49 protein-coding genes (2 of these 49 running past the window's edge) are annotated in these 57671 nt (G+C 62.1%); 28 read left to right on the top strand and 21 right to left on the bottom strand.

Annotation, left to right across the window (positions count from 1 at the left end; translation table 11 throughout):
- Nucleotides 1-275 carry the 5' portion of a type II secretion system major pseudopilin GspG gene (gene gspG / locus HKK53_RS08635; protein ID WP_169370470.1) on the bottom strand. The gene continues 160 nt to the left of window position 1, outside the view, so the window shows 275 of its 435 coding nt (coding positions 1-275); the start codon lies at nt 273-275; its stop codon lies beyond the left edge, outside the window.
- Between the two features lie 197 nt (nt 276-472).
- Between gspG and HKK53_RS08630 the strand changes: the two genes are divergently transcribed.
- The 20 genes from HKK53_RS08630 to HKK53_RS08535 all read left to right on the top strand — a co-directional run bounded on the left by HKK53_RS08630 (nt 473) and on the right by HKK53_RS08535 (nt 22691).
- Complete coding sequence (locus HKK53_RS08630) at nt 473-1081, top strand: lytic transglycosylase domain-containing protein (RefSeq protein WP_169370469.1); 609 nt, start codon at nt 473-475, stop codon at nt 1079-1081.
- A gap of 202 nt (nt 1082-1283) precedes the next feature.
- The gene (gene mnxG / locus HKK53_RS08625; protein ID WP_169370468.1) at nt 1284-7079 is read left to right on the top strand and encodes a manganese-oxidizing multicopper oxidase MnxG; all 5796 of its coding nucleotides are present in this window, start codon (nt 1284-1286) and stop codon (nt 7077-7079) included.
- A 58-nt stretch (nt 7080-7137) separates the two neighbouring features.
- Complete coding sequence (locus tag HKK53_RS08620; protein WP_169370467.1) at nt 7138-9090, top strand: YncE family protein; 1953 nt, start codon at nt 7138-7140, stop codon at nt 9088-9090.
- A 13-nt stretch (nt 9091-9103) separates the two neighbouring features.
- Nucleotides 9104-9757, top strand: coding sequence for an SCO family protein (locus HKK53_RS08615; protein WP_169370466.1), 654 nt, complete (start codon nt 9104-9106; stop codon nt 9755-9757).
- On the top strand, nt 9754-10374 hold the full coding sequence (locus HKK53_RS08610; RefSeq protein WP_169370465.1) for an SCO family protein: 621 nt from the start codon (nt 9754-9756) through the stop codon (nt 10372-10374). The genes HKK53_RS08615 and HKK53_RS08610 overlap by 4 nt, the downstream gene beginning before the upstream one ends.
- A 9-nt stretch (nt 10375-10383) precedes the next feature.
- Nucleotides 10384-11925 carry a cytochrome c/ABC transporter substrate-binding protein gene (locus HKK53_RS08605; RefSeq protein WP_169370464.1) on the top strand — a complete coding sequence of 514 codons (1542 nt, stop codon included), beginning with the start codon at nt 10384-10386 and terminating at the stop codon, nt 11923-11925.
- A gap of 15 nt (nt 11926-11940) precedes the next feature.
- Nucleotides 11941-12888, top strand: a complete 948-nt coding sequence (locus HKK53_RS08600) for a peptidylprolyl isomerase (protein WP_169370463.1) — start codon at nt 11941-11943, stop codon at nt 12886-12888.
- A gap of 221 nt (nt 12889-13109) precedes the next feature.
- Nucleotides 13110-13640, top strand: a complete 531-nt coding sequence (locus tag HKK53_RS08595; protein WP_169370462.1) for a response regulator — start codon at nt 13110-13112, stop codon at nt 13638-13640.
- A gap of 84 nt (nt 13641-13724) precedes the next feature.
- The gene (locus HKK53_RS08590) at nt 13725-15431 is read left to right on the top strand and encodes a GspE/PulE family protein (protein ID WP_169370461.1); all 1707 of its coding nucleotides are present in this window, start codon (nt 13725-13727) and stop codon (nt 15429-15431) included.
- The gene (locus HKK53_RS08585; RefSeq protein WP_169370460.1) at nt 15412-16215 is read left to right on the top strand and encodes a hypothetical protein; all 804 of its coding nucleotides are present in this window, start codon (nt 15412-15414) and stop codon (nt 16213-16215) included. The genes HKK53_RS08590 and HKK53_RS08585 overlap by 20 nt, the downstream gene beginning before the upstream one ends.
- Nucleotide 16216: 1 nt before the next feature.
- Nucleotides 16217-16762: a PilN domain-containing protein gene (locus HKK53_RS08580; protein ID WP_169370459.1), complete on the top strand. Its 546-nt coding sequence runs from the start codon at nt 16217-16219 to the stop codon at nt 16760-16762.
- The gene (locus HKK53_RS08575) at nt 16749-17297 is read left to right on the top strand and encodes a GspMb/PilO family protein (protein WP_169370458.1); all 549 of its coding nucleotides are present in this window, start codon (nt 16749-16751) and stop codon (nt 17295-17297) included. The genes HKK53_RS08580 and HKK53_RS08575 overlap by 14 nt, the downstream gene beginning before the upstream one ends.
- Nucleotides 17297-17803 carry a hypothetical protein gene (locus HKK53_RS08570; RefSeq protein WP_169370457.1) on the top strand — a complete coding sequence of 169 codons (507 nt, stop codon included), beginning with the start codon at nt 17297-17299 and terminating at the stop codon, nt 17801-17803. The genes HKK53_RS08575 and HKK53_RS08570 overlap by 1 nt, the downstream gene beginning before the upstream one ends.
- Nucleotides 17800-19632, top strand: a complete 1833-nt coding sequence (locus HKK53_RS08565) for a secretin N-terminal domain-containing protein (RefSeq protein ID WP_169370456.1) — start codon at nt 17800-17802, stop codon at nt 19630-19632. The genes HKK53_RS08570 and HKK53_RS08565 overlap by 4 nt, the downstream gene beginning before the upstream one ends.
- A gap of 2 nt (nt 19633-19634) precedes the next feature.
- Nucleotides 19635-20108 (top strand): type II secretion system protein, encoded by a 474-nt coding sequence (locus tag HKK53_RS08560; RefSeq protein WP_169370455.1) that lies wholly within the window; start codon nt 19635-19637, stop codon nt 20106-20108.
- Nucleotides 20109-20112: 4 nt separating this feature from the next.
- Nucleotides 20113-20487: a type II secretion system protein gene (locus HKK53_RS08555; RefSeq protein ID WP_169370454.1), complete on the top strand. Its 375-nt coding sequence runs from the start codon at nt 20113-20115 to the stop codon at nt 20485-20487.
- Nucleotides 20462-20998 carry a type II secretion system protein gene (locus HKK53_RS08550; RefSeq protein ID WP_169370453.1) on the top strand — a complete coding sequence of 179 codons (537 nt, stop codon included), beginning with the start codon at nt 20462-20464 and terminating at the stop codon, nt 20996-20998. The genes HKK53_RS08555 and HKK53_RS08550 overlap by 26 nt, the downstream gene beginning before the upstream one ends.
- Nucleotides 20995-21384 carry a curli production assembly/transport protein CsgE gene (gene csgE / locus HKK53_RS08545; protein ID WP_169370452.1) on the top strand — a complete coding sequence of 130 codons (390 nt, stop codon included), beginning with the start codon at nt 20995-20997 and terminating at the stop codon, nt 21382-21384. Before HKK53_RS08550 ends, csgE begins: the two co-directional genes overlap by 4 nt.
- Complete coding sequence (locus HKK53_RS08540) at nt 21381-21800, top strand: curli assembly protein CsgF (RefSeq protein ID WP_169370451.1); 420 nt, start codon at nt 21381-21383, stop codon at nt 21798-21800. Before csgE ends, HKK53_RS08540 begins: the two co-directional genes overlap by 4 nt.
- Nucleotides 21801-21830: 30 nt before the next feature.
- Nucleotides 21831-22691 carry a CsgG/HfaB family protein gene (locus HKK53_RS08535; RefSeq protein WP_169370450.1) on the top strand — a complete coding sequence of 287 codons (861 nt, stop codon included), beginning with the start codon at nt 21831-21833 and terminating at the stop codon, nt 22689-22691.
- Nucleotides 22692-24033: 1342 nt separating this feature from the next.
- Here HKK53_RS08535 and HKK53_RS08530 read toward each other — a convergent pair.
- The 4 genes from HKK53_RS08530 to HKK53_RS08515 are packed head-to-tail and all read right to left on the bottom strand — an operon-like array spanning nt 24034 to nt 29661.
- On the bottom strand, nt 24034-25482 hold the full coding sequence (locus tag HKK53_RS08530) for a curlin (protein ID WP_169370449.1): 1449 nt from the start codon (nt 25480-25482) through the stop codon (nt 24034-24036).
- Nucleotides 25483-25510: 28 nt separating this feature from the next.
- Entirely contained in the window at nt 25511-25972 is a 462-nt protein-coding gene (locus tag HKK53_RS08525; RefSeq protein WP_169370448.1) for a curlin, read from the bottom strand.
- A 60-nt stretch (nt 25973-26032) separates the two neighbouring features.
- The gene (locus tag HKK53_RS08520) at nt 26033-28279 is read right to left on the bottom strand and encodes an Ig-like domain-containing protein (RefSeq protein ID WP_169370447.1); all 2247 of its coding nucleotides are present in this window, start codon (nt 28277-28279) and stop codon (nt 26033-26035) included.
- 35 nt (nt 28280-28314) lie between these two features.
- Nucleotides 28315-29661: a hypothetical protein gene (locus HKK53_RS08515; protein WP_169370446.1), complete on the bottom strand. Its 1347-nt coding sequence runs from the start codon at nt 29659-29661 to the stop codon at nt 28315-28317.
- A 611-nt stretch (nt 29662-30272) separates the two neighbouring features.
- Between HKK53_RS08515 and HKK53_RS08510 the strand changes: the two genes are divergently transcribed.
- From HKK53_RS08510 to HKK53_RS08480, 7 genes are all read left to right on the top strand, one after another.
- On the top strand, nt 30273-30467 hold the full coding sequence (locus tag HKK53_RS08510; RefSeq protein WP_429515873.1) for a DUF6124 family protein: 195 nt from the start codon (nt 30273-30275) through the stop codon (nt 30465-30467).
- Nucleotides 30468-30744: 277 nt separating this feature from the next.
- Nucleotides 30745-32193, top strand: coding sequence for a sensor histidine kinase (locus tag HKK53_RS08505; RefSeq protein ID WP_169370445.1), 1449 nt, complete (start codon nt 30745-30747; stop codon nt 32191-32193).
- 183 nt (nt 32194-32376) lie between these two features.
- On the top strand, nt 32377-35184 hold the full coding sequence (locus tag HKK53_RS08500; protein ID WP_169370444.1) for a multicopper oxidase domain-containing protein: 2808 nt from the start codon (nt 32377-32379) through the stop codon (nt 35182-35184).
- Complete coding sequence (locus HKK53_RS08495; RefSeq protein WP_169370443.1) at nt 35181-36221, top strand: SCO family protein; 1041 nt, start codon at nt 35181-35183, stop codon at nt 36219-36221. Before HKK53_RS08500 ends, HKK53_RS08495 begins: the two co-directional genes overlap by 4 nt.
- Before the next feature lie 103 nt (nt 36222-36324).
- Nucleotides 36325-37818 carry a sensor histidine kinase gene (locus HKK53_RS08490; RefSeq protein ID WP_169370442.1) on the top strand — a complete coding sequence of 498 codons (1494 nt, stop codon included), beginning with the start codon at nt 36325-36327 and terminating at the stop codon, nt 37816-37818.
- On the top strand, nt 37787-39211 hold the full coding sequence (locus tag HKK53_RS08485) for a sigma-54-dependent transcriptional regulator (protein ID WP_169370441.1): 1425 nt from the start codon (nt 37787-37789) through the stop codon (nt 39209-39211). Before HKK53_RS08490 ends, HKK53_RS08485 begins: the two co-directional genes overlap by 32 nt.
- A 121-nt stretch (nt 39212-39332) precedes the next feature.
- Nucleotides 39333-39875, top strand: a complete 543-nt coding sequence (locus HKK53_RS08480) for a hypothetical protein (protein WP_169370440.1) — start codon at nt 39333-39335, stop codon at nt 39873-39875.
- A 3-nt stretch (nt 39876-39878) separates the two neighbouring features.
- On the opposite strand, the gene HKK53_RS08475 is transcribed toward HKK53_RS08480, so the two are convergent.
- A complete protein-coding gene (locus tag HKK53_RS08475) occupies nt 39879-40256 on the bottom strand; it encodes a hypothetical protein (protein ID WP_169370439.1) in 378 nt (125 codons plus the stop codon).
- A gap of 177 nt (nt 40257-40433) precedes the next feature.
- On the opposite strand from HKK53_RS08475, the gene HKK53_RS08470 reads away from it, so the two are divergent.
- Entirely contained in the window at nt 40434-41240 is an 807-nt protein-coding gene (locus tag HKK53_RS08470; protein WP_169370438.1) for a class I SAM-dependent methyltransferase, read from the top strand.
- Between the two features lie 86 nt (nt 41241-41326).
- On the opposite strand, the gene HKK53_RS08465 is transcribed toward HKK53_RS08470, so the two are convergent.
- From HKK53_RS08465 to HKK53_RS08395, 15 genes are all read right to left on the bottom strand, one after another.
- Nucleotides 41327-42025, bottom strand: coding sequence for an N-acetyltransferase (locus HKK53_RS08465; protein ID WP_169370437.1), 699 nt, complete (start codon nt 42023-42025; stop codon nt 41327-41329).
- Nucleotides 42026-42140: 115 nt separating this feature from the next.
- Nucleotides 42141-42932 (bottom strand): ChbG/HpnK family deacetylase, encoded by a 792-nt coding sequence (locus tag HKK53_RS08460; RefSeq protein WP_169370436.1) that lies wholly within the window; start codon nt 42930-42932, stop codon nt 42141-42143.
- Nucleotides 42904-44109, bottom strand: coding sequence for a GNAT family N-acetyltransferase (locus HKK53_RS08455; protein ID WP_169370435.1), 1206 nt, complete (start codon nt 44107-44109; stop codon nt 42904-42906). Before HKK53_RS08455 ends, HKK53_RS08460 begins: the two co-directional genes overlap by 29 nt.
- Nucleotides 44110-44113: 4 nt before the next feature.
- The gene (locus tag HKK53_RS08450) at nt 44114-44803 is read right to left on the bottom strand and encodes an N-acetyltransferase (protein WP_169370434.1); all 690 of its coding nucleotides are present in this window, start codon (nt 44801-44803) and stop codon (nt 44114-44116) included.
- Nucleotides 44804-44889: 86 nt separating this feature from the next.
- Nucleotides 44890-46809, bottom strand: a complete 1920-nt coding sequence (locus tag HKK53_RS08445) for a hypothetical protein (RefSeq protein WP_169370433.1) — start codon at nt 46807-46809, stop codon at nt 44890-44892.
- Complete coding sequence (locus HKK53_RS08440; RefSeq protein WP_169370432.1) at nt 46806-48110, bottom strand: lipopolysaccharide biosynthesis protein; 1305 nt, start codon at nt 48108-48110, stop codon at nt 46806-46808. Before HKK53_RS08440 ends, HKK53_RS08445 begins: the two co-directional genes overlap by 4 nt.
- A complete protein-coding gene (locus HKK53_RS08435) occupies nt 48107-49108 on the bottom strand; it encodes a polysaccharide deacetylase family protein (protein ID WP_169370431.1) in 1002 nt (333 codons plus the stop codon). The genes HKK53_RS08440 and HKK53_RS08435 overlap by 4 nt, the downstream gene beginning before the upstream one ends.
- Before the next feature lie 12 nt (nt 49109-49120).
- Nucleotides 49121-50257 carry a glycosyltransferase gene (locus HKK53_RS08430; RefSeq protein WP_169370430.1) on the bottom strand — a complete coding sequence of 379 codons (1137 nt, stop codon included), beginning with the start codon at nt 50255-50257 and terminating at the stop codon, nt 49121-49123.
- Entirely contained in the window at nt 50250-51215 is a 966-nt protein-coding gene (locus HKK53_RS08425; RefSeq protein WP_169370429.1) for a glycosyltransferase, read from the bottom strand. The genes HKK53_RS08430 and HKK53_RS08425 overlap by 8 nt, the downstream gene beginning before the upstream one ends.
- Nucleotides 51212-52579, bottom strand: a complete 1368-nt coding sequence (locus HKK53_RS08420) for an O-antigen ligase family protein (protein WP_169370428.1) — start codon at nt 52577-52579, stop codon at nt 51212-51214. The genes HKK53_RS08425 and HKK53_RS08420 overlap by 4 nt, the downstream gene beginning before the upstream one ends.
- Nucleotides 52576-53670 carry a glycosyltransferase family 4 protein gene (locus HKK53_RS08415; protein WP_169370427.1) on the bottom strand — a complete coding sequence of 365 codons (1095 nt, stop codon included), beginning with the start codon at nt 53668-53670 and terminating at the stop codon, nt 52576-52578. Before HKK53_RS08415 ends, HKK53_RS08420 begins: the two co-directional genes overlap by 4 nt.
- Nucleotides 53667-55259: a GumC family protein gene (locus HKK53_RS08410; RefSeq protein ID WP_169370426.1), complete on the bottom strand. Its 1593-nt coding sequence runs from the start codon at nt 55257-55259 to the stop codon at nt 53667-53669. The genes HKK53_RS08415 and HKK53_RS08410 overlap by 4 nt, the downstream gene beginning before the upstream one ends.
- Nucleotides 55260-55276: 17 nt before the next feature.
- A complete protein-coding gene (locus tag HKK53_RS08405) occupies nt 55277-56302 on the bottom strand; it encodes a polysaccharide biosynthesis/export family protein (RefSeq protein ID WP_169370425.1) in 1026 nt (341 codons plus the stop codon).
- Nucleotides 56303-56324: 22 nt separating this feature from the next.
- Nucleotides 56325-56972, bottom strand: coding sequence for a CpsD/CapB family tyrosine-protein kinase (locus HKK53_RS08400; protein WP_169370424.1), 648 nt, complete (start codon nt 56970-56972; stop codon nt 56325-56327).
- Nucleotides 56973-57671, bottom strand: partial view of a sugar transferase gene (locus tag HKK53_RS08395; protein ID WP_169370423.1) — the 3' portion only. It continues 48 nt past the right edge of the window; the window shows 699 of its 747 coding nt (coding positions 49-747); its start codon lies beyond the right edge, outside the window; it ends in the stop codon at nt 56973-56975.

Here is a 57671-nt window from a genome sequence, read left to right as displayed (position 1 = left end):
GTCCAGCGGGTTTCATCGCTGGGCGCGATGACCAGCGCCTGCAAACCCTGTTCGGTGGACGGGTAGTGACCGACCTCCAATCGATACAGGTCCAGGGCCTTGCTCAAGCCTTCGATCTGCGCCTTGGCGACCTTCACTTCCGAGCGCCCCAACTGGGCGAAATACTTCGGCGCAACGATGCCGGCCAACAACCCCAGCACCACCAACACCACCAACAATTCGAGCAAGGTGAACCCGCGTTGAGGGCGCGGGGCGGAACACGGACGCTGATTCATGATGACCTCTATCCAGTGGGCAGCAGGGTCGCTGAAGGGCCTTATGCAATTGCCATGCTCACGCTTGGAGATACCGCTGAACCCCTTGTGATTCGGGCCCTGGCGCCGACGGCACAGTGCTTGCGTATGGCTGGTTGACTACCGGCCATTGGGGCATAAGCCCCGTTTTTCGGGGCCGGCCAGGGGAGGTATGAAACATGAAAACTCTCACCGCAGGACTGCTCGGCGCGCTGCTGCTGAGCGGCGTCGCCCAGGCCGATGTCTTCGTTTCCATGGACACCAAGGGCAGCTACGTTCTGTCCAATGTTCACCGTCCCGGACGGCACTATGAACGGGTGATTCACGAGCCCGAATCTGCCCAACTGAGCATGGATCAGCAACCGCAGATGATCGCCCGCCAGCCCTATGCCGAACTGGTCTCGGCGGCGGCCACGGCCAATCAGTTGCCGGCGGCGCTGCTGCACGCGGTGATCCAGGCCGAGTCCAGCTACAACGCCGACGCGACGTCGGCCAAAGGTGCCGGCGGGCTGATGCAATTGATGCCCGGCACTGCTCGCGAACTGGGGGTGACCGACGTCTACGACCCCAAGGCCAACATCCAGGGCGGCGCTCGTTATCTCAAGCGTTTGATGACCCTGTTTGACAACGACATCAGCCTCGCCGTCGCGGCCTACAACGCCGGGCCGCAAGCGGTGCTCAGCCGTGGCGGGGTGATCCCGCCGTTCGCCGAAACCCAGCGTTATGTGCCCAGCGTGTTGCGCCAGTACCGACGTTTGCAGGGCCTTGCCGTGGATGCGCCGTTGTGAGCGGACGCCGTGGGGCAGTTACCCCAAATGTGGGGCAAACCGGGGGCGCCCGGAATGTGGGGAATGGGTGGGGAATATCCCCCGGCGTATTAACTCGTTTCTATAACTGACTGATAAATAAACAAATAATTTATGGCATGCAGATTGCTCAACCGTACTTGTCGAGAGTTATTCCTGTGAGCACCCAGCGAGGCCTGTGATCATGACTGGCGTATTCCACGTTCCATCTATGTTTCAGTTGCTGCTGTTGGTGGCGTCGATGCTGGGCATCGAGCTGGCCGACGCGGCAGTGCGCTGCGAGCGTAATCTGGTGGCCAACGTCGTGGCGTTGGATCAGCCGCTGATGTTCAACCGCCTCGGCGCGCAGAACGCCAACGGCATGATGTTCGCCCTGCGCCGCGATGTAGTGGATGACCATGACCGCTCCCTGGCCCAGGGTGGCTCGGCGGTGCCGGGCAAAGTCTCGCTGCGCCCCGACAAGCGTCCGCGGCCGCTGGTGTTGCGGGTTGCTGCCGGTGACTGCCTGACCGTCAACCTGCAAAACCTGCTGGCTTACCAGGCCAATCCTGGCAGCCACGAAAGCGGGGAAGAGGAAGAGGGCGAAGTCGGTAACGACGAAAACTTCAAAGTCGACGAACAAGTCACTGACCGTCACGTCGGCTTCCAGGTCAACGGCCTGCAAGCGGTCAACAGCATCGACGACATCGCGTCCTATACCGGGCGCAACGCCAACTCCTTGATCGCCCCCGGCGCCAGCCGTTCCTACACCTTGTACGCCGAGCGCGAAGGTGCGTTTGCCGCCAGCAGTCGTGGCGCGACCTTCGGCGGTGAAGGCGATGCCGGCAACGTCGCCAACGGTCTGTTCGGCGAAGTGGTGGTGGTGCCCAAGGGCGGCCGGGCCTATCGCAACACCGTCACCGAAGAAGAAATGCGCCTGGCCAGCAGCGGCCGCACCCCCGCCGGCCAGCCGATTGTCGACTACCAGGCACGCTATCCGCAGCGCGAACCGTGGCTGCGTGAAGGCAAGGCCGGCATACCAATCATCAGCATGGTCGATGGCAATGAAATCATTTCCAGCGAGAGCGATGCGATCGTGATGGGCAGCAACGCCGACGGCAGCTTCCCGCCCTCGACCTATCCGCTGGAAGCCGTCGGCAAACGCAACCCGGCCATCCCCAATCGGCTGGAACCGTTCCGCGATTTCGCCTCGCAGTTCCAGGATGAAACCGCCGCCACCCAAGCCTTCCCGGCGTATTGGGCGGACCCGGTGATGGCCCACGTGCTGGAGCCGACCCGCGACTCGTTCATGATCAACTACGGCTCTGGTGGCATGGGCGCCGAAGTGGTGGCCAACCGTTTAGGTGTCGGGCCGATGCACGATTGCCTGTCCTGCGCCTATGAAGAATTCTTCCTCAGCTCCCACACCGTGGGCGATGTGGCGATGCTGGTGGACGTACCGGCCAACGTCGGCCTGGAAAACATTCGTCCCGGTGAAACACCGCGCGCCGATCAGGTCGGGGTCAAGGCGACCATGGCGCTGTACCCGTCGGAGCCGGCCAACGTCAACCACAGCTACATCGGCGACTTCGTCAAATTCCGCAACACCCACAACGGCCACGAGCAACACATCTTCCACCTGCACGGGCATCAGTGGCTGTTCAATCCCAACGATGACAACTCCGATTATGTCGACGCCCAGGGCATCGGTCCGGGCGCCGGCTACACCTATGAAATCGCCAACGGTGGTTCGGGCAACCGCAACCGCGTGGCCGGCGACGCTATTTATCATTGCCACTTCTATCCACACTTTGCCCAAGGCATGTGGAGCATGTGGCGGGTTCATGATGTGTTTGAAGAAGGCACCAAACTCGAAGTGTCGCAACAAGGTGCCGACGGTTATCACAGCGAACCCTATGCCTTGCGCAGCGGGAAACCGGCGGCGGGCGCGCGGGCCTTGCCCGATGGCGAAATTGTCGCCGGGACGCCGATTCCCGCAGTGGTGCCGCTGCCCGGCAAAGCCATGCCACCGATGCCAGGCAAGGTCGCGGTGGTGCCGAAAATCGGCGAAACCCTGGTGGCGGATGATGACGACAATGACGACGGCGAACATCATAGCGGCGGCCCTCAAGCCATCGGCTCCCTGGCCTTGGTGGATCGCAGCGAAGCCAACCGCAATGCCGACGGCAGCCTGAAAAACCCTGGGTATCCGTTCTGGATCGGCGGCATGGAAAGTTCGGTCGGCCAACGCCCACCAACGCCGCCGCTGGACATGCTCGACGCCGCCAAGGCGCAGACCTTGAAAACCAGCGGCAATGCCCTGTGGGCCAACCTAGACCCGGCGCAGTCCGGTGGTTGGGACGGCGGTTTGGGGCGGCATTCCCTGGACGGTTTCTCTGCCGGTGGCCTGGCGCACACCATCACCACGTCCCTGGATTTCTCCAAGGAAGTGACCCGGGCCAAACCGATCTACATGCCGGAAGAAGGCACCGAAGTCGAACAGGCGGCCATGGCCTTCCACGCGAAAAAGGATCACCCAAGCTTTGCGCTGCTGCCCGGTAATCAAATCGTGGCGAAGGCCTTCCGCACCAACGGCGCGTTGCCGATCGCGGGGGCGCCGTACTACGAGCCGTGCATGGATGATCGGCAAAAACGCCTGACCAGCAGCGCCGGCACCGGTGAGTTTGCCAGTGGCGAACGGATCGACGGGATGTCCTACACCGGTTCTTCGACCTTCACCGCCGACCGTCCTCGGGTCTATAAAGCCGCGAACATTCAGTTCGACGCGGTGTACAACAAGGTCGGTTACCACTTCCCGCAAGCGCGCATTCTCGCCCTGTGGGAAGACGCCTGGCCGGTGATCACCAAGCAGCGTCCGCCAGAGCCTCTGGTAATGCGCATGAACACCTTCGACTGCGTGCAGTACCAGCAAACCAACCTGGTGCCGGCCACCTATGAAATGGACGACTATCAGGTACGCACGCCGACCGACGTGATCGGCCAGCATATTCACCTGCCTAAATGGGACCTGGTGTCAGCCGACGGTTCGGCCAACGGCTGGAACTACGAAGACGGCGTGCTTTCCCCCGGCGCGGTGCAAGAACGCATCCACGCCATTCGCGAGTTCAACCAGTGCGAAGGCACCGACCCGCGTGATGGCACGCCGGCCTGTCCGAAAGCCAAGAATCACCCGTACTTCGGTCAATTTGGCCGGGCTGACTGGGTCGGGGCGCGCACGGCGATGCAGCGCTGGTTTGTCGATCCGGTGGTGAACGCCAAAGGCGTCGACCGTGGCCTCGGGACCATTTTCACCCACGACCACTTAGGCCCATCGACTCACCAGCAGATTGGCTTGTACGCCACCGTGTTGGCGGAGCCGGCCGGTTCCACCTGGTTCCACGCCGAAACCGGCGAGCCGTTGTACAGCGGCGCGCGGCAGGACGGCGGGCCGACTTCGTGGCAAGCGGTGGTGTCCACTGGTGACATTGATGGTGACGGCAAGAACGACAGCTTCCGCGAGTTCTTCCTCGAATACAGTGACTTCCAGCACGCTTATGAAGCCGGTGTGTACGTGGGCGCTGGCCCTAACGGCGTGCCCAATCCGCAAGCCTTCCCGGCCACCGCTGACAGCTTCCGCTACGCCATTAATCCGCCGGTGCGCAATAACGCCAGCAACCTGCTGGAGGGGATCGTCGAAGTGCAAGGCGGGCAAGTTCCTGGTTGCCCAAGCCGGCCATGCCCGCAAGCGATCTCGGTCGATGACCCTGGCATGTTCGTGGTCAATTACCGTAACGAACCGCTGGCCCTGCGGGTGTATGACCCGAACAAGGTCGGCCCGGACGGCAAGCGCGGCATGCAGGCCGACGGCCTCGGCGGCGACCTGGCGTACGCCATGCAAAGTCGTACCGACCGCGCGATCCCGGCGATGAACCTGGCGCCGAACCTGGTGACTGCAGCCACCGGCCCAACCGGCGGCACCACGCTGTTCCCGCCACACATCAACCGCGGCGGTGCCGAACCGGGCGACCCGTTCACCCCGATGCTGCGCACCTACACCGGTGACAACGTGCGGTTGCGGGTGCATGCCGGTGGTCACGAAGAAGAGCACAACGTGACCCTGCACGGCGTGAAATGGCTGCAAAGCGGTTCCGGTTTCGGCAACAGCTCCAACTCCGGCTGGCGCTCGTCGCAAATGATCGGGATCTCCGAGCAGATGGGCTTCAATGCGCCGGTGTCGATGATCTCCAGCGCGGCCGCGACCACCGGGGATTACCTGTACTCGATGGACGCGTCGATTGAAGGTTACTGGAGCGGGATCTGGGGCGTGATGCGCAACTATACGGCCCAACGCGCTGACCTGTTCGCGCTGCCAAACAACGCGAAACCGGCCGGTATGCGCAACACCGTGGCGTTCGATGGCATCTGCCCACGGATCGGCGCCAACCCCAATGGCATCGGCACCCGGCCGACACCACAACGCAACTATGAAGTGGTCGCGGCACTGGCCAACGACATCCTGCGCAATCCGTTGAACCTGGCCATCGGTGATCCGGCCGGGATTGGCCAGCATGTCGGCGGGCCATTGAATCCGGCGGGCGGCACCCTGGTGTTCAACTCGCGGACCGTGAGCATTCCGCAGGTCACCGTGACCGATCCTGAAGACGGTGAGACGTTCACCATCGGCGGGCAAAGCGGGCCGCTGCATGACCCGACGGCGATCCTGTATGTGCGCAAAGGCGACCTCGATCCGATCACCGGCAAGCTCAAACCCGGTGTGCCAGTCGAACCGCTGGTGCTGCGTGCGGCGGCCGGTGATTGCATCAACATTACGCTGGAAAACCGTCTGCCCATCGTCATGCCGGACCTGACTCAGACGGCGGTGATGCAAGGCATGGTCAAACGTAATCGCAACGATGGCCTGGGCGCGACCACCTTCAGCAACAACCTGATGCGCCCGTCCAGCCATGTTGGCCTGCACGCGCAACTGCTGGCGTATGACATCACCAAATCCGACGGCACCAACGTCGGCGCCAACCCGATCCAGACCGTGCCACCGCGTGTTGGCGGTGTCGGCGCGTACCCGACGCGGACCTATCAGTACTATGCCGGGCACCTGGAGCGTGAAGGCAAGCCGATTACGCAACTGGGTCGCAGTGTCGACAACATCAACGCCACGGCGGTGGAGTTTGGCGGGTTGAACTTCACCCCGGCGGACGTCATCAAGCAGGGACAAAAAGGCCTTGGCGGTGCGATGAGCATCCTGCCGGTCGGCGCAACCTGGGTCGACGATACCCGCAAAGTGACTGCGACCGTCACCGCACCGGGGCAGACCACCTACCGCGATTTTGCGATGGTCTGGCAGAAAGCCCTGAACATTCGCTGGGCCAACGGCCGGCCGGTGGAAGGCATTGCGGCGGAAGGCCTGGGAGTGCCGACCGATCCACAGGACAACTCGAGCATGGCCATCAACTACCGGGCCGAGCCACTGTGGTACCGCTTCGGGCTGGCGCCGGATGCGCCGTTCGGTCACGCCGACGGCCATGGTTACGGCGACGTGCCCAACGCGCACATGGCCTACAGCAATGCGCTGGTGGGCGGCGATCCGCAGACGCCAGTGCTCTATGTGAAACCGGGGCAACCGTTCCGCACGCACATCATGTTGCCCACCGGTGGCAGCCGTGGCTCGACCTTCCAGCTTGATGGTCACGTGTGGTCGGTCAACCCGTTCCAGTCGGAGAAGAGCGACACCGGTGGCTATCCGATGAGTACACCAGGGGTGGGCTCGGTGCGGTTCGGCTTCAACCCGATGTCGATGTACATCGGCGCCCACGAAAGCATCCTGCCGGCGGCGCACTTCAGCTTTATGCACCCGAGCGCCGGGGGCAGCAACGCGATACCGGGCGACTACCTGTTCCGCGACTACGGCGCCTACGGCAACACCGCCGGGCTTTGGGGATTGCTGCGGGTGACCAATGAGCCCGAACCGGCGCCGGCTCCATAACGGATGACGGCCTTCCTACAGGGGCATGGCGTGACAGATGGATAAGGGGAGACGCGTGATGAGCAGGACTATCAAAATCACCGGGTGCGCACTGGCTGTCGGGCTGGCACTGATCTGGCTCGGCATCTGGCGCACGGCGCCACCGACGCTGCTCAGCGAGGTCGCGCTGCCCGACACCTGGAGCGGCCAGACACTGACGCGGGACGGGGTGGTGGTGGACTTCAAGGTGCAGCCACTGGCCGAGGACGGCGTGCTGCGCGAAGGCAGTTTTGCCGACGTGCAGTTCCGGGTCAGCGACAGTACCTCGGGGCAACCGTTGTCGGGGGTGAACCCCGGCGCCTGGCTCGACCCGGAAACCCTCGCCGCAGACCAGGCCCAGGGCCGTGAAAAAAGTTGCAAGTCCCGGGTCGGGGTGTTCCTCAAATCCAGTATCGGCGCGCGACCCCTGCTGGATTTGAACAGCTACTTCCTGCTGGTGATGAACCGCGACGCCAGCGTCTCGGTGGTCGATCCTTCGGTGTCGGTCGGCGGGATCACCAGCACCATGGCGCGCATCGATCTCAAGCAACCACCGATGGATTGGGTCACCACCAAAGACAACAAACGCGTGTTCATCTCGATGCCGACGGCCGGGGAAGTGGCAGTGCTCGACAGCGGACAATTCAAGCTGTTTGACTCGGTGGCCGCCGGCAACAACCCGGTACGCCTGGCGCTGCAACCGGACGAGCGCCTGCTGTGGGTCGGCAACAATGCACAAACCGCCGAACAGTCCGGCGTCACGGTAATTGACAGCCGCAGCCTCAAACCCCTCAAACACCTCGCGACCGGCCGTGGCCACCACGAAATCGCTTTCAGCAAGGACAGTCGCCATGCCTTCGTCAGCAACCGCGACGACGGCACCTTGAGCATCATCGACATTGCCAGCCTGACCATCAGCCAACAACTCAAGACCGGCGCGCACCCGTTGTCGGTGGCGTACTCGCCGCTGTCCGGCGCGGTGTATGTCGCCGATGGCCAGGACGGCACGGTGACCGTGGTCGATACCGCCAGCCTGGCGGTGCGAAGGGTGATCAAGTTGAGCCAGGGCCTGGGCCCGATGGGGTTCAGCGCCGATGGGCGTTTTGGCGTGGTGCTCAACACCCTGGAAAACCGCGCTGAAATCATCGACGCCGCCAACGATTCGCAACTTCACTCAATCGATGTCTCCGCCGAGCCTTATCAAGTGGTGTTCACCAAGGCCTACGCCTACGTGCGCGGACTCGCCTCGGCCAAGGTGACGATGATCAACCTGGCGTCCCTCGGCGAAGGCCGCACGCCGATCAGCCAGGGTTTCGAAGCCGGGCCCCAGGCGCCACGCCTGGCCGGTGATTTGCCGCTGGCCTCCAGCCTGGCGGTGTCCCGGGATGACAACGCGGTGTTCGTGGTCAACCCGGTGGACAACACCACCTACTTCTACGCCGAAGGCATGAACGCGCCGATGTCCGGCTACCCCAATCGCGGGCAAGTGGCGCGGGCGGCGATGGTCATCGACCGCAGCTTGCGCGAGGTCGAACCGGGGCTGTACAGCGCGCGGATCAAACTGCCAATGGCGGGGCGCTTCGACGTCGCGTTCCTGCTCAACCAACCAAACATCATTCATTGCTTCACGGCGTTGGTAGAGCCGGACCAAAACCTCGCGCAACACCGCGGCGCGCCGACAGTGGAATTCCTGCTCGATAAGTCCACGGCTGACCTGGGCAACCCTTATGTCGTGCGCTTTCGCATCGTTGAGGGCAAGCAGAAAACTCAGCGCAGCGGGGTCAAGGACGTGCAGGTGCGCTACTTCCGCGCCCCGACCTCCAGGGCCCAGGAAGTGGCGGCGCTGGAGGTCGGCAACGGCGTGTACGAAGCGCCGGTGACTCTCGACCAGAGCGGCGCCTGGTATCTGCATGTACGCGCGGCGTCCCTGGGCGCGAGTTTCGACGACAAGACCTTTGCCAGCGTTCGGGTACTGCCCGGCGATGCTCACTGAAGAGGAAAGCGATATGAACCGATTCGCATACCGTGGCTTGTTGACGTTCTGCCTGTTGGCCACCGGCATCGGCCAGGCCCTGGCGCACTCGGCGGATGAACACGCCGGGCACAACGCGCCGCCGGCCAAGACTCAGGAAAGCGCCCAGGTGAAATTCGCCGACGTCGCGCTGGTGGACCAGAACGGCAAGCCGGTACGCCTGGAAAAAGACCTGGTGACCAACAAGATTGTGGTCATGGGCTTCATCTACACCAGTTGCACCACGGTGTGCCCGGTGGTGTCGTCGATCATGGGCAAGGTGCAAAAGCAACTCGGCGCCCGGGTCGGCAAGGAAGTGCAACTGGTGTCGATCAGCATCGACCCGCAGCGCGATGACCCCAAACGCCTGAACGACTACGCCCGCAGTTTCCAGAACGGCCCGGGCTGGAGCTGGCTCACCGGCACCCCGCAATCGGTGACCGAAACCCTCAAGGGTCTCGGCACCTTCAGCGGCGACTTCAAGAACCATGCGCCGCTGATCATGGTCGGCGACGGCAACAGCCGCCACTGGACCCGCTACTACGGCTTCACCGACCCGACCGTGCTGACCCGTGAAGTGGAAAAACTCAGCGGCCAGCGCAATGCCCATGCCAAACACACCGCGATTGCCATGGAGACTCAGCCATGAAAGCCCTGATCTTGATCTTCCTGACGATGTGCTTTTGCGTCATCAGCTTTTTAGCGTTTTCCCACGAAAGGCATGAAGAACCGACGCCAACGGTCGCCACCGCACCGCCGGCAACCGGCACCCGCGATGCCAAGACCTGGTTCACTGACACGCCGTTGCAAGACCAGAACGGCAACACCCTGCGTTTCTACAGCGATGCCCTGCAAAACCGCGTGGTGCTGCTTAACGTGATTTTCACCAGTTGCAACGATGCCTGCCCGCTGATCACCCGCAAGCTCAAGGAAGTGCGCGAAGTGTTGGGCGACAAGGCTGACGGCATCACCTTCATTTCCCTTACCAGTGATCCGCTGCGGGACACCCCGGCGGTCCTCAAGGCTTACACCTTGAAACAGGGCGTCGATGGCCCGCACTGGCTTTTTTTAACCGGCGATAAAGCACAAATGGACCTGGTATTGGGGCGCATCGGCCAGATCGTGCCGACCCCCGAGCAGCATTCCACGCAACTGATCGTCGGTGACGTGGCCAACAAACGCTGGAGCAAAATCCGTCCCGATGCCCCAGCCGCCGCCATTGCCCAGCGCTTGCAGTTGCTGACAATGCCCGTGGCCGGTCGCTGAGTCCGGGCCATGAAAGTTGCCCTCCTGATCCTTCTCGCCAGTTTCAGCCTGAGCGTCAGCGCGTTGCCGCTGACCCCCAGTGAAAGCGCGGGCAAACGCTTGTACCGCGAAGGGTTGTCGGGCAGCGGCGAGCCGGTGATGGCGCGGGTCGGCGCGGCGGACATTGTGCTGCCGGCCAGCAGCCTGCCGTGCGCCAATTGCCACGGTGCTGACGGCCAGGGCCGGGCGGAGGGCGGGGTGCGGCCGCCGGACCTGAACTGGTCGCGGCTCAGCAGCATTTATGGCCAGCAACAGGTCAATGGCCGCAGTTACCCGGCCTACACCGAGGGCAGTCTGGCCCGGGCGATCCAGGAGGGGCGTGACCCCGCCAATAATCGGCTCGACCCGGCCATGCCGCGGTTCGTACTGTCGATGAAGGATCAACGTGACCTCAGCGCCTACCTCAAGCGCCTGGCCGATGACCGTGATCCGGGGCTGGACGCTGACAGTTTGCACCTCGGTACGTTGTTGCCGAGCCAGGGACCCTTGAGCGATGAGGGCGCGACCGTGGCGGCGGTGCTCAAGGGCAGCGTGGCGCGGATCAACGAGACGGGTGGGATTCATGGCCGGACGCTGCGCCTGACCATTCTCGATCCCGGCCCGGACCGCGCCAGCGCCGAGCAGGCGCTCGACCAACTGATCGAGCAGGAGCAGGTGTTTGCCCTGATCGCGCCGTTGGCCCCGGCGCTGGACGCAGAACTGGCCGCGCGTCTGGAGCGGGCCGGTGTGCCGCTGATCGGCCCGCTGTCGCTGCAAGGCACGACCCGGACCAGTCGGCAGATTTTCGAACCGCTACCCGGTTTGCGCGAGCAACTGATCGCCCTGGCCGACTACGCCACCGACAATTTGCGGGTGCGCCAGGGGCCGACGCTGATCGCTTACCCGGATGACCCCGGCCAACGGCTGGCGGCGCAGAACCTCGGGCAATATTTGCAGGATCACGCCTGGCAGGACGTACGGCTGCAAGCCTACGACTCGGCCCAGGACGAATGGCCACTGGGCTCGCGCTCGGTGTTTTACCTGGGCACCGGCGGTGGCTTCAGTCGCCTGGCCGAGCGCTTGCAAACGGCGGGGCAGTTGCCTTACCTGTTCGCCGCGTCGAATCAGGTGGCGGGGGATTTGCTGCAGGTGCCCAGCGGGTTTTCCCGGCGGGTGTTCCTCGCCTATCCCTTCGTGCCCAGCGACTGGACGGCATCCGGACGCACGGCGTTGACGATGCTGCGCGAGCATCAAGGCCTCGGCGGCGAACATGCGGTGCTGCAAGTGGGCGCCTTCAGTTCGATGCTGCTGTTCAGCGAAGGCATGAAACAGGCCGGGCGCGATGCCAGCCGCGAAAAGCTCATCAGCGCCCTCGAAGGCCTGCACGACTTCGCGACCGGGTTGACCCCGCTGATCAGCTTCGGCCCCGGCCGGCGCCTGGGCCTGAGCGGCGCGCATATCGTCACCGTGGACCTGCCCGACCAGCGCTTCTATCTGGTCGCCCCCTACAAACCCATTGCCGCCACCCCCTGAACGGAGGCTTCGATCATGAAGACACTACTGTTGCTACTGATCCTCTGGGTGCCCATGGCCTACAGCAATAACGGCCCGGCTGCTGCGCGGGTCAATGGCGAGGAGATTTCCGAATTTCGCCTGGAGCGCTATTTCGCCGAGTACCTGGAAGACCAGGGCCGGGCGGTGGCCAGCATTCGCAATCCCAAGGCTTACAAGCAACTGCGCCAGGCCGCCCTCGATGCGCTGATCGACAAGGAGTTGCTGTGGCAGGAAGCGCTCAAGCGCGGGGTGCAGATCAGTGACGCCACGGTGCAAAGCCAGGTCGAGCAGACTCGCCAGGGCATGGGCGGTGCCGAAGTGTTTACCCGCCGGTTGCAGGACGCCGGTTTTGACGAGGCCAGTTTCACTGAGTACACCCGCCGCGAACTGGCGGCGCAGCAGGTGTTCGCTGACCTTACGCAAGCTGCCGAGCCGGATGAACAACAGGTCCGGGCGTTCTTTGCCGAGCACCGCGCCGAGATGAGCCGCCCCGAAGAAATCCAGGCACGGCACATCCTGGTCAAAGTCGCGCCAAACGCCGATGCCGCCACAGTCGAAGCCGCGCGACTACGCTTAGAAGAGATGCGTGTGCAAATCGCCCAAGGCGCAGACTTCGCCAGCGTCGCCCGCAGCGGTTCCGAAGACGCTTCGGCCAGCGCAGGCGGGGACTTGGGCTATTTCGCGCGCGGGCGCATGATGGCGGAATTCGAAGCGGCGGCGTTCGCCCTGAAGCCGGGGCAGGTCAGTGAACTGGTGCGTACGCCGGTCGGCTGGCATTTGATCTATTTACAGAACCACCAGGAGGCGGCAGATGTCACAGAGGAGCAGGGGCTTGCAACGGTTCGGGTGTACCTTGCCCGACAGCAAAAGGCCCAGGCTCGTCGAGACGTTCTGGCGCAACTGCGTTCCAGCAATCGAATCGAGCGGATTGACGATGATTGAACGTTCCCCCCAATACTGGGGAAAAGCTTCAGTGCCAATCCATGCGCTTCCCCGTCTTTGGGGGGAGGGGATTCTGGACGACATGGCATTGTCTTCAAATTCAAGGACATGAAGCGATAAAAATACCGGCGCTCGGCCTGGCATGAAGTGTGCGTTAGCCCTTGTAAGGCACACACTCCACCAGGCTCGGTACTCGGACCTGCGGTTTCAAGGAGTCGACCTTGTTAAACAAAGTACTGGTTGTCGAAGACGAACAACTGCTTGCCGAAAACCTCAAGGATTACCTTCAGGCGCAGGCGTTGGAAGTCCGGATAGCTCACGACGGTGCCATGGCAATCGGCGAAGCCGAACGTTTTGCACCCGATGTGATGGTGTTCGATTACCGCTTGCCGGATATGGAAGGCTTTCAGGTGCTCGATGCCGTCCGCCAGAACAGGAATTGTCATTTTGTGCTGATTACCGGGCACCCAACCGCTGAAGTCTGTGAGCGGGCCCGACAGCTAGGTGTCAGCCATATCCTGTTCAAACCTTTTCCATTGGCGGAATTGGCCCGTGCAGTCTGCGACCTTCTGGGGATGGAGCGCGAAGCCAAAACGGGCGTGAGCACCTCCGAAGGTTTTGTCGAACGACGCCAGAGCAGGACTGAGAGCTTCCCGCTGCAGTTGTACGACGGCAGTTGGGTGCTGGCGGATCGCCGACGAACATCGGCCTCGCTGGCGCCGGACGACGAACAATTGCTCACCGGGGAGTAATGGCGCGACACGACGTTCCGGCTCCCGCCGCAATGGCCTGCCGCGCCGACAGGGCTCTAAGCCCCCGGCGTTGGAGAGCAAGCCATGGAACGTCTATCACTGGCCGTCGAACCGGCACCGTTGGACGCTGTACCTTCATGCTTTTCCAGTGAGCAATTAACCCAGGCACGCTTGCGAGCCGCCAGCTCCGGCGAACGGGTCCTCGACGCCCTCGGGGTGTTGTGCGAACTGGCTGCCATGCCTTTCATCCACCGCCTCGGCGCCACCCTGCATTACCCGGTGCTCGACACCGACACGCTGTTTCGCGCCACCCCGGTATTCGACCGGGTAACCCTGGCCCAATGCCTCAAGCGTGAATTCATCCTGCTGCGCCATGACGACGCGGTGATCGGTGTGTTTGCCGACCCGTTCGACACCGCGCGCCTGGCCTGGATCGACGATTGCCTGCACGGCGCGCCGCTCTACCTGGTGCATGCCGACGACTTGAAAGCCTACCTGGCCCGTCACGAAGAAAGCTTCCACGCCGTGGAATCGCTCAACGCCCAGGCCGATGCCGGCGTCGAGATCGACAACCTGCAAAGCCTGTCCCTGACCAGCATCAGCGAAGACGCGAGCGTCGTCGTCAAACTGGTCAACTCGACGCTCTACGACGCGCTGAAAATGCACGCCAGCGACATCCACTTGGGCACCACCGGCAGCGGTTTGGTGATCAAGTACCGCATCGATGGCGTGCTCAACAACATCAGCAAGATCCAGGGCAACGAGTTCGCCGAGCAGGTCATTTCCCGAGTCAAGGTCATGGCCGAACTGGACATCGGCGAAAAACGCGTGCCCCAGGACGGTCGCTTCAAAATCGGTATCAGCGGCCGGCAGATCGACTTCCGGGTGTCGATCATGCCGAGCATTTTCGGTGAAGACGCCGTGCTGCGGGTGCTCGACAAACAGGACCTCGCCGACAAAGTCAGCGGCGTGCAGTTGCAGGCCCTGGGCTTTGAAGAAGAAACCCTCAAACAACTGCGCCGCCTGGCTGCCGAACCCTACGGCATGGTGCTGGTGACCGGCCCGACGGGCAGCGGCAAGACCACCACCCTCTACGCGATGATCACCGAGATCAACCACGGCGTGGACAAGATCATCACCATTGAAGATCCGGTGGAATATCAACTGCCGGGCGTGCTGCAAATCCCGGTCAATGAGAAAAAAGGCCTGACCTTCGCCCGTGGCTTGCGCTCGATCCTGCGCCACGACCCGGACAAGATCATGGTCGGTGAAATCCGTGATCCGGACACCGCGCAGATCGCCGTGCAATCGGCCCTCACCGGGCACCTGGTGTTCACCACCATTCACGCCAACAACGTGTTCGATGTGATCGGCCGCTTCACGCAGATGGAAATCGACCCCTACAGCCTGGTTTCGGCGCTCAACGCGGTGCTCGCTCAGCGCCTGATTCGCCTGGTGTGCGCCAGTTGCAGCGCACCGCACCAGCCGAGCGAGGAAGAGCTGCAACTGTCCGGGCTCGACCCGCAACACGTCGCTCATTACCACTTCGTCCACGGCAAGGGCTGCGGCCATTGCCGGGGCACCGGTTACCGCGGGCGCACGGCGATTGCCGAACTGCTGCACCTCGACGACGAGCTGCGGCAGATGATCGTCGAGCGCCAACCTGTTTCGAAAATCAAGGCCCACGCCTGCAAACGTGGCTTGCGCTTGTTGCGCGAGTCGGCGCTGGAACTGGTGCAAGCGGGGCGTACTACGCTCGAGGAGATCAATCGTGTCACTTTTGTCTCGTGATCGTTATGTCGCCGTGCTCGGCGCCAGTGGCGTCGGCCTCGGTCAGCGCCAGGGCAGCGACACCCGCTGGCTGGGCAGCGTCGGGTTTATCGATGAAGGCTTCCACGCCTGGGCCGTCGCCCTGGAAACCCTCGACCGTCTGCTCGGCGAACATACTCGCGCCGGTGCCGAGTTGAGCGTGGTGGTCTCCGGCCACTTCAGCCGCTTTTGCCTGGTGCCGTGGAGCGACCAGATCAGCAGCCCCGGCGAATTGCTCGGTTTTGCCCAACTGTGCTTCGAAGACCTTTACGGCGTACCGAGCCAACCCTGGAGCCTGGTGCTGTCGGCAGAACCGGCCGGCTACGACCGCATCGCCGCGGCCTTGCCCCAGGACTTGCTGGAACGCTTGCGCGCACTGGTCAGCGGTCGCGGCTTGCGCCTGCGTTCGGTGCAGCCGTACCTGATGGCGGCGTTCAACCACTTCGACCAAAGCTTCGATGCCGGGGACTTCCTGTTCGTGGTCGCCGAACCGGTGCGCAGTGTGTTGCTGCTGGCAAGGGAAGGGCGCTGGACCTCGGTACGCTCGGTCGGCAGCAGCGACAGCGATGCCGCGCTCATTGCGCTGATTGGTCGGGAAAACCAGTTGCAGGCCTCCAGCAGTGAACGGCCGCTGACTGTCTACCTGCATGCCCCGGCACGCCTAGACTCGCAACCTGACGTACCCGGCGTGCTCCTCAGAACCCTCGAAGAGGACCGGACCAGCGTACGGGATTGCCTGTACGTGATGTCCCGGGCGGTGGCCTGACATGCGCGCCCTGACCCTCGACTTCCAGCCACGTCGCCGCTCCGGTCCCCTGGGCTGGAGCCTGTTGACCGCCGGTGTGGCGCTGACCCTGGCGTGCTTTTTCGGCCAGCAGCACCTCGACCAGCAATCCTCGCAACAACAAGGCCACTTGCAACACGCGCAACGCGAACTCACTGGTGACAGCGGCGGCAAAGTCGGCCTGACCCCGGCCGAGACCCGCGAACAAGCGCAAAACCTCGCCGAGATGCGCAAGGTCTCGCAGCAACTGCGGCGGCCCTGGGAACGCCTGTTCGCCATGCTCGAAGCCATGCCGCGCGACGACATTGCCTTGCTGACCCTGACCCCGGATGCACGCAAGGGCCAGGTGCGAATCAGCGCCGAGGCGCGGGATCTGGAAACCATGCTCGAGTTTCACCAGCGTCTGGAAGCCAGCGACGAGCTGTCGGACGTGTCCCTGCTCAGCCACGAAATCGTCGCCAACGTGCCGGAACACCCGGTGCAATTCAACCTGTCGGCGACTTGGGAGATTGGCGATGCAAATCCCTAGACTGATCGTTCACGAATACCTGCAAGGCCTGGGCATTCCTGGGCTGGCCGGGATAGCGCTGGTGACTCTGGCGCTGGTGTTTAGCCTCGGCGGGTTGCTGCCGGACTGGCAGTCGCTGCAAACCCTCAGCCAGCAAACCCGCGAAGCCGGCGAGTACCTGGCCAAGGTCGAAGACGGCAGCATCGCGCCACCGGTGGTGCCGCAACGCCAGCTCGACGACTTCCGTAGCAAGCTGCCGTCGCAGCCGCAAGCCACGGTGGCCATCGACAAGATCTACGCCCTGGCCGCTTTGGAACACATCACCTTGGCCCGGGGCGAATACTCGCTGGGCATCGACCCCAAGACTCATCTGGCCCGTTATCAGATTCTGCTGCCGGTGCGGGGCAGCTATCCGCAACTGCGGCGCTTCCTGCACGCCTTGCTCGGCCAGTTGCCGGCGGTGGTGGTGGAGGACGTCGAGTTCCAGCGCAAGAAGATCGCCGACACCGACCTCACCGGGCGGATCCGCATGACCCTTTACTTGTCGAGGTCGTGATGAATACCAAGCGCGTAGCAGGGTGGGTGGCGTTCTTCGGCGTGGCGGCGGCGCTGGCCTGGTTGCCCGAGTTCTTGCAGCAACCGGAGGACGGCGAGCTCAACGTCGCCACCGTGGCCACACCCGCCAAAAGCAAAAAAACAGCCGTGACGGCCAGCGTCAAAGCGGCGCCGATCAAGGACTTGAGCCCATCCGGGGACCTGTTCGCCGCCCGCAGCTGGAAGGCGGCGCCGCAACTGGCCAGCGTCACCGAACAACCCGTCAACCTGACCCCGGAGGTGCAGATCCCCAGTGCACCGCCGATGCCGTTCCAGTTCGTCGGCAAGCTCCATGACCGTTCCGACCTGCAAGTGTTTTTGCAGAGCGGCGAAAAAATATACGTCGTGCGCAAAGGGGATGTGATCGACGACACCTGGCGGATCGAGGGCATTTCCGAAGTGGAATTGAGCCTGGTCTACCTGCCTCTGCATTTGGCCCAGACTTTGTCTGTGGGGAGCACGCAATGAACAGATCCCGTTTGCTGATGAGCCTGTGCCTGAGCACAGCGCTGGCCGCGTGCAGTTCCGCGCAGGTCGCTAACAAAGAAGCGTCCGACCTGATCGAACAAGGTCAGTACGAAGCCGGGTTGGCACGCATCCAGGAAGGCCTGCGGGAAGACCCTCGGGACACCGAATTGCACCTGCTGCTGAACACCGGTCGGGCCAAGGCGATTACCGCGCTGCTGACCGCGGGTGACACCGATCGAGCGCGCCGGGATTTCCCTTCGGCACGCCTGGCCTACGGTCGAGTGCTGACCATCGAACCGAGCAACCGCCGGGCCCAGGATTCCCTGCGCCAACTCGATTACCTGCGCAGCCAGGACGACAAACTCGAACTGGCCCGGGGCGACCTGCGCAGGGGCGACATCTACGGTGCTGATCGCCAGGTCAAACAGATCCTCGAACTCGACCCGAAAAATGACGGCGCCCTGGAGCTGCAAGGCAATATTCGCCTGGTGCAGAGCCGCAACGTGATTCCCTATCCGCAACTGCGCACGCGTCTGGATCGGCCGGTAACCCTGGAGTTTCGCGACGCCAACCTGAAGACCATTTTCGAAGTGCTGTCACAGGTCGCCGGGTTGAATTTCATCTTCGACAAAGACCTGCGCCCGGACATGAAAGCCACGATCTTCGTGCGTGACGTGCGCATCGAAGACGCCGTGGAACTGCTGCTGCAACAGAACCAGTTGCACCAGAAAATCGTCAACGAAAACACCTTGCTGATCTACCCGGACTCGCCGCAGAAGGTCAAGGATTACCAGGAACTGGTGATGCGCACCTTCTACCTGACCAGCGTCGATGCCAACACCGCGCTGAACATGATCAAGACCATGCTCAAGACCCGCGACGTGTTCGTCGATGAGCGCCTCAATACCCTGACCATGCGCGACACCGAAGACGCAGTGCGCATGGCCGAGAAACTCTTGCAGTCGCAAGACCAGTCCGATCCCGAAGTGATTCTGGAAGTGGAGGTGATGGAAGTCGCCACCCAACGGATTCTCGACCTGGGCCTGCAATGGCCGAACACTTTCGGCGTGGTCAACAGTGACGGTTCGGCGGTGACGCTGCTCGATCAACTGAAAGGCATCAACTCCAGCCGGATCTCTATCTCGCCGTCGCCGCAAGCCAAGATTAATGCCCAGGACAACGACATCAACACCCTGGCCAGCCCGGTGATTCGCGTCAGTAACCGCGAACAGGCGCGCATCCACATTGGTCAGCGCGTGCCGATCATCAGCGCCACGTCGGTGCCGTCCACTCAGGGGCCGGTGATCACTGAAAGCGTTACTTACCTCGACGTTGGTCTGAAGCTGGAAGTGCAGCCGATCGTGCATTTGAACAACGAAGTGGCGATCAAGATCGCCCTGGAAGTGAGTAACGCCACGCCGCTGGAGCCGACCCGCCAGGGCACGATTCCGGTGCAGGTCGATACCCGCAACGCCCAGACCACCTTGCGTTTGCATGACGGCGAAACACAGATCCTCGCCGGCCTGATGCGCAACGACCATGGCGCCACCGGCAACAAGATTCCGGGCCTTGGCGACATTCCTGGACTGGGCCGTTTGTTCGGCAGCAACAAGGACACCGTCGGCAAGTCGGAACTGGTGTTGTCGATCACCCCGCGCATTGTGCGCAACCTGCCGTACCAGAGCCCGTCGGACATGGAGTTCCAGACCGGCACCGAAACCAGCATGCACATCCAGGCACCTGATCGTGGCGTGGACACGGCGGTTCACACCGAAGTCATGACCACACCGGTCGCCTCGTCCGCCCACGTTGTTGTCGAGAAGCCTTGATCATGAACGCCTCCCAACGCGGTTTTACCTTGATTGAAGTCGTGGTGACGCTGGCCCTGATCGGCTTGTTGGCCGGCATGGCCGCGCCCCTGACCGAAACCGTGGTGCGCCGGGGCAAGGAGCAGGACATGCGCGCGGCGCTGTACCAGATCCGCGACGCCATCGACGCCTACAAACGCGCCTTCGACGCCGGCTACATCGAGAAGTCGCTGAACAGCAGCGGCTACCCGCCGAACCTGCAAGTGCTGGTGGACGGCGTGCGCGATGTGCGCAGTGCCAAGGGTGCCAAGTTCTACTTTTTGCGCCGGGTGCCCCATGACCCGTTGATGGCGGTCAAGCGTAACGATGAAGGTGGCTGGGGCGTGCGCTCCTACGACAGTACGGCTCAAAACCCACGGGAAGGCGAAGACGTGTTTGACGTCTACTCCAAAGCCCGGGGCAAAGGCCTCAACGGCATTGCCTACCGCGAGTGGTGAACCTATGCGCCGGGAAAAAGGTTTTACCCTGCTGGAATTGATGGTGGTCATGGCAATCATCGCGACCCTGATGACCATTGCCTTGCCTCGCTATTTCACCAGTCTGGAAGTCTCGAAAGAAACCACCTTGCGCCAGAGCCTGTCGGCGATGCGCGAGGCGCTGGATCACTACTACGGCGACACCGGGCGCTACCCCGATTCCATCGAGCAATTGGTGGAACAGCGTTACTTGCGCAATCCGCCGGTGGACCCGATTGCCGAACGCAAGGACCTCTGGGTCCTGGTCGGGCCGCCGGACGGCGTGCCGGGCGCGGTGGCCGATATCAAAAGCGGTGCTACCGGGAGGGCGCGTGATGGCAGCCTTTATTCCGAGTGGTAGCCCCGCCAGCGAGGGCGGGTTCACCTACCTGGGTGTGTTGTTTCTGATCGTGCTGATGGGCATGGGCCTGGCCAGTGCCGGGGAGTTGTGGTCCACCGCTTCGCGGCGTGATCGTGAACGCCAGTTGCTGTGGGTCGGTACCCAATACGCCCAGGCGCTGCGCAGCTATTACCGCAGCTCGCCGGGGTTGGCGCAGTACCCGAAAGACCTGGCGGACCTGTTGCAGGACGAGCGTTTTCCCTCGCCCAAACATCATCTGCGCCAGCTCTACCCGGACCCGATTGGCGGCGGCGAATGGCAACTGATGCGCGGTTTCGACGGGCGCATCACCGGTCTCTACAGCCCTTCGACGGACACACCGCTGAAACAGACGAATTTCCCCAGCCAATGGTCGGATTTCGTCGGCATGGCCAGCTACAAGGATTGGCAGTTCGTGGCCGAGAAAGCCTTTCTCGATGGCGCGTCCGGGCCCAAACCTCAGTCGATGACCCCTCAGGCGTTAACGCCATGAACAGATATTGCCTGGCGTTGCTGCTGATATTGATCGCCCCCTTGGCCTCGGCCGACGAGGAGGACGAAATGAAGGGCTTCATCGTTGACGACACGATTTCGCACATCGGCCACGACTTTTATTACTCGTTCAGTGAACGCCTGCGCGCCACCAGCCCGATGGATTTCAACCTGGTGGTGCGCGAACGACCCTCGGCCCGTTGGGGCAGCCTGGTGACCGTTGAATATCAGCAACGCCTGGTTTACCGGCGCTTCCTGCCGCCGAACACCGTGGAACTCAAGGACGAGGCGTACGACGCCGCCGACTGGGTTCGCCGACAAATCGTCCAGCGCAAGCTGGAAACGTTATTGCAGGACACCACCGACCTGGAGAAGGACGAATTATGAACAAGAAAACGTTCTCACAGCGCACCGGACTGTGGCTTGTCGGGCTGGGCAGTTGCGGCCTGGTCCACGCTACCGAGCTGGTCTACACGCCGATCAACCCGTCGTTCGGCGGCAACCCGTTGAACGGTACCTGGCTGCTCAACAACGCCCAGGCGCAGAACGACTACGACGACCCCGACCTGAAAGACCGCACGGCGATTGCCGGCACATCGGCACTGGAGCGGTTCACCAGTCAATTGCAATCGCGGTTGCTCGGGCAACTGCTGGACAACATCTCCACGGGCAACACGGGGAGCCTGTCCACCGACAGTTTTATCGTCAACGTCATCGACGACTCCGGCGCACTGAGCATTGAAGTGACCGACCGAGCGAGCGGTGAAGTTTCGGAAATTCAGGTGAACGGCCTCAACCCTTGAAAGGGATTCGGCTACCGGGGAGTGAAGGACATGAAAAATATAATTGTGCTAGGGCTGATGTTGGCGGCATTACAGGGTTGCAGCTTGCGCGACACCATGCCGGCCGAGCAGGACACCGAATCACCGACCCTCACACCACGGGCGTCGACCTACTACGACTTGCTGAAAATGCCACGGCCCAAAGGCCGCTTGATGGCGGTGGTGTACGGCTTCCGCGACCAGACCGGGCAATACAAACCGACCCCGGCCAGCTCGTTTTCCACCAGCGTGACCCAAGGCGCGGCGAGCATGTTGATGGATGCGTTGCAGGCCAGCGGCTGGTTTGTGGTGCTGGAACGCGAAGGGCTGCAGAACCTGCTGACTGAACGCAAAATCATCCGCGCCTCGCAGAAAAAGGCGAATACGCCGGTGAACATTCAGGGTGAGCTTCCACCGTTGCAGGCGGCGAATTTGATGCTCGAAGGCGGCATCATCGCCTACGACACCAACGTGCGCAGTGGCGGGGAAGGGGCGCGGTACCTGGGGATCGATATCTCCCGGGAGTATCGGGTCGACCAGGTCTCGGTGAACCTGCGGGCGGTGGATGTGCGCAGCGGGCAGGTGTTGGCCAACGTCATGACCAGCAAGACCATTTACTCCGTCGGGCGCAGTGCCGGGGTGTTCAAGTTTATCGAGTTCAAGAAATTGCTTGAGGCTGAGGTGGGTTACACCACCAATGAGCCGGCGCAGTTGTGTGTGTTGTCGGCGATCGAATCGGCCGTGGGGCATTTGTTGGCCCAGGGGATCGAGCGGCATTTGTGGCAAGTGGCGGGGGACAACTCCACGCCGGTGCAGGATGAGACCTTGAATCGCTACCTGACTCAGAACAAGGTGGATCCGGAGAGCGAATAACCCAGTAGTCCCTGGCGCTTGCCTCTGTAGCTGCCGAAGGCTGCGATCTTTTGATCCTGCCCTTGGCGGCCAAATAGCCGACCCAGTTCTTGCTGACCGAGTACATATCCATTCCTGCGGTAACGGCGACTGGTACGTTGACACGTACCGAACGCCAAAAAAGTACCCAAAAAGGCTCGCCCCGGCGTCCGGCCCCTCGCCTAGGCTCGGCGTTCCTTCGTTCCGGTGTCCATCTGGGGGCATCGCCTCCGGTCGGCTTCGCTTCGACCTCCTCTCGATGTGTGCGGCTTCGCCGCACGGCGCTACGCGCCTCACCCCCAGATGAACACCTCCACTCAGCCTCCCGAAGGGGCGGGTAGGGCAAGATCAAGGGCAGGCGAGCTAACGCCCGGCCTAATGAGTGGTGAAGAGCGGGTGGGAGTTCGCCGCTTTGCTCCTGCAGTATTGTGTTCACGCCATAAAAAACGCGGCGCCACAGCGCTTTGCCCCCGATCGTTCCCACGCTCTGCGTGGGAATGCCGCCAGGGACGCTCTGCGTTCCGCTTTGGATGTGACGCAGAGCGTCACGGGATGCATTCCCACGCGGAGCGTGGGAATGATCAGAATGTGGTGTGTCAGTGGCAGTGTGGTTGCCGGGGGTGGGGCTGCTAGCAGACCAGCGGGGGCGAGCCCCCTCGCCACAGTCAGTGGTCGGCAGATGGACCGCGTCATCGTTTTTCGCGGGCAAGCCTTGCTCCTACAGGATTGTTGTTCACGCCATAAAAACCGCGACGCCACAGCGCTTTGCCCCGATCGTTCCCACGCTCTGCGTGGGAATGCCGCCAGGGACGCTCCGCGTTCCGCTTTGGATGTGACGCAGAGCGTCACGGGATGCATTCCCACGCGGAGCGTGGGAACGATCAGAATGTGGTGTGTCAGTGGCAGTGTGGTTGCCGGGTTTGGGTCTACTGCGCAGCCCAGCGGGGGCGAGCCCCCTCGCCACAGTCAGTGGTCGGCAGATGGACCGCGTCATCGTTTTTCGCGGGCAAGCCTTGCTCCTGCAGGATTGTTGTTCACACCATAAAAACCGCGACGCCACAGCGCTTTGCCCCCGATCGTTCCCACGCTCTGCGTGGGAATGCCGCCAGGGACGCTCCGCGTTCCGCTTTGGATGTGACGCAGAGCGTCACGGGATGCATTCCCACCCAGAGCGTGGGAACGATCAGAAGCTTTGCTCCTACGGGGTGGGGCGTTGTACATAAAATCTGCGTTCACCGCCGATCCGTTGTAGGAGCAAGGCTTGTGCTCATGCCATAAAAAAACCGCGAACCTGTTAAGGGTCGCGGTTTTTTGTGCTGCGCGATTATTGCTGGAGCACAGTCGCCTGGTTAGCCGAGCCAAACTGCTGCACCGTCGCCATTTGTGTCATCCCGCTCTGATCGACAGTGGCCATGTTTCCCGTACCGCCCTGGGTGACATACGCCACGTTCATCGTGTCAGCCTGCTTGACGGTGATCTGGTTGTCACTGCCATACAGCTGCGTGGTGAACGCCTGGTTACCCGTGCCGGACTGGTCGAATTCGGTGCTGTTCCCCGAACCGTTGGAAGAGCCCTGGGCCAGGTTGGTGGTGCCGCGCTGGTCGGCGATCAGGATGTTGTCGCTGCCGTTCTGGTCGAAGTACAGCTCGTTGTAGTTTTCAGCCTGGCTGACCGTGGTTTTGTTGCCGGTGCCGGTCTGGTTGGTGGTCATGATGTGGCCGACGCCATCCTGTTTGAAGCTGGCAATGTTGCCGTTGCCGGCCTGGGTGACGGTCGCGCGTTGGTTGCTGCCGAACTGGCCGCCCAGTTGCGGGCCTTTCCAGTCGCTGGCGTAGACCTTGTTGCCGTTGCCCACGGAGGTGGCGTTGAGCACGTGGCTGTCGCCGCTCTGGTAGGTGAAGTGCACGTTACCGGTGCCTTGCTGATAGAGCGCCAGGACCGAGCCGACGGAGTCGAACTGGTCGGCATAGATGGCGTTGACGTCGCCGACTTGCAGCACCTGGGCGTTGTTGTTTTCGCCGAAGCTCTGGTCGACCACGGTTTCGTTGGTTTGCCCATATTGGTTGACGGTGGCTTCGCTGGCGGTTTGTCCGCCTTGCCAGATTTCGGTGGCGTTGAAATCACCGAACTGATTGACGGTCACGGTGCCGCCGATGCCATCGCGCTGATCGCCGTAGGCGTAGTTGCCTTCGCCGGCCTGGTTGAGGTTGATCTGGCCGCCCATGTGGGCGATCTGTTCGGCGGTGGCGTAGTTGGTGCTGCCGTACTGGATGATCACCGCGTTGTTGCCGACGCCCAGTTGAATCTGCTCGATATTGGCTTCGTTGTTGTCCCCGAACTGCAAGGTCTGGCCTTTAGTGGCTTCCTGGCTGTCCTGGTAGACGAACGAGAAGTTGCCGCTGCCTTGCTGTTGTTGCAGCGCCTGGTTTTCGCCCATGCCAATCGACTGGCTGGCATGGCTGATGTTGAGGCTGCCGACCTGTTGCTGGGTGATGGTGCTGCCGTTCTCGAACAGTTGCTCGGCGTAACCGGCGTTGTAGTCGCCGAGTTGGTCCTGGGAGATGGTGCCGGTGGCAGTGTCTTGTACTGCCGCAGCATCGTTACCCTGGCCGAGTTGCTGTTGGGTGGCGGTGCTGAACGGCGCCGCGGTCTGTTTCACGTCGGCAATGTTGGCGGTGCCGAGTTGGGTCTGGGTGGAAACGCTGTCGTCGGCCAAGGCCTGGGCACTGACAATGACCAGGATGGCAGCGGTGAGGGGCGTCAATTTGAACATGATGAAACCTCCAAGGTGATTGCAGTGCTTAGCGATATTGTTTGACCGAAACGCTCATGCCGTTCCCGGACTGGGTCACGGCGCTGGAAAGCCCCGTGCCGGCCTGGTCGATGCTGGCGTCGTTGTTATTACCGTTCTGGGAAATCTGCGCGCGGTTGTGGCTGCCGTTTTGCGTGATCGAGGCGTCGTTGCCATAACCTTGCTGGGTGATCTGTGCCATCAGGTCGCTGCCCTGTTGCAGGATGTAGGCTTCCTGATTGCTGCCCGACTGGACGATCCGTCCGAGCAAGCCCTGACCGTTCTGTTGCAACAACGCGACGTTGGCCTGGCCGAGCTGGTTGATCAGCGCTTGCTGGCCAAGCGGCGGTGGCAGTTCACCGAGATCAGCGCTGGGGGCCAGGTCGTCGTTGTCCATCAAATCGTCGGCGCGCACGCCCGCACTGCTGCAAAGCAGAAGCAGGCAGAGCAGGGCGGCGGTCGGCGTTTTCATGGTGTTGTCCTGTTGGAAGAGGCCGGCCCCACCCACCGGATCGGCGGGTGGGGCGAGGGCTCAGTTGGCGATGACCGTCACGGTGCGCACGGTGCCTTGGGACGAGCGGATGGTTGCTGTCGGGTTAGCCGACGGGACCACCGTGGTGCTGTTGTTCACCGTCAACCGCCAGCGACCGGTCACCGGTACGGTGGTGGTACCCAAGGTGACCAGCCCGGTCGGGGTGGTGACCTGCACGGTGATGGTGTTGCCGGTGATCACCGATGAGGTGCCCGCAAAGTCCCAGGTGAAGCGGTTGTTGGAGCGAGCCGACACCGTCGCCGTGGTCACTGTGAAGGTTTCCGCAGCAGGCCGTGGCGAGACTTGCACCGTGACAGTCGCCGGTGTCGACAGGGCGCCGAAGCTGTCCCTGGCGATGTAGGTGAAGGTCGTGGTGAAGGCCGTGGTGACTGTGGCCGGAGGGTTGTAGGTGATGACGGTGCCGTCAGTGGTGACGGTGCCGCGACCCGCTGCCGGTTGGGTCAGGCTGGCGACGGCCAGCGGTACGTTGCCTTCCGGATCGGTGTCGTTGGCCAGCACGTTGATGGGTATCGACACGCCCAGAGTCGCGATGCTGTCGGCAACCGCCACCGGTGGCCGGTTCGGCGCGACGGTGATGGTCACGGTTGCCGCAGTGGTCGAGGCCAGGCCTTTGACGTCTTGAGCCTTGTAAGTGAAGGTCGTGGTCAGCGGCGTGGTGACGACGGCTGGCGGGGTGTAGACCACCGAAGTGGTGCCGCTCAATGCCACGGTGCCTTGCCCGGCAGCCGGTTGGGTCAGCGCGCTGATGCTCAGCGGCGTGTTGCCGTCGGGGTCACTGTCGTTGGCCAGCAGGTTGAGCGTCAGTGGCACGCCGAAACTGGTGCTGCCGGTGTCGGCGACCGAGAGCGGCGCCTGGTTCTCGCCAGTATCCGGTGCAGAACCCACCACCACGACAAGCTCGGTATCGCTGCCGCCGGAAGCGGATTTGACGGTGACACTGGCGGGTGGCTGGGTCAGATCGGCGACGGTGAGTTTTTGCAGGGTGCCGGTTTTCGACAGGCGTCCGTAACCCTGGGCGACCATATCCGGCACCGCCACTTCGTCAGTAGAGGTGGCCTCGATCAGCAGGCTGTGATTGCTCCAGCTGTAGCGCGCGGTCTGGATTTTCACCAGGTCGGTGACCTTGCTCGAGACGGCCGTCGGCCGGGTGGTACCGGCCGGGTTGGTCGCGGTGAGCACCACCACTGCCGGCACGGTGGTCCCCGTCAGGCGATGGCCGAAGAACTGGCCATTGTTGTCGCCGAGCATGTTGGTCAGGCAGGGCGTTTGCGGTGGTCCGGGCACAAGGGCCACGGTTTCGCGGAAGCACAGGCTCGAGCCATTGGTCGATTTACCAAACACTTCTACCCGGGTACTGCTGGTGCCCGGGCCTGAAGACGTGCGGCGGTAAGTGGCGCGACCAATTTCCACAGGGGTTTGCGCACGGTTGTCGAGGACTTTGCCGGACACGGTAAAGAGGTTGGTCTGGATGGTCCCGGCAGGCCCCTGCACACGCAGGAAGTTGTTGTTGAACGGGCTGCCGGTGACCGCTTCGCTAAGGTTCGGATCGCCGACGTAAGTCTCGGTGGAACCGGTGTCCGGGTTCACTTCGGCGTACGGTCCGTTGACGCTGCGCAGGAACGGCCCGAGCTGACCATTGAGTGCCCCGCTGAAGTTGCCCGGCGCGCCGATACCGATATCGCGAGTGATGTTGATCGCCCGACGGCCCGGTGTGGTGACGTTGACCGTTTCCACGCCGTACGGGTGGGTGATGGTGTAGGTCCCGGCAACAGGCACGTTCACCCGCAGACGAATCCGCGCGAAGCTTGCCTGATCGCCGTCGACAGGGTTTTCCGCAGCGAAAGCCGCTTCGATCCCGGCCACGTAGGCATCCACACCATAGCCGCCGACATCGGCGATGTTGGTCTCGGCGAGGTACCAGAACGCTTCCGGTGGCCAGTTATCCGGGAACACCATCGGTTGGGTGTCATCGAACACCCCCGGTTCCGGGTTCAGGATGCACATGTAGGTTGGCGCGCCAGGAGCGCTCGGTACCCGCGAACTGGTCGCCCGCGACTGGCACAGTTCGAGCGACAGCAGTGTGTTGTCCTGATACCACATCGGGAATTTGCCGGTGGCAAAGGTGTAGGGGCCGGGGTCGACGGCAGCGAGTTGCGCGAACGCACTGCCGGACAGCGATAGAGTCAGTCCCAGGGCGTTGAGCGCCAGGCGTGGCAATTTGTTCATGATGCCTCCTGATGAGGATCTGGGCAGGTGCGCGTTCATTGCACGACGACCACTTCTTCGGTATCGCTGCCGCCATTGGATGACGTCACTCGAACCTTGGCCGGTGGAATCGGCGAGATGCCGGTCGACAGGGATTTCACCGCGCCGTCGCCGCTGAGGGCGCCGATGGCGACACCCGTGCCGGAGGTGGCAGTGAGGACCGGTGGCGATGTTTCGTCGCTGGTCGAGGCCACGATCGAGATCTGTCCGGTGCTCAGGCTGTACTGGGCCTGCGAAATCACCACCAGGTCAGTCAACGGCGTGGGCACCGTGGTCGGCGTGCTGGTCGGGATGGCCAGGTGGTTGTCGGCGGTCACCTGCAAGGTGCTCGGCAACGTCGGGTTAGTGGCGGACTGGGCGTACCAGTGGCCGGCGGTGTTGGCTTCGGTCAGGTTCAACACCGGGCTGTTGCTGTCCAGGGTCACGGTGGCCGGTGGTGGTGGAGCCATGACGAACACGTCCTGCTGAGCCACTGGGCCACTGGCACCGGCCTTGCGCGAGTAAGTGCTGCGCTCGGCAATGATCGGGGTGGGGCGAACCACCGTCGACAACTTGCCGGAGATGGCCATCACGGTCGTACGCAAGTCCAGCCCGTTAGGCCCTTCGATGCGGATGAAGTTGGTGTTGAAAGGGCTGCCGGTGAAGGCTTCTTCCAGGTTCGGGTCGCCAACGAATTTCTCGGCTTGACCGGTGACCGGGTTGGTTTCGGTGTAGGGACCGTTGACGCTGCGCAGGAACGGGCCGATGTCACTCTTGAGCGCGCCGTCGTAGGTTTTCGGCGTGCCGATGCCGATGTCGCGGGTCATGTTGATCGCGCGACGCCCACCGGCGGGAACGTCAAAGATGTCGACGCCGTAGGGGTGGGTGATGGTGTAGACACCGGCAGTGGGCACGTCCACCCGAATGCGGATGCGGCCAAAACTGACTTGGTCGCCTTCCACCGGTTCTTCAGCGGCGAAGGCGGCTTCCACGGCGCTGACGTAGGTCAGGTCGATGCCCCGTGCGGCATCGACGATTGAGCCGTCGCCGGTGAACCAGAACGCCTCATCGGGAAAGTTGCTCGGGAAAACGATGGGCTGCGTGTCGTCGAAAACGCCAGGGGTCGCACCCAACAGGCACATGTAGGACGGCGCACCGGGTGCACTGGCAACCCTGGAGCTGAGGGCCTTGGACAGGCACAAGTCGAGGGTTCGACCATGGGTGTCCTGATACCAGGCGGCAAACGAACCGTTGGCTGGCACATAGGGGCCGGGGTCAACGGCAAACAGCGCTGCCTGGGCAACACCTTGGGCCAGAGCGGAAACGACCAGCGCGGCCGCAGTTTTGGACAGTAAAGGGTGCATGAGTTAATCCCTCTATCGGAATGCCTGTCCCATGGAGACGGGCCAGTTGAGGGGGGCAGCGCAAATTGCATACCAATTGGCGGGAATGGGCGGGAGAGGGCCGGGGTATGGGGGTTGGGGTAGCGCAGAGGATGAGCGGGGGGAATAGCGGAGCGGGCGAGTGTCCCCAGTATTGGGGGCGGATGGGGCAGTGGGGAATGGGGCAAGCTTCCTCGCCACAGGGTTGGTGCGCACCGCCAAAGGAATTCTCTATTTTGATGGTGATAAACATGTTTATAAGCGAGCGTTGAAAGACACTCGGTGTTACGTCATAAGCGGCTACAACGCCTTGCGCCGTTGCCTACGCGTACGCCAGAATCCGCCGGCTTGTGCGCCTTGCCCTTGGCCTCTATCGTTTGCCTGCCACTGCCCATCAGTGGTCGGGTTTAGTAGCCCGTGGTAATTCAGGCTGCACGTGCATCCGTCGGACAGGGTTTTCATATCTGTGCTTGATGGTGGCTGTACGTAGGGCGCTTCGGCGCGCCGGCTTGCTGAGTTCCCCGGTCTACTAACCTGCGTACAGCTGCCACCCCTTTCGTTTAGTAGCGAGAAGGGTTGGCACCTTCTTCACCATCGACGCAGCGGTGGATGACGAAACGTTGCTGGTCGAGGTCTACGAATCGATATCAACGGCCCGCAAGATGGTCAACGATTTCGTCGAGCTGACGGACGGCCCGCGACGCCATACGATGCTGGTGTTGCATCGGTCGCTCGTGATGGGTGAGTTAGCGGTCAATCGGATACTGGATAACCACAAGCCCGGCTAATCGCTGGACCCTGTAGGAACGAAGCCTGCTCGCGAAGGCGTCAGGTCTGACACACCGCGTTATCGTTCTTCGCGGGCAAGCCTCGCTCCTACACACAAAAATCGGGCCCAACACCTGTAGGAGCAAAGCTTGCTCGCGAAGGCGTCGGACCTGACACACCTCGTCATTGTTCATTGGTGGGGGCCGCCCCAGCATTTCCTTAGCTTGCTTGCATTGGGTCAAACCCCAAACACTGGGCTATACCCCCTCTATAGGGGAATCGCCTGGATCATCGCCAATGAACATGCATGCACCAACGCACCGGCCTGAGGAAGGCGACATTCGCTTGAGCTCGCGCAAGCAGCCGTTCAATCTGCTGCGCTGGTTTTCGCTGATCAGCATGGCGGTGATTGCCACCGTGGCGGTGGCGCTGGGGGCGGTGTCTACGCAGTTTGTAATTACCGAAAGCGTGCAGCGCGATGCATTGCTGACCGCGCAATTCATTCAGGCGATTGCCTCGGCCGAGGTGCGCCACGTCTCGATCCCGAATGTGCGGACCATGGGCGAACTGGTCGACCCGCGCCAGGACAAGGACTTTCCCGATGTCGACCCGGCGGCCCGCGCCAATGCCCGGGACGAATTCCTCGACCACATCGCCAACTTGCCGGACGTGATCCTGGCCAACGTCTATGCCCCTGATCGCACGGTGATCTGGTCCACTAACCCGGCACTGATCAACACCAGGATTCACGCCGACGAAGACCTGGACCACGCCTTTGAATTCAAGGTCCCGGTCTCGGCCAGTTATCACGACATTGACGAGGCGCGGATGGAGCAGAAATTCGTCGTGCCCCCGGACTTTATCTTTATCGAAAACTACATCCCGCTGTTCGATGCCGACGGCAAGAACGTCACGGCGATGGTCGAGATCTACAAGGAACCCAAGGACCTGATCAGCCGCATCGAGCGCGGTCTGGCGCTGATCTGGCTGGCCACGGCGCTGGGTGGCGGGTTGATTTACCTGGGCTTGTACTGGATCGTGCGCCGAGCGGCGATCCTGCTGGCGCAACAACAAAAACAACTGATCACCAACGAAACCTTTGTCGCCCTCGGCGAGATGTCCTCGGCCGTCGCCCACAGCCTGCGCAATCCATTGGCGACCATCCGTTCCAGTGCCGAGCTGGCCCTGGAGTTCGACAACGGCCCGGCGCACAAGAACATCCACGACATCATCGGCCAGGTCGATCGCATGTCGAAGTGGGTCCGCGAGTTGCTGCAATCCTTGCGCCCGCTCAACGACGATCCCGAACCGGTGAACCTGGTGGCGGCGATCCATGACAGCCTCACCGCGTTCGAGCAGCAAATTGCCAAGGCGAAGGTTCAGGTGGTGTTCAATCCGCGACAGACACCGATGGTCCTCAGCCAGCAGGTGCAACTGACGCAGATCCTCAACAGCCTGATGGCCAACGCCCTGGAAGCCATGGACAAGGGCGGTACGCTGACCGTCACTCTGGAACCGACCGATGCCCGGGGCATGTGCGTGGTGGTGAGCGATACCGGCAAAGGCATGAGCGAAGAACAGCGCAAGATGGCCTTCCGGCCGTTCTTCACCACCAAGCAGGGCGGGCTTGGCGTCGGGCTGGTGCTGGTCAAGCGCATCATGGAGCGTTTTGGTGGTGCGGTGGCTCTGGGCAGTCGGGAAGGCGAGGGCACGTGCGTGCGTCTGTCGTTCAAGCTGATCCCCTGAAAACGGGGATGAACTTTCCCCGTTAGCGGGTGTCATGGCCCAGTCGTTTTGTCAGGATTGGTGGGAAGGTTTTGTAACGTATTGTTTTAAAAGGTATTAGTTCTTTGGCGTTAGGTCGTGTGAAGTCTGGCGAGCTAATTGCAAAACCCCATTACCCCCTTCACGATTTCGAGGCGGCTGGTGATGGATACAAAAGCGCGGCACCCCTGCAAGTGGTTCGGCCTGTTGCCCCCCCTGAGTATCCTTCTGGCGATGACGCTGGGCACCACAACCGTGCGCGCCAGCCAGATTGACGATGAGCGCCAGCCCGAGCCTTCCGATCCTTCGGCCTACTACGACGAGCCGGCAGATGAGCCGGCCGCCCTGAACGCCATTCTGACCATGCCCGATGCCAACGAAGATTCCTTCGACTTGCCCGATGGTGTCAAAGGCAGCCGTGACGACACGCGCAAGGAAAACATCCTGCCGCCGACGGTGCAGACCAGTTTCAACTACCCCACCAATGGCAAGCCGAGCCCGTTGTTCGGCGCCCAGCCATTCACCCAGCAACTGGTGCTGTTCGAAGAGTTCGGCCCGGAAAAACTCGACCCCACCACACCCGCCGCGCCGCTGGGCTTTCCACCGGCCGCCGTGGGGCCGTTGCCCCAGCAGGACCCGACCAACGCAGCGCGCAGTGCGCCGCCGAGCGCCGCCCTCGACGCCTTTTTGCGCCAACCGGGGCTGACGCCGTTCCCCAGCCAGTTCTCCAACGTGGTGGACCGCAACCCGTGGCAGGCGCAGATCGAAGTGTTCCTCAACCGCCATATCGGCTCGTCGGCGGAAGGTCGTCCACCAGGAAAGGGCTGGTCGCACCAGCGCTGGAACGAGTTCTACCCGCAAGTGGCCTACAAAACCGTGCAAACCGGGGCGCGGCTCAACAGTGGTTGGCGTGACGCGCGGCAGATGCACGGTTATGCCGTGGGTGAATTCGGCCCCGGTGGCCTTTATCACAACGTCGCCGGGGTGCCGGCCACCGATGGCACCGCCAAAGGTGTCGACCCGCGCTTCCACCCGAACATGCCGGTGCAGAACCACAACTCGGTGTGGACTTTCGACGGCACCTTGCCGCCCAAACTGTTGATGGTGCGGTACGGCCAACCGGTGTTGATGCGCCACTACAACGGCTTGCCGATCGACCCGTCGGCGAACATGGGGTTCGGCCTGCACACCATCAGTACCCACGAACACAACGGCCACGCGCCAGCGGAAAGCGACGGCTATGCCAACGCGTTCTTTTTCCCCGGCCAGTATTACGACTATCGCTGGCCGATCCAGTTGGCCGGTTACGACAGCATCAACACCAAGGCTGAAGACCCGCGTGCAGCGTTTCCGTGCGCGCCGGGTGAAACCCTGTGGACCAACGACCTGAGCCCCAGCCGCAAGACCTGCGACCACGGCACGATCAAGATCCGCGGCGACTGGCGCGAAACCATGAGCACCCACTGGTTCCACGACCACATGCTCGATTTCACCGCGCAGAACGTCTACAAGGGCAACGCGGCGATGATGAACTACTACAGCGCTCTGGACCGTGGCAACGAATCGGTGAACGACGGCGTCAACCTGCGTTTGCCCAGCGGCAGCGCCTTGCCGTGGGGTAACCGCGACTACGACGTCAACCTGGTGTTCGCCGACAAGGCCTGGGATCAGACCGGTCAGTTGTGGTTCAACCCGTTCAATACCGACGGCTTCCTCGGTGACCAGGTGCTGGTCAACTGGCAGTGGAAACCGACCCTGGACGTGCGCGCCCGCAGCTATCGCTTCCGCATCCTCAATGGCTCGGTGTCGCGCTACTTCAAGTTCGCCATCGTCCGCGAAGTGAAGGGCAACAGTGGCGAATTCCAAGGGCCGAAAAACTCCGGTGTGTCCTATGCCCGTGTGCCGTTCCATATGATTGCCAACGACGGCAACATCATGGAACACACCGTTCCCTTCGACGGCACCATGGACCTCGACGCCGATGGCGATAAAAAGAACCACTTCGCGATCCTGCCCACCCAGGGCATCGCCGAGCGTTTTGACATCATCGTCAACTTCGCGAAAAACGGCATCAAGCCTGGGGACAAAGTGTTCGTGGTCAACCTGCAGGAACACGACGACGGCAAGGGCCCGAAAGACGTGATCAACCTGGCCGACGTGCTGTCGGAGAAATACCTGGCGGTGATCAAGCAATCGAGCAAAGGCCCGCAGTGGGACAAGGGTGATCCGGGCGTGGGCAAAGTCTTGCAGCTCAACGTCAAGGCTTACACCGGCCAGGACCTGGCCATGGACCCGGCGGCGTACGAACCGGCCAAACCGGGCAAAGCCGAAGGCATGGTGATGATCCCGCTGAAGATTCACCGCGACAACGCCGCCGACAAAGTGCTGCTGTCCCAGGCCCGTCACCGCACCTTCACCTTCGGCCGTTCCGACGGCACCGATGAAGCGCCGTGGACGGTCAAGACCGATGGCGGCTTCGGCTTCCACATGGACCCTCGGCGCTTGAACACGGCAACCCAGTTGAAAACCGGTCCGACCGATGCAGGTGTCAGTGGTTTCGGCACACTGGAAGTGTGGAACATCAAGGCGGGCGGCAAGGGCTGGAGCCACCCGGTGCACGTGCACTTCGAGGAAGGGATCATCCTCAGTCGCGGCGGCAAGACACCACCGGAATGGGAAAAATGGGCACGCAAAGACGTGTACCGCATCGGTTCGGAAAACGATGGCCTGGACAGCGTCGAGATGGCGATCAACTTCCGCGAATTCGCCGGGACCTACATGGAGCACTGTCACAACACCCAGCATGAAGACAACTCGATGCTGCTGCGCTGGGACATTGAGAAACCCGGGCAATTCCAGTTGATGCCGACTCCGCTGCCCAGCTGGGACGGGGTGCGTTACGTCAACTCGGCCGCGCTGCCAACCTTCCGCAATGGCGATGGCTTCGGCCCGCAAGTGCAGGTCAAGAAATGAACCGCCGGGTAGCCGACAAGCCGTTGTACACGCCGCGCTCCCGGGCGCTGGGCATGCACCTGATTCTGGTGTTGGTCACCTGTTTGCTGGCCAGTCAGGTGCTGCTCGCCCATGAACTGTCGCCGAGCGAGTCGGCGACACCCTGGGGCGGCGATTACTTCCCCAACACTCTGCTGACCGATCAGGACGGTCGGCAGGTGCGTTTCTTCGATGACTTGATCAAGGACAAGGTAGTGGTGATCAATTTCATATTTACTTCGTGCAGCGACTCCTGCCCGCTGGAAACCGCGCGCCTGCGTCAGGTGCAGAAGTTGCTGGGGGACCGGGTCGGCCAGGACATCTTCTTCTACTCCATCAGCATTGATCCGCTCAGCGACACGCCGGAGGTGCTGAAAGCTTACGCACAACGCTTCAAGGTCGGGCCGGGCTGGAAGTTTCTGACCGGTGAATTCGAAGCGGTCACCGATCTGCGAAAAAAACTCGGCTTGTTCATCGAAGGCGTCGACAACGGCCGCAGCAAGGATCACAACCTGAGCCTGATCGTCGGTAACCAGGCCAGTGGCCGCTGGATGAAGGCTTCACCGTTCGAGAACCCGTGGATCCTCGCCGATCAACTGGCCAACACCTTGCAGAACTGGAAACAGCCCAGCATTGAACAAAGCTACGCCAACGCCCCGGAGATTCGCCCGCCGAGCAACGGCGAAGAACTGTTTCGCACCCGTTGCGCCTCGTGCCACAGCCTGGGGCCGCAAGACGGGCAGGGCATTGGCATGCGCAGCATCGGCCCGGACCTGATCGGCGTGACCCGGCAACGGGAACCGGCCTGGCTCAACCGCTGGATTCGCGAACCAGACCGGATGCTCGCCGAAAAAGACCCGATCGCCGTGGAGCTTTATCAGCGTTTCGACAAGGTACCGATGCCCAACCTGCGCCTGGATGAGAACTCCGCGCAGTCGATCATCGATTTTTTGCAGGAAGAAACCGACCGCCAACAACCCCTGGCAGAGCAGGCACCAGAGGTGTCGCAGATGAACTAGCGGCTAAATAACATCATTGCCCCGTCGACCACGATCAATGCCACCTACACTCATCGTGACAACGGCTGAAAAAGGCTTGAGGCAAGCATCCAGGGACATTCCCATGCAGCTATCAGAACAACAAAAAGTACCTGCGCCGGCTCTGCCGACAGCAGAGCGCAAGGGCTGGGGCGGTCAGTTCAATCTGCTGCGCTGGTTTTCCCTGGCCAGTTTTTTCATCATCGGCGCCGTGGCGTTGGGCCTGGGCTACATTTCCACGCGTTTCGTGGTCACCGAAAGCATCGAGCGCGATGCCTTGTTGACCGCGCAGTTCATCCAGGCCATCGGCGATGCCGAAATTCGCCATGCCTCGATCAACCCCAACAGAACCATGGGCGAGATGCTCGATCCACGCCATGACAATGCCTATTCCGATGTGGACCCGGCGGCACGTGCCGCTGCGCGCACCGAATTCCTCGATCATGTGGAGCACCTGCCGGATACCCTGTTGGCCACCGTTTTTGCCCTGGACCGCACGGTAACCTGGTCGACCAACCCTGAAATGATCGGCATGCGCTTCGCTGACGACGAAGAACTGGATGAGTCCTTTGAAATGAAGGTGCCCGTGTCCTCCAGCTACCACGAGATCGATGAGGAGCGCCCCGAGCAAATGCTGTTGCGCAAGCCGCAATTGCTGTTCATCGAGAACTACATCCCGATGTTCAACGCCGACAAAAGCAAAGTGATCGCCATGGTGGAGATCTACAAGGAACCGGCGGACCTGGTGGAACGTATCCAGCGCGGCTTCAAGTCGATCTGGATCGCGACCTTGCTCGGCGGTGCGGCGATTTACCTGGCGTTGTTCTGGATCGTGCGCCGGGCCGCGAAGCTGCTGCAAAGCCAGCAGAAACAATTGATCAGCAACGAGACCTTCGTCGCCCTCGGGGAAATGTCCTCGGCAGTCGCACACAGCTTGCGCAACCCGCTGGCGACCATCCGCTCCAGCGCCGAACTGGCCCAGGAAGTGGCGAGCCAGGGCGCGCAGAAGAACATTGGCGACATCATCAATCAGGTCGATCGCATGTCCCGCTGGGTCCGCGAGTTGCTGGTGTCATTGCGGCCGATGAACGACGACAGTGAGTCGGTGGACCTGGTGCTGGCCATCGACGACACCCTGAGCGCCTTCGACCCACTGATCAAACGCTCGAACGTGGAGGTGCGGTTTACCCCGCAGAGCCTCCCGCCGGTGGTCAGCCAGCCCGTGCTGCTCACCCAGATTCTCAACAGCCTGTTCGCCAATGCCCTGGAAGCCATGCCCAAGGGCGGCGTGCTGAGCGTCGATATCGAAACACCCAAGCCTGGGCAGTTGCGCATGATCCTGACCGATACCGGCAAGGGCATGACCAAACAGCAGCAACAAATGGTCTTCAAACCGTTTTTCACCACCAAGCAGGGCGGTTTGGGCGTCGGCCTGGCTTTGGTCAAACGAATAATGGAACGCTTCCAGGGCTCGGTCGAACTGACCAGCCAGGAGCAGGAAGGAACCCGCGTTTGTCTCAACTTTAAAGTGGCAACGGGAGGGGACTATGGAGCACAGCATATTGCTGGTCGAGGATGATGAGCTCCTCGCCGAGAACATTCAGACCTACCTGGAGCGCAAAGACTTCGAGGTGACGGTCTGCCACTCGGCTGAGGACGCACTGGAGCAACTGGGCACTTTTGTCCCGGACGTGGTGCTGACTGACAATTCGCTGCCGGGCATGAGCGGGCACGACCTGATCCAGAAGCTGCGCATCAGCGCGCCGGATCTGAAAGTGATCATGATGACCGGTTACGGCAATGTCGAAGACGCCGTGGTGGCGATGAAAGAGGGCGCGTTCCACTACGTCACCAAACCGGTGGCGCTGCCGGAACTCAAGCTGCTGCTGGACAAGGCCCTGGCCACCGACCGCATGGAACGCACGCTGTCGTTCTACCAGGAACGCGAGGCGCAGAAATCCGGGGTGCAGGCGTTGATCGGTGAATCGGCGCCGATGCACTACCTCAAAGACACCATCGGCCAGTTGCTCGACGCCGAACGGCGCATGGCCAACACCGACCTGCCGCCGGTGCTGGTGGAAGGCGAAACCGGCACCGGCAAGGAACTGGTGGCCCGGGCGCTGCATTTCGACGGCCCACGGGCCAAAGGCCCGTTTATTGAATTCAACTGCGCCTCGATTCCCTCCAACCTGGTTGAATCGGAACTGTTCGGCCACGAGAAAGGCGCCTTCACCGACGCCAAGGATCGCCGGGTCGGGCTGGTGGAAGCCGCCGATGGCGGGACGCTGTTTCTCGATGAAGTCGGCGAGATGGACCTGTTGCTCCAGGCCAAACTGCTGAAGTTGCTGGAAGACCGGACCATTCGCCGGGTCGGTTCGGTGAAGGAACGCAAAGTCGATCTGCGGGTGATCAGCGCCACCAACTGCAACCTCGAACAAATGGTCCAGCAGGGCAAGTTTCGCCGCGACCTGTTCTTTCGCCTGCGGATTATCTCGATCAAGGTGCCACGCCTGCACGCCCGCGGTGCCGATGTGTTGCTGCTGGCCCGGCATTTCCTGGCGATCCACGGCAAACGCTATGGCAAGCCGCACTTGTATTTCAGCGATCAGGCCGAGGAGTTGCTGCTCAGCTACACCTGGCCGGGCAACGTGCGCGAGTTGCGCAACATGCTGGAGCAAACCGTGTTGCTGGCTCAGAACGAATCCATTGCCGCGCATCAATTGAACGTCTGCCAGAGCCTGGTGGATGAACCGTTTGTCTTGCCGGAAACGCACTACATCGAACCCCGGCAACACAACCACGTCGAATCGATGAACCTGCCGGAAGTCGAGCGCGACATGGTGCGCAAGATGCTCGACAAGACCGACTGGAATGTCACCAAGTCGGCGCGTCTGCTGGGTTTGAGCCGGGACATGTTGCGTTACCGGATTGAAAAACTGGGTTTGGCGCGCCCGGACAAGCGTCAGTGGTAGGTGTCGCGACGGACTGATGGTCGGTTGTTTGTCAGAGGACGACGAGAGGTGGGTCAGCTCGGTGGAAAATCCACGGAGGCTGTGCCTAACTGATTTTTCCCCTTTGATGGAGAGGCGGGCTATGCGGCATAGAGGGACGCAATACTGGCTCTGGAGCAACAGGCAATTACACGGTCGCAATCACGAAGAGGTCTTGCCGGACGGTACGCAGATCGACATTCAGGCCCGGTTCAATCGCGAGCAGATGACCCAGGTGTTCATCGGGGTGTATGCCGTCGATGGTGCACCGCTGGCGGAAGAATTTTATGACCGTGAGAGCCATCCCACCCTGGTGAAAGCGCTGGAATGGGGCTGCGCCCGCGCCCAGGCGATTCTCAACACGATGACGGCGTTCCGTGCGCCCCATCGCATTCAACTGACGTTGGGGGTGGTGCTGGATGATCCTTGCGCCTTGGCCCTGCGTCACATGGAAATGTCCGACGAAGAAGCCCTGCGGCTCAAGCGTCAGGATGCCTGGGACGAATACCTGAAAGCCAAGCAAGCGGTGCTGGAGATGATGCGCGCCGATAAAGTCGACAGCGAGATCTGGGAGCGCCAGAAGCGTCGCCTGCGGGACGCCATCGATCGCCGCGCGGCGCTGCGCCACACCTGGCCCTGCGACTGACGCTCAAGGCATCGCCTGGACCTGGCGGGTGAGGCAGGCCAGCAGGCACGACGGGTCGAGCACTTCGTCATTCACATAGATCCCGCGCTCGGGGTCGTAGGAGCGGATGAACACCCGCACATTGGCATCCGCCACGGTGGGCAACCGGGAGTCGTAGAACACATGTTCGCTGGCAATCGGGATGAAATCCTGGGGCGCGGTCGGGATGTACGCACGCGGCGGCACCGGGTTCAGCGTCGGCGGCGCCGGATGGGCGAAGGGCTGGTTGGGGCCGTAGTAGATCATTTCACTGCTGGAACTGTCGGTCTGCATGGGGCTGTCGTCCGCCAGTGCAGCGCTGGCGGCAGTCAGAACAGCTAAGAAGAACAGCGTGTGTTTCATGGCGACACCTGCGCAATCGGTTGTCCCGCATTTCCCCAAGGCTTTTAACTATAGCTGCCGTACGGCGACGCGTTCGCGGTGCCCGGATTACAAGATCGCAACAAAGCCTCGATGTGGTTTTCTCGGGGGCTGATCTAGACTCGTGCCGGTCAATAAAAACGAGATCTGGAGTGCGCAATGGACATGCCGACTAAACAACAAGCCGTCGCCAGCAACCGCGAGGCCTGGAACGATTCCGCAAGACACCACAAAGACAATCCTGAATGGCAGGTGCTGCTTGACGCCGTCAGCCGGCCTGACTTCAGTCGCATCGACGACACTTTGCGCGGTGTGCTGGAACAGGTGGGCGTCGAGGGCCGGGACCTGGTGCAACTGGGCTGCAACAACGGCCGTGAAAGTCTTTCGCTGTTCGCCTTGGGCGCGCGCAGTGTGGTGGGGGTTGATCAGTCCGCCGCGTTTCTTGAGCAGGCCCGGGAACTGGGGGCCCGTTCACCCCATGACGCCGAATTCATCGAAGCCGATATTCATCAACTGCCGGCGGAGCTTGAGGGGCGATTTGATGTGGCGCTGATCACCATCGGTGTCTTGAACTGGATGCCTGACATCGCCGAATTCTTCCGCCACGTTGCGCGCATTCTCAAGCCCGGTGGCGCGCTGGTGATCTACGAAACCCACCCGTTCCTGGAAATGCTCGACCCCGAAGCCGCCGACCCGTATCGCCTGCAGAGCTCGTACTTTCGCAGCGAACCGTTTGTGCAGCACCAGCCGATCGTCTACGAAGGCAAGGTCGAACAGCCAGCGGCGGCGTCCTACTGGTTCGCCCACACCCTCGGCGCCATCTTCACCGGCGCCATCGATGCCGGGTTGCAGATCAGCCACTTCAAGGAATACCCGCATTCCAACCGCGAAGAACTGTATGACCGCTATGAACAGCAAGTGGCGCAGTTGCCGTTGTGCTTTACGTGGGTGGCGGTGAAGTTGTAGGAGCAAAGCTTGCTCGCGAAGGCAATCTCAGGGACGCCATCGCGGGCAAGCCTTGCTCCTACAGATAAACGGCCCGCACTCGGTTTTCAGGCCCCAGCTGCCGCCTCTGTCACCACTGGCCGGCCCGGTTTGCGCAACGGGTCGAGGCGTGAGCCTGTGTAGCGGGTTTCGCGGAAGAAGCGCCAGCGGCCGCCGAACAGGCCGTAAACGTGGGCCACGCGACCCTGTTCGTGGTAGCCCATGCGAATGTGCAGCTTGAGCGCCGGGATGTTGTGGGTTTCGCAGACGTCCACCACCTTGTTGCAGCCCTGGGCGGCCATCGCTTCCCAGAGGGCGACTTGAACATCCACCGACAGGCTGGTACCGAAATAGGCCCGGATCATTTCACCGCCGAATTCGAAGAACTCCCCTGGTTTGACCGGGAACCAGCAGCCGTAATAGTGACGGTCGTGGTAGTCGCGGGTGCTGCCCCAGATGAACCCGACTGCATGGCCTTCATCGTCCAGGTACATGTGCCCGGTGTGACCTTCGGCGGCGAGTTCGGCCATGGTCCCGACGCGGTCGCCAAAGTGTTTGGTGAAGGCGATGGCGTTGTCCGGGGTGATGGTCACCTGACGCAAGCCGGAATAGGGCCGCAATTTGTGCGGCGGCACCGGGCTGACCAGGTCGCGCTCCATCCACAACAGCTCCCAGTGGAAGTACACGTAGCGTTTCCAGAAGGCCTTGAACAGGTTGCCCAGACCCTTTTGCCTGATGCGTTCGCGCAGCTTTTCGATGACGTTCATAAAGCCCTCCGTGGCCAAGGCCAGGGTGTTGTGGATGACGCTTTTGATGGGTATAGATCAAGGCCGGGACTTCATGTCAAAGCGCCAGCTTTGAATATGTTGCAACGTATGTAACTTATTCGAGTGCCGCTGTGCCGGCCTGTAAATCCCTGCTCACAACGGCGTAGGACACTCGCTCAACACCCGCAAGGCGCCGCTCTAGCACTTGGGTTAGCGACTCGCCGGGGTTCAGATACGCATCGCCGAAATCCGCTCCGAGCTGGTTCGGATGAGCGACGATTTCCAGCAGACCGTCGGTCGGCACGGGGGCGTTTCGAAGGTCTACGGGGGTGCAGACATAGTCCGCCGTTGCACCGGATAAATTCTGCAGGCGCCGGTTGAGCAAACTCTTGAACACGCGTTTGGGCAGGCTCAGGTTTTGCCCCAGATTCCGTGCCAGGCGCACCGCCACCCCTTGCCGTGCGGCAAAGCGCGCGACAATCTCGCCGATGGGCCAGATGTTGTGCACGTGCTGATGGGAATCGAGGTGGCTGGGCCGCACGCCGTTGTCCACGCAGCGTTGCCATTGCGCTTCGAGTTCGTCCATCACCGCTTCGCGGTCCAGGCGATTGAGCCAGAGGGTGTGGCGGGGCAGGTTGAGGTCGAACTCGCCCTGGCTGTCGCAGAACGTCGAGCGTTCGAGAATGCCCTGGCTCAGTGGTCGACCATAGGTGAGGTTGAAGTGCAGGCCGATCCGTCCCTTGAGCAGTGGATGCTGGGCCATCTGGCACGCGGCTTCGAACGCCGGCATGTTGGCCATGGCCGTGGCGGAACTGATGACCCCGGCCTGGAAGGCGCCGAGGATCACCGCGTTTTCGCACGGGCTGAGGCCGAAGTCGTCAGCGTTGACTATGACTTGGTGCGGCATGTTCGCCCTCCGTGGTTTTTTCAGTAGGCGCCGGGCCTTTGGTCACCGGCACAGGTGCCGTGACTGCGGCTGCCGACCGTTTCGCCCGCCATTTTTGCAAGGCCGGTTTCAGCCGTTGCCACACACGCAACGCCAACCCCAGCGCGAGACCACTGGGGCGCCAGGAATAGAAACTCCAGCGCCAGTGTTCCAGTTGCCCGGTCATGCGCTCGTGGAGTTGATGACTGGAGTTTTCCAGGCTGACCCGCGAGGCGTCGATCCAGCGCCAATTGTCGTCCAGGCCCCAGCGAATCCACTCTTCGAGCAGCACCCGGCCGCTGCCGAGGTCGGCGTATTGCGGCAGGAACGCCAGGTTGTAGTCGTACAGCCGACCCTGTTCCAGCAAGCCGAGGCGATAGCTGATGCAGCGCCCCTCCAGCTCCAGCAGCACCACCCGTACCAGACCGCGGTCGGCGAGGGCGGTGAAGGCGCGGTCCATCCATTGTCGATGACGTTCGTCGGCGAAGATGCCGACGCCTTCATCGCCTTTCCAGCTCACCGCTTCGACTTCGCTGATGGCCTGCAGCAGCGGGCCCATGGTCGAGGCGTCCGGCGTAATACGCCGCACCTCGGCGCCACACGCGGCGATACGTTTGCGCGCGCGGCGCAGTTTGTAGCGCGGATCGCCCGAGACTTCCTGGCGATCCGTTTCGCTGATCAGGTGGACCGGCGCCTTGCAACTCAGGCGCCGTTCACCGGTGGAACTGTGGGCCATCCATACCGTCAGGGCACTTTCTTCGCCTGCGGGTTCGGACAGCTCGTTAAGTTGCAGCAAGGCATGGGGCAAATGACGACGGATCACGATCAGCGCCTTGCGGATGCTCTCGGCATCGAGGCAGGCGAGCAGCGCCAGGCGATCGGTCAGCGGGTAGCCGAGGTGATGCAACACCCGGAACGGCCAGCCGGCGATGCGTTCGCGCGTCGCCACCAACGGCAGGCACAGCGCCAGTTCATCACCCTGCCAGCCGAGCAGCACGTGCAGGCGTTCGCCGTCCTTGAGCGCCTGTTCCGCAGCGCCCAGCCAGGCCAGGGTGTTGAACGGTGTGTGGTCCGTCACTCGCAGGCGCAGTGCTTCATAAGCCACTGCCGGAAAGTCCGGAGCGCACAGTGAAGTGCGCCATTCGAATCGCGTCGCCATCAGGTCAGGTCGCCTCTGCTGCAACAGGGGCCCGCGTCGGTTTGCGCAAGGCATCCAGACGTGAACCGCTGTAGCGGGTTTCTCGGTAGAAACGCCAGCGACCAAACAGCTCGTAGACGTTCATGATGCGTCCTTGCTCGTTGTACCCCATGCGAATGTGCAGCTTGAGCGCCGGGATATTGTGGAATTCACAGACATCCACCACTTTATTGCAGCCTTGGTCGGCCATGGCTTTCCACAGGTCCAGTTGCAGGTCCACCGAAAGCGTGGTGCCCCAGTAGGCACGGGTCAGTTCGCCACCGAATTCGAAGAACTCGCCAGGCTTCACCGGAAACCAGCACCCGTAATAGTGTTTGTCGTGGTAGTTGCGCGCCGCGCCCCAGATGAATGCCACCGCGTCACCTTTATCATCCAGGTGCATTTGGCCGGTGTAACCCTCGCGGGCCAGCTCGGCCATGGTTCCCACGCGGTCGCCGAAGTAACGAGCGAAGGCGCTGGCGTTGTCGGGGGTGATGTTGACGACCCGCAGCGGCGGATAAGGTCTGAGTTTGTGCGGTGGTACCGGGCTGACCAGATCGCGCTCCATCCACAGCAGTTCCTGGTGGGAATACACGTAATGCTTCCATACCTTGTTGACGGTGGCGCGCAGGCCTTTTTGTCTGATGTGTTCGCTGAGTTTCTTCAAAATACTCATGTTATTAACTCCTGACGGGATCGGCCGTGAGTGGAGTAATACAACGCGCGGCGATAAGCCTGCGCGGCCATGCATTCGAAGGGCGGTCATGAGGCGATCCAGCTCAGGGCGAACAGGGTTTGTCCTGGCAGGTCGAAGCTGACGCGACCGTCCTGGCAGTGAAACGGTGCGTCGCGGCTGCGGTTGTCGGCACCGAAGTAGCGCAAGGAACCTTTGGCCAACGGGCAGTTCGCCCCGGTCAGGTCCACCCGTTGCAAGCGCGTGCCTTTGTTGACTCCCAGCAGGCTGCGTTGCAGCTCGGTGGCCGTGGCCAGCGCGTCAACCTCGAAGGCGTCGTTCTCCAGGCGCATCACATTCTGCAGCCAATGCTCCTGGATGAACTGTTGGGCCAGGCCCACCGGCTTCATCTCGAAATGATTGTCATCGAGGACTTTGAGCATGCCTTTGGGGTAGTTCGGCTCATCGGCGGCCTGGAACCAGTTGAGCATCTCCAGCAAGCCGTCCTGGGCCGAATTGATCGCCACCGAGGCCCACCACAACGAAGCGAAATGGGTGTCCTGATCGTAGGGGCTCAGGCTTGAGCCGCTGGACATATTGGTCTGGTCCAGCAGCAACGCCTTGCGTGGTCGGCCGTTGGCGTCCAGCCCCACCAGGTCAGCGGCGCGGCGCACGCTGTCGCGGTAGACCCGGGTCGCCAGCAGGTCGCGAATCATCCATTCGTGCCAGGCCAGGGCGTCGATCTGCTCGCCGGATTCCGCCAGCAGGCGCCGGGCCCAGTCGATGCCGCGCTTGTCCGCCGCGTTGTCGGCGAACGGGCCGTTGACCAGTCGGGAACTGGCAGGCATGGCGATACGAATGCCGGCCTTGGCGTTGGCCGGATTGCTGCGCACCTGCCGGGCCATGCTGTTGAAGATGCTCTGGTAGCTGGCGTAATCGGGGTAGTTGAGGTTCGGCTCGTCGGCGAAACCGATGTAGTGGGTGCCCTTGCCGCCGAGGGCGCGGGTGCTGGCGAGCCAGGCGTCGAGGCCGCTGTTGCTCATGGTGTCGGCTCGCAGATCGGCCTGGCGTTGGCTGCCGGCGAGCAAAGTGATGTCCTGGGTAATGCCGAAACGGTCCTGATACAGCTGACGGAACGCGTCTTCGTAATGCGGCTTGCGCTGGGTGATGTCGACGAAACTGTAGTAACTGGCGGCCCGCGCATTCAGCGCATCGAGCAGCGCAAAACTGGAAGGCGGCGGCATCACATAGGGCAGGGCGATGCCCAGGTTCGGAGTCGGCCCCAGCACGTCTTTGTGCAGCGTCAAGCGAGTCTGGCCGTCGTCTTCACGCAACGGTTTGAGTTGCTGCGGATTTTGCGCAAACAGGTTGGCGGTGCCGTCGAGCCAGAACGCCACTTTGCCGCTGCCGCGCAGGCGCAGGCGCCAGACTTGTTCGCTGGCGCTCACCGGCAGTGCGACTTGATCGAACTGCCAATAGGCGCGATAGGGTTTGAGCGCCAGCAGCAGTTGTTGGTTGTCACCTACGCGCTGGGCTTGCAGGGCACCGACGCCACCGTGGAACTTGCCGGCCAGCACCGCGTGTTCCCCCGGCGCGACCTTGAAATACAACTCGTCGCCGTCACGGGATTCGGCACTGAAATGCACCTTGGCCGGGGCGAACAAGGCCACCGTGCGCTCGTCGTGCTCGACCTTGTAGCGGCGGAAACTGTAGCCCGGAATCTCCAGCTGATAACTGGCCGCGCCCGGCGCCAATGGCCAGCTCTGGGTGCCGCGGGACTCACTGGCGGCGATCAGGCGTTCACCTGAAAGCTTGCCTTGGCCGTCGAGCAGATAAAGGTGTTCTTCGTTGGCGTCCGCCTGCCAGGCCGGCGTCCAGCGCACGGTCACCGTGTCGGGGCGATCCGCTTGCAGGTACAGGCTGCCGTCACGAATGTCCGACCAACGCATCGGCGCCGCTTGAGCGCCGAGCGCAAGGCTCAGTCCCAACAGCAGCGCCAGGCGTTTCATGCCGACTTCCGTTGCAGCATCAGCAGCATCGGCGCGACGTCGCTGGGCAGGATGATCAGGGTTTGCCAGACCGGCACGCCACTCAAGCGGCAATACATCACCAGCAGCGCAATGGTCACCGCCAGATAGGCAATGGACGAAGCGGCGGCGGCGCCGACAATGCCGTACGCCGGAATCAATACCAGGTTCAGGGCCAGGTTGAGCAGCGCGCCGATGCCCATCAGCAGCGACACCGTGCCGGGGCGATTTTTGCCCAGCAAGTCCAGGCGCAGAATGCTGGCATAGCACAGCCCCAACAGTCCCGGCAGCAGGGCGAGCAACGCCGGGTACGCGGGTTGGTAGGCGATACCGAACAGCGTGATGATCAGCCATTCACCGATCACCGCCATGGTCAGGCAGGCGCCGAGCATTACCGTGGCGGTCAGGCGCAGGGCCAGCGGGGTGACTTTGTCCATGCCTTCGTCTTGTTGCAGCAGGCGTTTCATCAGCGGCGTGGTCACCGCTTCCGGGACGATCAGCAGCAACTCGGCGGCAGCGCTGGCCATCGCGTAATGACCCAGCGCAGTGCTGCCGAGCAGGGCGCCGATGAACAGGTAGTCGGAACGCAGGATCACTTGCTGGAACAGCAGGTCGGGATGGCTGCGGGCGCTGTAGCGCAGCAGTTCATTTTGACCGGCGCGGTCCCATTGCAGGGTCAGCGGTTGATTGCGCTTGAGCCAGACCCAACCGGCGAGCACCACCAGGCTGATGCCGGCCAGCCAACTGATCAGCGCTGCTTCAAGGGCCGCGGTTTTCCACATCCAGAACAGCGCGAGGAACAGCAGCAACGGCGCCAGGGATTCCACCAGGCGCAAAGCGTTGAACGCCACCACGCCGCCAGACGCGTTGTGCAAGGTCAGCAAACCACTTTTCAGCACCGTCAGCGGCACCGCCAGCAACAACAGCCAGGCGAGCAAACCGAGTTGCGTGGTGATGTCCAGTTCGCTGCCGAATTCCCGGGTCAACGCCACCACCAGCAAGGTCAACAACAGCGCCAACAGACAGCCGAACACCAACACTTGGCTCAGCAGCAACCCCATCGGTCGTTGCTTGGCCGCTTGATAACCCACTGCCGAATTCAAGCCACCGCTGGTGGCGGCGCTGATCAGGTCGGGCAGGGTGCTGAGCAGCGCGAACAAACCGCGTTCGCTGGGCCCCAGAATCCGCGCCAGCAACACGTTGCGCAGCAAACGCAGGCCGATCATCGCCAGTTTGGTGCCCATGCTCAGGGCCAGGTGCTTGAGGTAATGGCTGCGACTCATGGCCGTGCTCCGCGGTAGATGCGCCACGACAGCAACTCCGGATTGCGCGCCGTGCGCTGGCTGACGCCGAAGCGCGGCAAGGCCAGGGGATCGTTGGCGCCGCGATAGATGCCGGTGCCGGTGCCGAGGGCGAACGGGAAGTCGTGCTCGGCCACCTGTTGCCGCACCCGTGCATCGTGGTCGCCGTTGGGGTAGCAGTAGACCGGCAGCGGCCGGTTGCAACCGTTCAACAACGCATCGCGGCTGCGGCTCAGTTCTTCGTCCAGACGTTGATCGTCGAGGCCGGTGAGGATCGCGTGACTGGCGCCGTGGGGGCCGAAACGCACCAGCCCGGAGGCTTCCAGCGCCCGCACTTGCTGCCAGTCCAGGGCCTGGGGCAGCGACTCTTCGGGGCACTCGTCGGTCAGCCGGCTCAAATCGTCCGGCGCCAGGGTTTTCAGGCTTTGCAGGTAGTGCAGCAGCGTCAGGCTGCGGCGCTGCACATCGAGGTCATCCATCAGCACCGGCAACGGGCGGCCGACCTGTTGCAGGCATTCGATCAAGTGATGCCGATCCCTTTCGCCATGACTGCCCCACAGGGTTTCACCGAGGCTTTCCCACCAGAAACGCTGGCGGCTGCCGATGAAATCGGTGGAAAGAAAAATGCTCGCCGGCACCTGGTACTTTTGCAGCAGCGGAAAGGCATTCACCGCGTTGTCGCGCCAGCCGTCATCAAAGGTCAACGCGACCCTGGGCCGCTCCGAGCGCAGGGTGCCAGGGTGCAGGATGTCCATCAGTGGCACGCAGTCGAAGTGCTTTTTCAGCCAGACCAGCAAGTGTTCGAACGCTTTGGGTCCGACGCACAGTTCATTGCGATGGGGCAGGTCGGCGGCGCGGTCGTTGGCCAGCACCCGGTGCAGCATCAGGATCACCCCGGCGCCGTGCAGTTGACTGCGCCCCACCGGGGAGTTGAGGTACAGCCAGCCACTGGTGCGTTTTAATAATTGTTTGATCGCCATGGCACGCGCCTCTCATCGATTTTGCTCGGGGTTCCACTGGCTGTACCGCTGGCCACGCAGGAACTGCCACAGACCGATACTCATCCCGGCAAGGGTCACCAGGAGAAACGCGGCGAGGCGAAAGGGTTTGGGCAAACGGTGTTGCGAATCCAGCAGACCGGCGATGGCCACCGCGTAACCGAGCAACTGCGCCACCAGGCACATTTGGTAGAAACCGTGGTCGTCCCACAGCCAGAAATTGCTCAGGAATAACGGCACTAACAGGATCGGTGCCAGACGCCGGATCAGCTTGTGACTGATCAGCGCAATCGAATACAAACCATACTTCAGCGGATTGAGCAGCTCACTGCGCTGGGCCAGGCTTTGCAGGCCACCGACGGTGACGCGCTGGCGACGACGGAACTGTTTGTTCGCTTCATCGACGCCCTGGTCGATCACCTGCGCCTCGGGCACATAGACGATGCGTTTGAACGCCACCGGCGCGCAGGTGCTGATAAAGAAATCATCGTTGACCTCCGTCGGCACGTTCTCGAACAACTCGCGGCGCAGGGCGAGCAACGCGCCATCGGCGGAAACCATGCAACCGGTGCGGTTTTCCGCCCAACGCAGCCAGCCTTCGTAGTGACGATAGAGGCTGTCGCCGACACTCAGGCCGCCACCGGTCACCGGGATCACCATGTGCCCGGCACAGGCCCCGACCTTCGGATCGGACAGCGGCGCGAGCAAGTGGCCGAGGGTGTCGCGGGACCATTGGTTGTCGGCGTCGGTGAACACCAGAATGTCGCCGCTGCTCAAGGCCACGCCGGCGTTCAGGGTTGCGGCCTTGCCCTGGCGGGGCAGGTCGAGCACGGTGATGCGCGGGTCGATGACCTTGTGCGCGCAGGCCACGGTGTCATCGGTGGAGCCGTCGCTGACCAGAATGATTTCCAGGGTTGCCGGCTGGTAATCCTGGGCGAGCAAGGTGCGCAGCTTGTGCTCGATATGCCGCGCCTCGTTGTGCGCGGCGATCACAATGCTGACGTTCAGCGGCGCCGCCGGAACGTGATGCCGCGCTGCAAACAACGGCGCCAGCAGCGTCAGCAGCAGCGGGTAACCGACGTAGGCGTAGAACGGCAACAGCAGGCATAACCAGAAAATGAATTCAGCCACGGGCGGGCCTCCTGGCATTCCAATGACACAGACTGAGAATGAACGCGGCGCCGGCCAGGTGCAGACGCACCCAATGCAGGCCCCACAGTTGCAGGGTCAACAGCACTTCGCGGTGTTTCATGCTCTGGCGCAGGCTGAGGATCAGCGCTGGCATCGCGGTGATCATCACCATGATTGCCGCGTGGTGCGGGAAACCGTCCAGCAACGCGGAGATCGCCAGGAAATCCAGCAACCAGACCACCAGCGACAGCATCGGAAACCGCAGCAGGCGCAGGCTGTAGCCGTGGGTGCGGAGCAGTTGCAAATGACTGCCCTGGCGCCACATCTCCTTGCCCATCCATTCGCGCCAACTGGCTTCATAACCCCAATGCAGGGCCACGCTTTGATTGACCGCCAGCAAGCGCGCGCCGACCTCCCTCAGGCGCATGGTCAGGTCCTTGTCTTCGCCGGTGCGCAGGGACTCGTCGAAGCCGCCGATCTGGTCGAACCACGTGCGGCGCATGATCAAATTGGAGGTGGGCAGCCATTGCACCGGGTGGGGCTGGCTGAGGGGGCGCAGCGTGCGGCGCTGCCAGGCATCGGCGTACCACGGCGCTTGCGCCGGGGTGTGCAGGTCCAGGCCGAACACATCGGCGTGGGCGCCAGACTCGAGATCGAACAGCAGGCTCAGCCAGTTTTCCGGCATTTCGACGTCGGCATCGATAAAGGCCAGCCATTCCCCGGTAGCCAGAGCCGCTCCCCGATTGCGCAGAGCCCCGATCAGCAGACCGGGCAGCACCAGCACCTGCGCGCCGAACTGCCGGGCAACCTGCGGGCCGTGATCCTCGGAGCCGTTATCGACCACGATCAACTCACATTCCACGTCCGCCGCATCCGCCGCCTTTTGCGCACAGAGCAAGGTCCGGCCGATGTGCCGGGCTTCGTTGAACATGGGGATGACAATACTGATTCGTTTCATGCCTTGGCCTCCGTCAGTGGCGCTTGTTCTGCCTTCAGGCGTAGCACGCTGGTCAGCGCAAGCATGATCCACACGTACTTTTGGTTGGGGGCGCTGAGGAACATCAGGAACAGCGTCAGCGACAGGAAACTCATGCCCAGGTGGGTCATGAAGTCAGCCTCGGTCCAGTTGCGGCGCAGCATCCAGGCACGGCGGGCGCGAATCAGGTTGTACAGGCCGAGGGCGAGCATGCCGACGAACAACAAGCCGGCGGGAATCCCCAGTTCGCTGAAGATTTCCAGGTAGGTGTTGTGAGCCCGGCGGTACAGGTCGCCGACTTTACGGTTGGCCGAGAACGCCTTGGCGTAACCGGTGGTGGCGTAATGCAACGGGAAGGTTCCGGGGCCGGTGCCGAGCAGCGGGTTCTCGCGGATCATCTGGCCGCCGACCACGATGTACGAGGCGCGACGACCAAGGGATTCGTCCTGGCTCTTGGCGCCCGCGCTCAAAATGCTCAAGGACTGAATACGCGCGATATAACCCGGCGGCATCGCGTAGAGCGCCAGCGGAATCGCGATCGCCAGGCCGAGCATGGCAAACCCCAGGTGCCGTGGACGGATGCGTGACAGTTCAGTGCGGTAGTGCCAGGCACCGATCATCAGGCTGAGGAACAGCACCACCAGCCCGGAACGGGATTCGGTCTTGGTCATGCCGCCCAACAGCGCCAGGCAGCACAGGCCCCAGAACAACCGGTGCAACAGGTTCGGGCTGCGGATCACCAGCAACAGGGCCAGGGGCACGGCGAAGGCAATCAGCATGGCAAAGGCGTTCGCGTCTTCCAGCAGGCCGGCGGCGCGGCCCTGGTCTTGATACTTGACGGATAACATCGTTAATACGCAGGTCACCGTGACGCTGAGGGTCGCCAGTTTGGCGAACAGGTCCAGGTTCAGCTCGCGACCGACCAGCAGCGTGATCACAAACAGAATCAGGCCGACGCTCAGTTCCCGCAGGTGACCCATCGATACACCCAGGTCATCGGTATTGAGCGTGCTCAGCAGGTACAACACCATGAACCAGATCAGGAAGCGCCAGATGTTGCTGCGCAGGCGTTCGGACGGAATCTGATGCAGGGCCAGTTGCAACATCAGGATCACGGCCAGCGAGGCGCCGATGAATTTGGTCCCCGACAGGGCGCTGTCCTTGAAGAAACCCTCGAAGGGTACCAGCGCGACGATACCCAGCAAGCCCCAGCCGGGCTTGCGATAGAGCACCGAGAAACCCACCAGGCCAAGCACCGCGCCGGGTGCCAGGTAGGGATAAGGGCTGGCCAGCAAACCGAGGCAGACCAGGCCGAGCAAACTGATGATCGAGAGCGGAAAGATCACGCGCGTGCCTCCCGTGCGGTACGGATATAAAGCTGCGACCAGCGTTCGGCGAGGGCCTTGAGGTCGTAGCGATCCAGTTGTGTACGTTTTGCGTTGTGGCTCAATTCGCCGGCCAGAACCGGTTCCGCCAGCAAGGTGCCGATCTGCCGGGCGAGGGCGGCGCTGTCGGCCGGCGTGGCGAGCAAGCCGTTGTGCCGGTCTTCCAGCACATCGGGAATGCCGCCGACGCCGAATGCTGCCACCGGCACACCGGCCTGCATCGCTTCGAGCAAAATCATCGGCGTGCCTTCGGTGCGCGAGCTGATCACCAGCGCATCGAGTCGGCGCCACCACACCTTCATGTCGGTCTGGTACCCCGGCAGGGTGATGCGGTCCTGCAAACCCGCATCACTGATCCGCGCCAGCAGGGTTTCCCGTTCCGGGCCGTCGCCGAGCATCACGGCGTCCAGTCGAGGGTGTTGCTGACACAGTGGAATCAGCGCATCGAGAAACAGGTCCGGGCCTTTTTCACTGCTCAGCCGCCCGACGTAACCGGCCAGCCAGCGCTGGCGATTGACGCGGTGCGGCAGCAGGCCTTTGGCCGCCGGCAAGCCATTGGGAATCACCTGCAATTTTTCCGACCGGACACTGGCCTGGCGGCACAACGCGGCGATGCTTTCGGCGACGCAGACCACTCGATTCACCGAGGCGGTGCGGCACAGTTGCAGGCTCAGCCAGGTGTAGAACTTCTGCTTGCGGCTGCGCGGCGTGAAGCCGTGCTGGGTAATGACCAGCGGTAAACGCAACAGCGTCGCGCCGACCCAGCCGAACAACAGGCCTTTGAAATTGTGCGTATTGATCAGCGGCTGTTCGGCCCGGCGCTGACGCAAATGCGTCAGCAATGCCCCCAGCCCCGAGCAGCCCTGGCCATCCACCCCGGCCTCGCGAAACCGTTCGATCAGCTCTGGCGGCGCATCGAGAAACAGCACTTGGTGCTGCCCCGGCGTCGCCAGGCAATGATCCAGCAGCATCCGCTCAGCCCCATAGAAGCCGCCGCTGCTGAGCAAATGAATGATCGGCAGGGCGCTGGAAGGCGTGAGCGGCGCGTTCAATTGCGCACCCAATGCACGAAGCTCGGCACGGTCCAGTTCTTGTGCGGATTGTTCGGCAGCATGTTCTGATCGTTGATCACCAGCAGCACGGGCAGGCCCAGTTCGTGGGTGATTTGCGCAGGATGCTTGAAGCGGTGATCGAAGAACTCACGCACGTAGACCAGGGCAATCGCCAGCAACAGACCGGTGAACAAGCCGAACGGTATGATCAGGAACGGCTTGGGAAACGCCGGGGCCGTCGGTTCATACGGTGGGCTGAGCACCCGGGCGTTGGACAGGTCGTTGTCCAGCGAACGGGCCGTGCTGCTTTCGGCAAAGCGTTGGGCGTAGGTACCGAACGCCGCGTGCAGGGCGTTGATCTCGGTGTCCAACTGCCGCAGCTTGCTCTGGGTTTCCTGCAACTGGTGGATGCGGTTCTTGAAGTCGGCGATGCGCGCGGTTTTCTGGTCGATCACCGAGCCGACAATCGCCAGGTCATTGGTGCGCTCCTGAATCCGGTTGCTCACCACTTTGAGGAACTGCTGGCGGGTGCGGGCGATTTGCTCGCGGGTCAGCAACATCGGTTCACTGCCTGGCTGGAAGATCGCCAGGTCGTTCATGTAGCGGCTGACTTGCGTGGTCAGCGCCTCACCCATTTGTTTGATCTCGCGATCTTCAAAGGCGACGTTGTCCACCGTGGTGGTGAAGGTGTAGGGGAAGGTGTAGTCGTTGAGTTTGGAATTGCTCGCGGCGGCCAGGCTGGTTTTCAGGTATTCGAGCCAGCGTTGGCTTTGCAGGCGGCGGTCCTGGTACAGGTTGAGTGCTTGCTCCTCGGTGTTGATGGCGTTGAGGCGGAAAGTGATTTCTTCCTTGGGATCGGACGAACCTATGGCTTCGAGCAACGACAGCCGTTTGCCTTCCAGGCCATCGAGACGCACCTCGTATTGCTGCTTCTTGGTTTCATAGAAGCTTTGCGGCAGTTCGATCGATTGCAGTTCCTGGCGGCTGACCAGGTAGTTCTGCAGCAACGTCGCGACAAACTTGGTGCCCTGTTGCGGGTCGCCAAAGCTGTAGATGATGGAGATCACGTTGGAGCCCGGCAGCGTTTCGATCTTGAGCTTGTCGATGGCCTCCTGGGTCAGCGAGTCCAGCACCGTGTCGCGCACGGGATCGGTCTCCATGCCCAGCGCGGATTTCACCGGGTTGATCACGTATTCGCGCAGCGGCGTGGTGACATAGAGCTTCAGCGGCTCGGACACCATTTTGTTGAACATGCCGGGAGCGGGGGTGTACTCACCCTTGTCCCGCAGTTCGCTGATGGTCTGACGAATCAGCGCCGGCGAACGCAGGATATTGCTCTCGGTTTCCATGTCCGCCAGTGACGGCGGGATGAAACTCGCATTCTCCTGATTCAGGGACGTGGTCGCGTCACCCTGGGAAAGTTTTTTCGACTGGACGATGACTTGCGCGGTGATGTCGAAGCTCTGCTTGAGCACCAATGGCAAGGTCAGCGCGATGACTGCAAAGACCAGGAATACTCGTTTCACCAGCTGCTTGTTGGCGAAGAAGATCCTGAAGAACTCGTGCAGGTAGTTTTCCTTTGGATTCATGTCAGGTCACCCGAGAGTTAGTTGCTGTCGCTGTCTTTGTTGTCGACGCGGTAGCCAAAGCTGAACCCCACGCCCTGGAACAACACCACGTCCGCCAATTGCCGCGCGAGCTCACCGGCGCTGGCCAGTTTGGTCTTGGGCACGTAAAGCATGTCGTCCGGTTGCAGGTAGGCAATCTGCGACGCATCGCCGGACAAGGCTTTTTCCACGTCGTAGCGCCGGGCCTGCACCTGGTTTCCGTTGCGGCGCATGATCACCACCGAATCGAGCCGCGCCTTGACGTTGGTGCCTCGGGCGAGGGTCAACGCTTCGAGCACTGAGACCGGCCGGCGAATCGGGTAGGAACCCGGCTGGCCGACTTCACCCAACACATAGATTTCGTTGCCCGCGGTGGACTTGAGCAAGACGTCGACGGTCATCCGCCCCGGGAGGTTGGCGTAGCGTTTGTTGAGGAAGGTTTCCAGTTGATTGACGGTCATGCCTTGCAGCGGCACGGCGCCGATTTCCGGGAAACTCGCGTAACCGTCGGTGCCCACGGTGATCTCCCGGCTCATGCCGGTAGCGGGGTGGTTCAGGGCACTTTTGAGGTTCGACTCGTTGCTCAGCGGGCTGATGATTTGCACGGACAACTGATTGCGGTTGGGCTGGAACAGTTGTTTGCGCTGGTAGGCGCGCTGGATCTCGGTACGCGCTTCTTCACTGGTCAGCCCGGCGATTTTCACCGACGTGTTGGCTCCCGGCAGTTCTATGCTGCCATCCGGCAGCACCAGTTGATTGCCATTGAGCTGGCTGGCAGCGGTGAAGTTCAGGCCGATCTGGTCACCGGGCTGCACGCGATAAGCGTCCGAGCCACTGGTGCTGATGTGGAAGATCACGTCCAGCACATCCTGGGGCCGCAAGGTCTGCTCGACCTTGGGCATGTCGGTTGCCTGGGCATTGGCCGGTGAGGCCGTGAGGATATTCACCGGCATGTTCTGCGTGTCGGAATTGCTGGAGCAACCTGCAAGCGGCAGCAACAGCAGGAGAAGCATTTTGGCGTTCATGGCGTCATCCTTTTCTGGTTGCTTACAGGTTTTTGTAGAGCCATTTGGGCATGTAGTACTTGCGTCGGTTGAACACGCTGCCGACCAGTTTCGCCCCGGCCTGGGTCAGGCGCTGGACCGCGGCCTGGGCCACTTCCCAGCGGGTGTCTTCAGAGCGCACGACCATGATCACGCCGTCCACCTGAGTACTGATGACCAGGGTGTCGGCGGCCGAATACACCGCGTCGCCGTCGATCACCACAAAGCGGTAGCGGCTGCCGAGCTGGTCGAGCAACGGGCTCAGGCGTTCGGCGGTCAGGTGTTCGTTGCCGCGCAGGTGCCGGCCGTTGGGCAGCACATCGAACGGCAGGCTGGAGACCTGCAGCAGGCAATCCTGCAGCAGCGGCGGGGTGCCGGTGCTGAATAGCAGGTCGCGAAAACCGCGCTCTTTTTGCAGGTTGAGCTGGGCCGTGAGGTTGGTCGCCGACTGGCTGGCGTCGACCAGCAGCACTTGGCCGCTGCTCATCTGTGCCAGTTGGCTGGCCAGCACCAGGGCGCTGGTGGTGGTGCCTGCGCCGGGGTTGGCGGCGGTCAGGAATAGGATCCGCAGATCTTGATCGAGCACGGTCGAAGTCAGATTGGACTCGCTCGGGTTGGCGATGCTTAGGGCTTTAGTCGATGAACCGTCCATTTAACTTGCTCCGTGGCCGCTGAATACTTTGAAGGGGGTTTTCAACAGGATCTTCAGATCAAGCAAGAGGCTCTGCTCGGCGATATAGCTGAGGTCCAACTCAACGCGCTGGTCGAAGTCGATATTGCTGCGTCCGGAGATCTGCCACAGGCCGGTCATGCCGGGGTAGATGCTCAGGCGTGCAAGGTGGTTATCCTTGTAGCGGTAGGCGTTGAACGAGGTTGGTCGCGGTCCGACCAAACGCATGTCGCCGGTAAACACATTGATCAGGTTGGGCAGCTCGTCGAGGCTGCTGCGCCGCAGGAACCCACCGATGCGGGTGATGCGCGGGTCCTTGTCGATCTTGAAATCGATAGCGTCGGCACCGTGTTTGTTCAGGTGGCGCAGGGACTCTTTAAGCTCCTCGGCATTGGCCACCATGGTGCGAAACTTGTACATGCCGAACACGCGACCGCGGTAACCGGTGCGTTTTTGCACGAACATGATCGGGCCAGGGCTGCTGAACTTGATCGCCAGGGCCAGGCCCAGCAACAGCGGCGAAATCAGGATCAGGATCAACAAGGCACCGAAGCACGCCACGATTCGGTTGGTGCGGGACAAGGTCCAGGGCCGACCACCGTCGCGACCGGTAATCCAGCCGCGACCCTGCATGTGGATCGCGGTGTCGAGGCGCATTCGGTGCTCGGGGTCCAGGCGCTT

This window comes from Pseudomonas sp. ADAK7, assembly GCF_012935675.1.
GTDB lineage: Bacteria > Pseudomonadota > Gammaproteobacteria > Pseudomonadales > Pseudomonadaceae > Aquipseudomonas.
Note: the sequence above shows the minus strand (reverse complement) of the source record. Positions and strands in the feature narration are given on the sequence as shown.

Coding starts and splice junctions, on each gene's coding strand:
- HKK53_RS08630 (WP_169370469.1), top strand. CDS start 473: ATGAAAACTCTCACCGCAGGACTGCTCGGCGCGCTGCTGCTGAGCGGC.
- mnxG (WP_169370468.1), top strand. CDS start 1,284: ATGACTGGCGTATTCCACGTTCCATCTATGTTTCAGTTGCTGCTGTTG.
- HKK53_RS08620 (WP_169370467.1), top strand. CDS start 7,138: ATGAGCAGGACTATCAAAATCACCGGGTGCGCACTGGCTGTCGGGCTG.
- HKK53_RS08615 (WP_169370466.1), top strand. CDS start 9,104: ATGAACCGATTCGCATACCGTGGCTTGTTGACGTTCTGCCTGTTGGCC.
- HKK53_RS08610 (WP_169370465.1), top strand. CDS start 9,754: ATGAAAGCCCTGATCTTGATCTTCCTGACGATGTGCTTTTGCGTCATC.
- HKK53_RS08605 (WP_169370464.1), top strand. CDS start 10,384: ATGAAAGTTGCCCTCCTGATCCTTCTCGCCAGTTTCAGCCTGAGCGTC.
- HKK53_RS08600 (WP_169370463.1), top strand. CDS start 11,941: ATGAAGACACTACTGTTGCTACTGATCCTCTGGGTGCCCATGGCCTAC.
- HKK53_RS08590 (WP_169370461.1), top strand. CDS start 13,725: ATGGAACGTCTATCACTGGCCGTCGAACCGGCACCGTTGGACGCTGTA.
- HKK53_RS08580 (WP_169370459.1), top strand. CDS start 16,217: ATGCGCGCCCTGACCCTCGACTTCCAGCCACGTCGCCGCTCCGGTCCC.
- HKK53_RS08575 (WP_169370458.1), top strand. CDS start 16,749: ATGCAAATCCCTAGACTGATCGTTCACGAATACCTGCAAGGCCTGGGC.
- HKK53_RS08570 (WP_169370457.1), top strand. CDS start 17,297: ATGAATACCAAGCGCGTAGCAGGGTGGGTGGCGTTCTTCGGCGTGGCG.
- HKK53_RS08565 (WP_169370456.1), top strand. CDS start 17,800: ATGAACAGATCCCGTTTGCTGATGAGCCTGTGCCTGAGCACAGCGCTG.
- HKK53_RS08560 (WP_169370455.1), top strand. CDS start 19,635: ATGAACGCCTCCCAACGCGGTTTTACCTTGATTGAAGTCGTGGTGACG.
- HKK53_RS08555 (WP_169370454.1), top strand. CDS start 20,113: ATGCGCCGGGAAAAAGGTTTTACCCTGCTGGAATTGATGGTGGTCATG.
- HKK53_RS08550 (WP_169370453.1), top strand. CDS start 20,462: ATGGCAGCCTTTATTCCGAGTGGTAGCCCCGCCAGCGAGGGCGGGTTC.
- csgE (WP_169370452.1), top strand. CDS start 20,995: ATGAACAGATATTGCCTGGCGTTGCTGCTGATATTGATCGCCCCCTTG.
- HKK53_RS08540 (WP_169370451.1), top strand. CDS start 21,381: ATGAACAAGAAAACGTTCTCACAGCGCACCGGACTGTGGCTTGTCGGG.
- HKK53_RS08535 (WP_169370450.1), top strand. CDS start 21,831: ATGAAAAATATAATTGTGCTAGGGCTGATGTTGGCGGCATTACAGGGT.
- HKK53_RS08530 (WP_169370449.1), bottom strand. CDS start 25,482: ATGTTCAAATTGACGCCCCTCACCGCTGCCATCCTGGTCATTGTCAGT.
- HKK53_RS08525 (WP_169370448.1), bottom strand. CDS start 25,972: ATGAAAACGCCGACCGCCGCCCTGCTCTGCCTGCTTCTGCTTTGCAGC.
- HKK53_RS08520 (WP_169370447.1), bottom strand. CDS start 28,279: ATGAACAAATTGCCACGCCTGGCGCTCAACGCCCTGGGACTGACTCTA.
- HKK53_RS08515 (WP_169370446.1), bottom strand. CDS start 29,661: ATGCACCCTTTACTGTCCAAAACTGCGGCCGCGCTGGTCGTTTCCGCT.
- HKK53_RS08505 (WP_169370445.1), top strand. CDS start 30,745: ATGAACATGCATGCACCAACGCACCGGCCTGAGGAAGGCGACATTCGC.
- HKK53_RS08500 (WP_169370444.1), top strand. CDS start 32,377: ATGGATACAAAAGCGCGGCACCCCTGCAAGTGGTTCGGCCTGTTGCCC.
- HKK53_RS08495 (WP_169370443.1), top strand. CDS start 35,181: ATGAACCGCCGGGTAGCCGACAAGCCGTTGTACACGCCGCGCTCCCGG.
- HKK53_RS08490 (WP_169370442.1), top strand. CDS start 36,325: ATGCAGCTATCAGAACAACAAAAAGTACCTGCGCCGGCTCTGCCGACA.
- HKK53_RS08485 (WP_169370441.1), top strand. CDS start 37,787: ATGGAGCACAGCATATTGCTGGTCGAGGATGATGAGCTCCTCGCCGAG.
- HKK53_RS08480 (WP_169370440.1), top strand. CDS start 39,333: ATGCGGCATAGAGGGACGCAATACTGGCTCTGGAGCAACAGGCAATTA.
- HKK53_RS08475 (WP_169370439.1), bottom strand. CDS start 40,256: ATGAAACACACGCTGTTCTTCTTAGCTGTTCTGACTGCCGCCAGCGCT.
- HKK53_RS08470 (WP_169370438.1), top strand. CDS start 40,434: ATGGACATGCCGACTAAACAACAAGCCGTCGCCAGCAACCGCGAGGCC.
- HKK53_RS08465 (WP_169370437.1), bottom strand. CDS start 42,025: ATGAACGTCATCGAAAAGCTGCGCGAACGCATCAGGCAAAAGGGTCTG.
- HKK53_RS08460 (WP_169370436.1), bottom strand. CDS start 42,932: ATGCCGCACCAAGTCATAGTCAACGCTGACGACTTCGGCCTCAGCCCG.
- HKK53_RS08455 (WP_169370435.1), bottom strand. CDS start 44,109: ATGGCGACGCGATTCGAATGGCGCACTTCACTGTGCGCTCCGGACTTT.
- HKK53_RS08450 (WP_169370434.1), bottom strand. CDS start 44,803: ATGAGTATTTTGAAGAAACTCAGCGAACACATCAGACAAAAAGGCCTG.
- HKK53_RS08445 (WP_169370433.1), bottom strand. CDS start 46,809: ATGAAACGCCTGGCGCTGCTGTTGGGACTGAGCCTTGCGCTCGGCGCT.
- HKK53_RS08440 (WP_169370432.1), bottom strand. CDS start 48,110: ATGAGTCGCAGCCATTACCTCAAGCACCTGGCCCTGAGCATGGGCACC.
- HKK53_RS08435 (WP_169370431.1), bottom strand. CDS start 49,108: ATGGCGATCAAACAATTATTAAAACGCACCAGTGGCTGGCTGTACCTC.
- HKK53_RS08425 (WP_169370429.1), bottom strand. CDS start 51,215: ATGAAACGAATCAGTATTGTCATCCCCATGTTCAACGAAGCCCGGCAC.
- HKK53_RS08410 (WP_169370426.1), bottom strand. CDS start 55,259: ATGAATCCAAAGGAAAACTACCTGCACGAGTTCTTCAGGATCTTCTTC.
- HKK53_RS08405 (WP_169370425.1), bottom strand. CDS start 56,302: ATGAACGCCAAAATGCTTCTCCTGCTGTTGCTGCCGCTTGCAGGTTGC.
- HKK53_RS08400 (WP_169370424.1), bottom strand. CDS start 56,972: ATGGACGGTTCATCGACTAAAGCCCTAAGCATCGCCAACCCGAGCGAG.